51 protein-coding genes and 1 pseudogene (1 of these 52 running past the window's edge) are annotated in these 57,671 nt (G+C 41.9%); 33 read left to right on the forward strand and 19 right to left on the reverse strand.

The window, feature by feature from the left end; genetic code table 11:
• Positions 1–200 precede the first annotated feature (200 nt).
• Positions 201–272, reverse strand: a pseudogene (locus tag PR766_RS15880) (hypothetical protein); the annotation flags it as partial.
• 712 nt (positions 273–984) lie between these two features.
• Here PR766_RS15880 and PR766_RS15885 point away from each other — a divergent pair.
• From PR766_RS15885 to PR766_RS15905, 5 genes are all read left to right on the forward strand, one after another.
• Positions 985–1,776 (forward strand): endonuclease/exonuclease/phosphatase family protein, encoded by a 792-nt coding sequence (locus PR766_RS15885; RefSeq protein WP_230086786.1) that lies wholly within the window; start codon positions 985–987, stop codon positions 1,774–1,776.
• Positions 1,777–1,856: 80 nt separating this feature from the next.
• Positions 1,857–2,426: a DUF1287 domain-containing protein gene (locus PR766_RS15890; protein ID WP_036961492.1), complete on the forward strand. Its 570-nt coding sequence runs from the start codon at positions 1,857–1,859 to the stop codon at positions 2,424–2,426.
• A gap of 242 nt (positions 2,427–2,668) precedes the next feature.
• On the forward strand, positions 2,669–3,856 hold the full coding sequence (locus tag PR766_RS15895; protein WP_154636195.1) for an NAD(P)/FAD-dependent oxidoreductase: 1,188 nt from the start codon (positions 2,669–2,671) through the stop codon (positions 3,854–3,856).
• A gap of 13 nt (positions 3,857–3,869) precedes the next feature.
• Positions 3,870–4,262, forward strand: coding sequence for a hypothetical protein (locus tag PR766_RS15900; RefSeq protein WP_006661011.1), 393 nt, complete (start codon positions 3,870–3,872; stop codon positions 4,260–4,262).
• Positions 4,263–4,276: 14 nt separating this feature from the next.
• Positions 4,277–5,467 (forward strand): methionine gamma-lyase, encoded by a 1,191-nt coding sequence (locus PR766_RS15905; RefSeq protein ID WP_006659393.1) that lies wholly within the window; start codon positions 4,277–4,279, stop codon positions 5,465–5,467.
• A gap of 66 nt (positions 5,468–5,533) precedes the next feature.
• Here the strand turns inward: PR766_RS15905 and PR766_RS15910 are convergent, their stop codons facing one another.
• The gene (locus PR766_RS15910; protein ID WP_006661012.1) at positions 5,534–6,901 is read right to left on the reverse strand and encodes an amino acid permease; all 1,368 of its coding nucleotides are present in this window, start codon (positions 6,899–6,901) and stop codon (positions 5,534–5,536) included.
• 177 nt (positions 6,902–7,078) lie between these two features.
• Here PR766_RS15910 and queE point away from each other — a divergent pair, with 177 nt between their 5' ends.
• Positions 7,079–7,750, forward strand: coding sequence for a 7-carboxy-7-deazaguanine synthase QueE (queE, locus tag PR766_RS15915; RefSeq protein ID WP_006659391.1), 672 nt, complete (start codon positions 7,079–7,081; stop codon positions 7,748–7,750).
• 48 nt (positions 7,751–7,798) lie between these two features.
• Here queE and queD read toward each other — a convergent pair whose 3' ends face one another.
• Positions 7,799–8,164, reverse strand: a complete 366-nt coding sequence (queD, locus tag PR766_RS15920) for a 6-carboxytetrahydropterin synthase QueD (RefSeq protein ID WP_006661013.1) — start codon at positions 8,162–8,164, stop codon at positions 7,799–7,801.
• A gap of 264 nt (positions 8,165–8,428) precedes the next feature.
• Here queD and cysJ point away from each other — a divergent pair, with 264 nt between their 5' ends.
• From cysJ to rpoS, 15 genes are all read left to right on the forward strand, one after another.
• Positions 8,429–10,234 (forward strand): NADPH-dependent assimilatory sulfite reductase flavoprotein subunit, encoded by a 1,806-nt coding sequence (gene cysJ / locus PR766_RS15925; RefSeq protein ID WP_036967981.1) that lies wholly within the window; start codon positions 8,429–8,431, stop codon positions 10,232–10,234.
• Positions 10,234–11,979: an assimilatory sulfite reductase (NADPH) hemoprotein subunit gene (gene cysI, locus PR766_RS15930; protein ID WP_006659388.1), complete on the forward strand. Its 1,746-nt coding sequence runs from the start codon at positions 10,234–10,236 to the stop codon at positions 11,977–11,979. Before cysJ ends, cysI begins: the two co-directional genes overlap by 1 nt.
• Positions 11,976–12,710 (forward strand): phosphoadenylyl-sulfate reductase, encoded by a 735-nt coding sequence (locus PR766_RS15935; RefSeq protein WP_006659387.1) that lies wholly within the window; start codon positions 11,976–11,978, stop codon positions 12,708–12,710. Before cysI ends, PR766_RS15935 begins: the two co-directional genes overlap by 4 nt.
• 336 nt (positions 12,711–13,046) lie before the next feature.
• Positions 13,047–14,459, forward strand: coding sequence for a siroheme synthase CysG (gene cysG / locus PR766_RS15940; RefSeq protein WP_036978584.1), 1,413 nt, complete (start codon positions 13,047–13,049; stop codon positions 14,457–14,459).
• A 14-nt stretch (positions 14,460–14,473) separates the two neighbouring features.
• Entirely contained in the window at positions 14,474–15,382 is a 909-nt protein-coding gene (gene cysD / locus PR766_RS15945) for a sulfate adenylyltransferase subunit CysD (protein WP_006659385.1), read from the forward strand.
• Between the two features lie 22 nt (positions 15,383–15,404).
• Positions 15,405–16,847: a sulfate adenylyltransferase subunit CysN gene (cysN, locus tag PR766_RS15950; RefSeq protein ID WP_006661016.1), complete on the forward strand. Its 1,443-nt coding sequence runs from the start codon at positions 15,405–15,407 to the stop codon at positions 16,845–16,847.
• Between the two features lie 4 nt (positions 16,848–16,851).
• Entirely contained in the window at positions 16,852–17,460 is a 609-nt protein-coding gene (cysC, locus tag PR766_RS15955) for an adenylyl-sulfate kinase (RefSeq protein ID WP_006659383.1), read from the forward strand.
• A gap of 158 nt (positions 17,461–17,618) precedes the next feature.
• Positions 17,619–17,915, forward strand: coding sequence for a cell division protein FtsB (gene ftsB / locus PR766_RS15960; RefSeq protein ID WP_006659382.1), 297 nt, complete (start codon positions 17,619–17,621; stop codon positions 17,913–17,915).
• Positions 17,916–17,975: 60 nt separating this feature from the next.
• The gene (gene ispD, locus PR766_RS15965; protein WP_154636196.1) at positions 17,976–18,704 is read left to right on the forward strand and encodes a 2-C-methyl-D-erythritol 4-phosphate cytidylyltransferase; all 729 of its coding nucleotides are present in this window, start codon (positions 17,976–17,978) and stop codon (positions 18,702–18,704) included.
• A gap of 9 nt (positions 18,705–18,713) precedes the next feature.
• A complete protein-coding gene (gene ispF, locus PR766_RS15970; protein ID WP_154636197.1) occupies positions 18,714–19,226 on the forward strand; it encodes a 2-C-methyl-D-erythritol 2,4-cyclodiphosphate synthase in 513 nt (170 codons plus the stop codon).
• Positions 19,192–20,244, forward strand: coding sequence for a tRNA pseudouridine(13) synthase TruD (gene truD, locus PR766_RS15975; protein ID WP_006659379.1), 1,053 nt, complete (start codon positions 19,192–19,194; stop codon positions 20,242–20,244). The genes ispF and truD overlap by 35 nt, the downstream gene beginning before the upstream one ends.
• A complete protein-coding gene (gene surE / locus PR766_RS15980) occupies positions 20,222–20,983 on the forward strand; it encodes a 5'/3'-nucleotidase SurE (protein ID WP_006659378.1) in 762 nt (253 codons plus the stop codon). The genes truD and surE overlap by 23 nt, the downstream gene beginning before the upstream one ends.
• The gene (locus tag PR766_RS15985) at positions 20,980–21,606 is read left to right on the forward strand and encodes a protein-L-isoaspartate(D-aspartate) O-methyltransferase (protein ID WP_006659377.1); all 627 of its coding nucleotides are present in this window, start codon (positions 20,980–20,982) and stop codon (positions 21,604–21,606) included. The genes surE and PR766_RS15985 overlap by 4 nt, the downstream gene beginning before the upstream one ends.
• A 215-nt stretch (positions 21,607–21,821) precedes the next feature.
• The gene (gene nlpD, locus PR766_RS15990) at positions 21,822–22,883 is read left to right on the forward strand and encodes a murein hydrolase activator NlpD (protein WP_036961513.1); all 1,062 of its coding nucleotides are present in this window, start codon (positions 21,822–21,824) and stop codon (positions 22,881–22,883) included.
• Between the two features lie 54 nt (positions 22,884–22,937).
• Positions 22,938–23,924 (forward strand): RNA polymerase sigma factor RpoS, encoded by a 987-nt coding sequence (gene rpoS, locus PR766_RS15995; protein WP_154636199.1) that lies wholly within the window; start codon positions 22,938–22,940, stop codon positions 23,922–23,924.
• A 57-nt stretch (positions 23,925–23,981) separates the two neighbouring features.
• Here the strand turns inward: rpoS and miaE are convergent, their stop codons facing one another.
• From miaE to PR766_RS16010, 3 genes are all read right to left on the reverse strand, one after another.
• A complete protein-coding gene (gene miaE, locus PR766_RS16000) occupies positions 23,982–24,755 on the reverse strand; it encodes a tRNA isopentenyl-2-thiomethyl-A-37 hydroxylase MiaE (RefSeq protein WP_154636201.1) in 774 nt (257 codons plus the stop codon).
• A gap of 1 nt (position 24,756) precedes the next feature.
• Entirely contained in the window at positions 24,757–27,324 is a 2,568-nt protein-coding gene (gene mutS, locus PR766_RS16005) for a DNA mismatch repair protein MutS (RefSeq protein ID WP_036978586.1), read from the reverse strand.
• A 205-nt stretch (positions 27,325–27,529) separates the two neighbouring features.
• Positions 27,530–28,420, reverse strand: a complete 891-nt coding sequence (locus PR766_RS16010; RefSeq protein WP_036978587.1) for a LysR family transcriptional regulator — start codon at positions 28,418–28,420, stop codon at positions 27,530–27,532.
• Positions 28,421–28,544: 124 nt separating this feature from the next.
• Here PR766_RS16010 and PR766_RS16015 point away from each other — a divergent pair, with 124 nt between their 5' ends.
• The 3 genes from PR766_RS16015 (at position 28,545) to PR766_RS16025 (ending at position 31,465) form a co-directional block, all read left to right on the forward strand.
• Positions 28,545–30,191, forward strand: a complete 1,647-nt coding sequence (locus tag PR766_RS16015) for an alpha-keto acid decarboxylase family protein (protein WP_154636203.1) — start codon at positions 28,545–28,547, stop codon at positions 30,189–30,191.
• Between the two features lie 257 nt (positions 30,192–30,448).
• Positions 30,449–30,718 (forward strand): DUF1471 domain-containing protein, encoded by a 270-nt coding sequence (locus PR766_RS16020; protein WP_036961522.1) that lies wholly within the window; start codon positions 30,449–30,451, stop codon positions 30,716–30,718.
• A gap of 201 nt (positions 30,719–30,919) precedes the next feature.
• Entirely contained in the window at positions 30,920–31,465 is a 546-nt protein-coding gene (locus PR766_RS16025; RefSeq protein ID WP_006659369.1) for a DedA family protein, read from the forward strand.
• A gap of 47 nt (positions 31,466–31,512) precedes the next feature.
• Here PR766_RS16025 and PR766_RS16030 read toward each other — a convergent pair whose 3' ends face one another.
• From PR766_RS16030 to gltS, 5 genes are all read right to left on the reverse strand, one after another.
• Positions 31,513–33,171, reverse strand: coding sequence for an alpha-keto acid decarboxylase family protein (locus PR766_RS16030; protein WP_036961525.1), 1,659 nt, complete (start codon positions 33,169–33,171; stop codon positions 31,513–31,515).
• Between the two features lie 251 nt (positions 33,172–33,422).
• Positions 33,423–33,776 carry a RidA family protein gene (locus PR766_RS16035; RefSeq protein ID WP_006659367.1) on the reverse strand — a complete coding sequence of 118 codons (354 nt, stop codon included), beginning with the start codon at positions 33,774–33,776 and terminating at the stop codon, positions 33,423–33,425.
• Positions 33,777–33,779: 3 nt separating this feature from the next.
• Positions 33,780–35,021, reverse strand: a complete 1,242-nt coding sequence (locus PR766_RS16040; protein WP_006661026.1) for a D-amino acid dehydrogenase — start codon at positions 35,019–35,021, stop codon at positions 33,780–33,782.
• A 56-nt stretch (positions 35,022–35,077) separates the two neighbouring features.
• Entirely contained in the window at positions 35,078–35,986 is a 909-nt protein-coding gene (locus PR766_RS16045; protein ID WP_154636204.1) for a LysR family transcriptional regulator, read from the reverse strand.
• Positions 35,987–36,172: 186 nt separating this feature from the next.
• The gene (gene gltS / locus PR766_RS16050; RefSeq protein ID WP_006661027.1) at positions 36,173–37,378 is read right to left on the reverse strand and encodes a sodium/glutamate symporter; all 1,206 of its coding nucleotides are present in this window, start codon (positions 37,376–37,378) and stop codon (positions 36,173–36,175) included.
• A 663-nt stretch (positions 37,379–38,041) separates the two neighbouring features.
• On the opposite strand from gltS, the gene mdlC reads away from it, so the two are divergent.
• A complete protein-coding gene (mdlC, locus tag PR766_RS16055; protein WP_230083770.1) occupies positions 38,042–39,715 on the forward strand; it encodes a benzoylformate decarboxylase in 1,674 nt (557 codons plus the stop codon).
• A gap of 79 nt (positions 39,716–39,794) precedes the next feature.
• Here mdlC and PR766_RS16060 read toward each other — a convergent pair whose 3' ends face one another.
• Together PR766_RS16060 and PR766_RS16065 are read right to left on the reverse strand one after the other, a co-directional pair.
• Positions 39,795–41,138: an NCS2 family permease gene (locus tag PR766_RS16060; RefSeq protein WP_036961529.1), complete on the reverse strand. Its 1,344-nt coding sequence runs from the start codon at positions 41,136–41,138 to the stop codon at positions 39,795–39,797.
• Complete coding sequence (locus tag PR766_RS16065; protein WP_006661030.1) at positions 41,138–42,946, reverse strand: adenine deaminase; 1,809 nt, start codon at positions 42,944–42,946, stop codon at positions 41,138–41,140. Before PR766_RS16065 ends, PR766_RS16060 begins: the two co-directional genes overlap by 1 nt.
• A gap of 145 nt (positions 42,947–43,091) precedes the next feature.
• On the opposite strand from PR766_RS16065, the gene PR766_RS16070 reads away from it, so the two are divergent.
• From PR766_RS16070 to PR766_RS16080, 3 genes are all read left to right on the forward strand, one after another.
• Entirely contained in the window at positions 43,092–44,027 is a 936-nt protein-coding gene (locus tag PR766_RS16070; protein ID WP_006659359.1) for a LysR family transcriptional regulator, read from the forward strand.
• A gap of 183 nt (positions 44,028–44,210) precedes the next feature.
• Positions 44,211–45,098, forward strand: a complete 888-nt coding sequence (locus PR766_RS16075) for a hypothetical protein (protein ID WP_006659358.1) — start codon at positions 44,211–44,213, stop codon at positions 45,096–45,098.
• A gap of 143 nt (positions 45,099–45,241) precedes the next feature.
• Complete coding sequence (locus tag PR766_RS16080; RefSeq protein WP_036961538.1) at positions 45,242–45,976, forward strand: vWA domain-containing protein; 735 nt, start codon at positions 45,242–45,244, stop codon at positions 45,974–45,976.
• 75 nt (positions 45,977–46,051) lie between these two features.
• Here PR766_RS16080 and efeB read toward each other — a convergent pair whose 3' ends face one another.
• The 5 genes from efeB to PR766_RS16105 all read right to left on the reverse strand — a co-directional run bounded on the left by efeB (position 46,052) and on the right by PR766_RS16105 (position 50,095).
• Positions 46,052–47,341, reverse strand: coding sequence for an iron uptake transporter deferrochelatase/peroxidase subunit (gene efeB, locus PR766_RS16085; RefSeq protein WP_006661033.1), 1,290 nt, complete (start codon positions 47,339–47,341; stop codon positions 46,052–46,054).
• An 11-nt stretch (positions 47,342–47,352) separates the two neighbouring features.
• On the reverse strand, positions 47,353–48,240 hold the full coding sequence (locus tag PR766_RS16090) for an EfeM/EfeO family lipoprotein (protein WP_154630415.1): 888 nt from the start codon (positions 48,238–48,240) through the stop codon (positions 47,353–47,355).
• The gene (locus PR766_RS16095; protein ID WP_006659354.1) at positions 48,233–49,090 is read right to left on the reverse strand and encodes an FTR1 family iron permease; all 858 of its coding nucleotides are present in this window, start codon (positions 49,088–49,090) and stop codon (positions 48,233–48,235) included. Before PR766_RS16095 ends, PR766_RS16090 begins: the two co-directional genes overlap by 8 nt.
• A gap of 8 nt (positions 49,091–49,098) precedes the next feature.
• On the reverse strand, positions 49,099–49,437 hold the full coding sequence (locus tag PR766_RS16100; protein WP_154636205.1) for a cupredoxin domain-containing protein: 339 nt from the start codon (positions 49,435–49,437) through the stop codon (positions 49,099–49,101).
• Between the two features lie 100 nt (positions 49,438–49,537).
• Positions 49,538–50,095 (reverse strand): iron transporter, encoded by a 558-nt coding sequence (locus tag PR766_RS16105; RefSeq protein ID WP_154636206.1) that lies wholly within the window; start codon positions 50,093–50,095, stop codon positions 49,538–49,540.
• 266 nt (positions 50,096–50,361) lie between these two features.
• On the opposite strand from PR766_RS16105, the gene PR766_RS16110 reads away from it, so the two are divergent.
• From PR766_RS16110 to PR766_RS16120, 3 genes are all read left to right on the forward strand, one after another.
• Positions 50,362–51,291 carry a DUF7916 family protein gene (locus tag PR766_RS16110; protein ID WP_006659351.1) on the forward strand — a complete coding sequence of 310 codons (930 nt, stop codon included), beginning with the start codon at positions 50,362–50,364 and terminating at the stop codon, positions 51,289–51,291.
• Positions 51,292–51,457: 166 nt separating this feature from the next.
• Entirely contained in the window at positions 51,458–52,792 is a 1,335-nt protein-coding gene (gene rimO, locus PR766_RS16115) for a 30S ribosomal protein S12 methylthiotransferase RimO (RefSeq protein ID WP_006659350.1), read from the forward strand.
• 217 nt (positions 52,793–53,009) lie between these two features.
• Positions 53,010–53,642: a helix-turn-helix domain-containing protein gene (locus PR766_RS16120; RefSeq protein ID WP_154636207.1), complete on the forward strand. Its 633-nt coding sequence runs from the start codon at positions 53,010–53,012 to the stop codon at positions 53,640–53,642.
• A 660-nt stretch (positions 53,643–54,302) separates the two neighbouring features.
• On the opposite strand, the gene PR766_RS16125 is transcribed toward PR766_RS16120, so the two are convergent.
• The gene (locus PR766_RS16125; protein ID WP_154636208.1) at positions 54,303–54,932 is read right to left on the reverse strand and encodes a LuxR C-terminal-related transcriptional regulator; all 630 of its coding nucleotides are present in this window, start codon (positions 54,930–54,932) and stop codon (positions 54,303–54,305) included.
• 634 nt (positions 54,933–55,566) lie between these two features.
• On the opposite strand from PR766_RS16125, the gene rarD reads away from it, so the two are divergent.
• Positions 55,567–56,493 carry an EamA family transporter RarD gene (rarD, locus tag PR766_RS16130; RefSeq protein ID WP_036978602.1) on the forward strand — a complete coding sequence of 309 codons (927 nt, stop codon included), beginning with the start codon at positions 55,567–55,569 and terminating at the stop codon, positions 56,491–56,493.
• Positions 56,494–56,656: 163 nt separating this feature from the next.
• A protein-coding gene (gene purT, locus PR766_RS16135) for a formate-dependent phosphoribosylglycinamide formyltransferase (RefSeq protein ID WP_036961552.1) crosses the window boundary here: on the forward strand, positions 56,657–57,671 show its 5' portion. Its footprint extends 164 nt past the window's final position; the window shows 1,015 of its 1,179 coding nt (coding positions 1–1,015); it begins with the start codon at positions 56,657–56,659; its stop codon lies off the right edge, out of view.

Genomic DNA, 57,671 nt, shown 5'->3' on the forward strand with positions numbered 1-57,671 from the left:
GGAAGAAAATTTGCCTATTTCTCAGCAGCTTCTCATCACCCCTTGAAAGGTCGTATTCACCGATATCGCATCATAACCACGATTTCTTATTTCGTATGGCACACTAGCCGGATTTTGAATGTAGAATCTGCGCTGAGCGCAAAAAATGGTACTAACCTCCCTCCATCATCATCGCTACTCCCTTGTTTAACGGGGCATATCAACTTTTTCAGCATCAGATTCAGTACTTTCAAGGGAGGTATCTCCTGAAGGCTAGCTATTGTCGTCGTCATGACAAAAACATTTTCTTCATATAAGAGAATTGAGAGTCTACTGTTTGTACTGAATGCGATGATGGGCGAAGTGGAGCTTCACTGATACTGATTTATCCCAATGTCATAACCTAGATTGTTTTGATTGATTCGATCGAAATGGCTTTTGTGTGAGTTAGAATTTCAATAAAGTGCGGATAACTGGCGTATTTTTTTAACGTTACCCATCACCACCATGAACTGTGGGACTCACTGACATCTTATCATCATCGCTACCTCTTGTTTAATAAGACCTCAACATTGGAGGCAATTTTGTTCCTGTCTGCTCTGACCGTTAGAAGATTATCAATGTAAAATAATCTCTGTAGTCACTTCCTACCTCGTAAATAACATAAAATTCTCCTTTGAACTCCCTAACGCACTCAAACACTGCCTCTATTTAAGTGATTTAAGTGTAAAAAAATCTGAGTCATTTTAGGTATTACGCCGTAATCAAAATTCTGAATGTTTTTCTACACTAAACTATTATTTAGCAGTCATATCATGGTGAAATGGTAGTAAATTCGAAAAAATAGAGAGGGCAGAAGAAAAAAGTCACAAAAAGGAATAATAAGTTCCTTAAGATTACCCGTGAGATATTTGATATACTGAATTCGTGTTTATCAGACCAATGCTAAACTAGTAGAGTTTACATCAATCGCTGTGGTTATTAATTTTGTAGGGAATCCGGTAAGTGGCTAAAAGAACCTATTCTGTTCGGTACATTGCAGGTGAACCTGCAAAACGTATTCAGCCTATGCCAATTCATATGCTTGGAGATTCACTTCCTATTGGTCTCCCACTCTTTCCTGCAGGTGAAACATTAGATGTAGTGACGTGGAACATCTATAAACAGCAGCGGCCTAACTGGAAATCCACGTTGGTGGAACTTGTCAAAGAAAAAAAATTGTTATTGCTTCAAGAAGCGCAAATGTCTCCTGAGTTAGTCTCGTTCGCTGCTCATCATCAATTAATTGCTGACCAAGTTCCTGCATTACCTTTTTCTCCTCACCCCTCTGGCGTGATGACACTCGCGACAGCTCACCCGATTTATTGTTGTCCTTTACGAGAAAAAGAGCCGTTATTACGCTTAGCAAAATCAGCGTTAATCACGGTTTATCCATTGCCTAATGGCAAACATCTCATGGTCGTAAATGTGCATGCAATTAACTTTAGCTTTGGGGTGGATGTTTATACTAAGCAGCTGGGCAAATTGGGGTCTCATATTAGTAAACATGTGGGACCTGTTATTTTAGCGGGGGATTTTAATGCTTGGAGCCGTCAACGAGTGAATGCATTGAAGCGTTTTATTCGCTCTGTAGGACTCAAAGAAGTTCTCTTTGATGTCGATCTACGCACAAAAGCGTTTGGTCGCCCATTAGATTTTATGTTTTACCGTGGTTTAAAATTGAAGGAAAGCCGTGTATTACAGACGGATGCCTCTGACCATAATCCTATCATCACGCAATTTAAATTAACTAAATAGCCCCTTTTAAGACTATCCCACCTTATTTATCCCTGTAATTATTGTAGATTTTACGCTCAATTTTATGGGGGAATACTGCATTGAAACAATTACTACCCTTGCTCTTACTGTGTTGCATACCCTATGCATTAGGGAAAAATAATCTTGAACTAGCAAAGAAGGCAGAACAGTTGCCCCGTTTAGTTATGTATGATTCATCATATCGACAAATAGATTATCCCAATGGTGATATACCTAGTCATTATGGTGTTTGTTCTGATGTTGTGATCCGCAGTTACCGTCAATTAGGTATCGATCTTCAGAAACGCCTTCATGAAGATATAAAGAAAAACTTTAGCCAATATCCGAGCCAAAAAATATGGGGACTTAGTAAGCCTGACTCCAATATTGATCATCGGCGAGTCCCTAACTTGGAAACCTTTTTTACACGAAAAGGTACCGTTAAGCCGATCACATTAAAAGGGGAGGATTATCGACCTGGTGATATTGTTTCGTGGCGTTTAGATAATGGTCGCCCACATATTGGAATTGTGACATCCATCAAAGCATCGAATAGTCAATCTTACTTAGTGATGCATAACATTGGGTATGGTCAAGTGGCTGAGGATGTTTTATTTAAATGGAAGATAGTCGGACATTATTCATATTAATATTTTTATTTCAAAGAGTTACGGAAGCTATCTAGGGGAGGATTGTGGGCAATTTAATGTTTATTTACCGGATAAAATACTTTAATATCTGAAAGTGATTAGTTTTTCTTGTTGATTATTGAATTATATGCAATTTATTGTATTGGTTGTTATCGGCATTAAACTATATTTACTAAGTGTAAAGCACAGAGATGATCAGGATATATTTATCGGGTTGTTTTATTTCTTAAGGATTTTACATCATGAAAAATATAGTTATTGTGGGTGGTGGTACTGGCGGTACCATGTTAGCTAATATTTTGGCAAGAAAACTTAATAAAGACATTTTTTCTCAAAAAATAAAAATAACATTAATTACCGATAATCCCATTCATTATTATAAACCTGCATTTATGTATGTGGCTTTTAATATATTTTTTAAGGACGAATTGAGTCGTCCTGAGCGTGAATTATTAAGACCGGAAATTGAATTAGTTATTGATAAAATTGATTCGTTTGATTTTAAAAATAAAGAGTTATACTCGAGAAATAATAAAAAATACCATTATGATTATTTGGTTGTAGCAACGGGATGTATCCCTAGACCTGAACGTATTGAAGGTCTAAAAGAAATGGGAAATCATTTTTATGCTTATGATGCATCTCGTAAATTAGCTGATCAATTATCTAAGATTGAAAAAGGGCGTATTTTTATTACTGTTTCATTCCCTGAGACGCCTAATGTTCCCCATCAGTGTGGAATTGCACCGATGGAAACAACTTTAATGATTGATGAATATTTACGAAAACGTCGAGTTAGGGATAATATTGAAATTGTTTATACTTATCCAACGGTTTCACAATTACTGCGTAATTGTTTATTCATGCAACAACCTGTTTGTGAAGTTATTCCCGAAATATTTGTCACGAAAAATATTAAAGCGCAACGAGGGTTTACCTTAGCTAAAGTTGATCCAGATAAGAAATTAGCGTACTCCAAAGAAGGGGATGAACAGCCTTTTGATTTATTAATTAGTACGCCGCCAATTACTGCGGTAGAGGCTGTTGTGAATACAGGATTAAGTGAGCATAACAACGGTGAAGGTTGGTTACCAACAGACCATGAAACGATGCAAGTTTATGGTGTAGAAGGCGTTTATGTCATTGGCGATACGGTTGACTTACCAATTAGTAAAGCAGGGGGAAGTTGCCATAACCAAGCAGCAATTATCGCAGACAATATTTGCGGTGAATTAATCTACGGATACCCTGCTGCAATTTATGATGGACGAGTGCAAGCGGTTGCTCAAATGGGGTTAACGGCAGGCATGCCTTTGCAATATGATTATAAGCACGATGTTATTCCTACTCCACCAACGAAATTGGGTGGATTACTAAGAAATGGTTTCAATAGAGGTATTTATTGGGCGGCAATTCGTGGCTTAGTTTAATAAGGAATTAAAAATGTCGAATAATGAAAGTCAAAGTAAACTGGTTGAACTATTAAGTTCTGATGCGGGTAATCATTTTGCTGAGAAATTAGCGCCATTATTACAGTTAAATCGCCTAGACAATATTGTTGATTTACTTTCTCTAGTTTCCGATCTTGTGGACATATTAGATAACAGTACAGTAGAAAGATTATCAAACTCTTTTGAAGATACTTTAGTTCCTGTCTGGGAATTAGGTACTGCCTATAATATGGCTAAAATGGAAGGTATTCATGATAGTAAAAATCCCAATTTTCGCTCAGTGTATGGATTATTAAAAGATCCTAATACATTGCGTGGAATTACAACACTTTTGCGAACAATGCAAATTGTTGGTTCTCGATTATCTCAATCCCAAGGAGGGTAATTTTCGGAGGTGGTATGAGTTTAGATATAAAACGTTCTTTTGAAACACGGGCGATCCATAGTCATTATAATTCACAGGATCATTTAGGCTCTTTAGCTTCACCTATCTACCAAACATCGACTTATGTGTTTAAAAGTGTAGAAGAAGGCGCTGCCTATTTTAGCGGTGAAAAGGATGGCTATATTTATACCCGAATTAATAACCCAACATTAAGTCTATTAGAAAATAGAATTTCCTCTCTTGAGGAGGGAGAAGCGGCTATTGTGTTCTCCTCTGGTATGGGCGCAATTACCTCAACGTTTTGGTCATTATTAAATCCGGGTGATGAGCTGTTAGTTGATCTAACTGTTTATGGTTGTACTTATGCCTTTTTTCATCATGGATTGGCTCGATTTGGTGTGAAAGTTCGTCATATTGATATGAGTGAGCCGGAAAATTTGGCACAAGCAATTACTGAAAATACGCGGATGATATTCTTTGAGTCGCCTGCTAACCCGAACATGCGCTTAGTGGATATTGCTGCGGTGAGCCAAATTGCTCATCAGCATAATATTTTAGTAGCAGTCGATAACACTTATTGCACACCGTATATTCAAAAACCACTGGTTCTTGGTGCAGATATTGTTCTGCACTCATTAACTAAGTACATGAATGGTCATGGCGATGCGATGGGGGGAGCGGTGATCACCACCGCAGAGCGTGCGAAGCATATAAGATTAGTGGGCTTGAAAGATATGACAGGGGCGTGTTTATCTCCTCATGATGCGAATCTGATTATCCGAGGGCTTAAAACCTTGTCTGTTCGTATGGATAGGATTGTCCAAAGTACACAAAAAATTGCTGAATATTTAGAAGCGCACCCGCAGGTGGTGGCAATTATGTACCCTGGCTTACCGAGTTTTGAGCAGTATCAATTAGCTCAAAAACAGATGGAATTAGCGGGAGGAATGATTGCCTTTGAACTGAAAGGGGGATTGGAGGCAGGTAAACGGTTTTTAAATCATTTAACACTGTTTTCACGTGCAGTTAGCTTAGGAGATTGTGAGTCATTAGCACAGCATCCGGCAAGTATGACCCACTCCACCTATACACCGGAAGAAAGGCAACAATATGGTATTAGTGATGGATTGATCCGTCTTTCTATTGGCTTAGAAAATGTGGATGAGTTGATTGCCGACATTCATCAAGCACTCAGTGTTGAGTAACGTATCTTGATAAAAAAACAGCCCTATATGTGTACGATGTAGGGCTGCTTTATTCATCAATGTTTATTAGCGTTTTTGGTAATAACGCATGGCAAAGAAGGTAATGCTGAGTAACGCAACCCAAACAAAACCGACAATGAGTGCTACCTGTGTATCTTTAAAGAAGCCTAATAATGCGATAACAAACACCATGAATGCGATGGTGATTGCAGGACCTACTGGCCAGAAAGGCACTGGGAATTTCAGCTTCTTAATTTCTTCTTGGCTCATCTTACGGCGCATCGCAACTTGGGACAGTAAGATCATTAACCAAACCCACACAGTCGCGAAGGTTGCAATCGAGGCAATAATAACAAAGATTTTTTCAGGTAACAGATAGTTCAGGTATACGCCCAGTAACATCACGACGGACATCACGAGAACCGTTACCCACGGCACACCGCTTTTAGTCAGTTTGGTAAAGACTTTTGGTGCTTGCCCATCTTGAGCCATACCGTACATCATGCGACCCGCACCAAAAATATCACTGTTGATCGCAGAAATTGCTGCGGTGATCACCACGATATTCAAGATATTTGCTGCAGATTGGATCCCTAAACTATCGAAGATTTGTACAAATGGACTACCATTTTGACCGATTTGGTTCCATGGATAGATGCACATCAGAATAAACAGTGTTAACCCGTAGAATAATAGGATACGGATAGGGACTGCATTAATCGCTTTTGGGATGGTTTTTTCAGGGTTTTGCGCTTCACTGGCGGTGATACCAATGACTTCTATTCCCCCAAAGGCAAACATGACTATTGCTAAAGAGGCTATCACCCCTTCGATACCATTAGGCATAAACCCGCCATGTTCCCACAAGTTTTGGATACCCACTTCATGGCTAGTTTCTTGACCAAAGCCGTAGATCATCAAGAAGGCACCACCGACAATCATGGCGATAATGGCGCTGACTTTTATAATTGAAAGCCAGAATTCCATTTCACCAAAAATCTTAACGTGACACAGATTGAGCGCGCTGATAAATAATACGATACTTAAGACCCACACCCATTGATCAACATGTGGGAACCAGAATCCCATATACATCCCAAAGGCGGTAATATCGGCTAAGCAGACGACCAGCATTTCAAATACGTAGTTCCAGCCAGTTAGAAAGCCTGCGAGTGGACCCATATAATGGCTTGCGTAGTGAGAAAATGAACCGGGGACTGGATGATGAACCGCCATTTCGCCGAGGGCTCGCATCACCATAAACACCGCGGCACCACCTAACATATAAGCCAGTAACACCGCTGGACCCGCAGCTTGAATCGCAGACGCAGAGCCGTAGAATAGACCAGTACCAATCGCCGACCCTAAGGCCATAAAGCGAATGTGCCGGACACTCAGTCCCTTTCTGAGTTGATTTTGTTCACTACTTTGCATGTCTTTTCCTGTCATTAACTTTATTTCGAAATATTGTACCGAATATTGTTTCGGTTTCGTTGATTGAGTTGACGTACTTTCCTGAACGCAGGGTGACTACATTATCACAAAGTGCATTGCCCGCGAGATAGATATCTGCAATATAATATGCGCCAAATGGAATCTTCTAGGAGCAATATGAAATACCCAATAAATGAAATCTTCCAAACTCTACAGGGGGAAGGTGTTTTCACTGGTGTCCCCGCTGTTTTTATTCGTTTGCAAGGCTGTCCTGTTGGTTGTAGTTGGTGTGATACCAAACAGACATGGGATAAAGAACCTGCGAAAGAGTCCACATTGGGTGATATTGCATTAAAAACACAAGACAGTGATTTCTGGGCGATGTCCGATGCTGAGAGTTTGATTCAACTGATGCTGCAAAATGGTTATACCGCAAAACATATCGTGATAACCGGTGGAGAGCCTTGCATTTATGACTTAACGGCATTAACGCAAACGCTTGAAGCCAATGGCTTTCAATGCCAAATTGAAACGAGCGGTACATATCCGATTCTCTGCACTGAAAATACGTGGGTTACCGTCTCACCCAAAGTGGGAATGAAAGGAGGGCTACAGGTGCTTGAACAGGCGATTAATCGTGCCAATGAAATTAAGCATCCTGTCGCGAGAGAAAAAGACATTGAAGCGCTTGATCAGCTGCTTTCTCTACGCACCCAAGGTCAGCTTCCAATTGTCGCGTTGCAACCGATTAGCCAAAAAACGTCTGCCACTAAGCTGTGTATCGATACCTGCATTCAACGTAACTGGCGTTTATCTATTCAAACACACAAATATTTGAATATTCAGTAACCAACGTGTTTTGAGCTGTAGGTGATGACTTACAGCTCAATAAAGGTCTTATTCATCACCGCGATAAACACAACCTGCATTACAGGTCTCTTTGACCGTAATGGCACTCAACAAGGGCAGTAACGGTTTAGTTTGTTGCCAAATCCAACGAGCAAGTACTTCACTGGTCGGGTTTTCTAAGCCTTCTATCTCATTTAAATAGTGGTGGTCTAGGCGTTCATAGATAGGATTAAAGGCGCTTTTCACATCAGCAAAATCCATGATCCATCCAGTATGAGCATCAATTTCACCCGTAATTTCTAAGCGCACCATGAAAGAGTGCCCATGCAGGCGACCACATTTATGCCCTTCAGGTACATGAGGAAGGCGGTGTGCCGCTTCAAAGTGAAAATCTTTGTAGATGGTTGTGCTCATAAATTTCTCCTTACTAATGTTTAGCAGCGTATTCTACTGCTATTTTGACTCAAAATGTCGTTATTTATCGATTTCTGGCTAATCTTTTTATTCGATATTCATCATCGAATATTTTCTTTAGGATTTTTAGCTATTAGTTATGGCTATAGTTTCTTATCTTCCTAGTTATGGCTGTTATAACCTCTATCCTCATTTGGGATAGAGAATGGCATGAATGACTTTTATTGACTATTCAATGATGGATCACGTTGGAGTGACAAAATAATGCAAAACAAGCAACCTCCATTATCAGCATTACCGATTTCTACGGAGCAATTAGGGCGTTTACAGACCGCAGTGGGAGATTTTTCATCTCATCAGTTGGCATGGTTATCAGGCTATTTATGGGGCATGGTGAATCAAAATAGTGCTGTGGGTGAAACGGTTCCCGCAACGCTTGTCCCCCAAGAAACAGTGACCATTATTTCAGCCTCTCAAACAGGCAACGCCCGCCGCCTTGCCGAACAACTTAGAGAGAAACTCCTGAGTGAAAAGATCAGCGCGAATTTAGTGAATGCGGGTGACTATAAATTTAAGCAAATCAATCAAGAAAAAGTCGTTATTGTCGTGGCATCGACTCAGGGTGAAGGGGAACCTGCGGAAGAGGCGGTGGCTTTGCATAAATACCTGAACTCGAAAAAAGCCCCAGATCTTTCTGCAACTCATTATGCCGTTTTTGCACTTGGTGACTCTTCCTATGAACATTTTTGCCAAGCTGGAAAGGATTTCGATTCCCAGCTCGCGAAGTTAGGGGCAAGTGAATTGCTACCACGGGTTGATGCTGATGTGGAGTATCAAATATTGGCCGATGAGTGGGTGAGTACACTGACACAAATTTTAAAAGCGCGTGTGCCTGCTCAGTCAGATAGCCAGCTTATAAACACTCAATCTGGCAGCGTGAACCAGCTAGACTCTTCCCCATACACTAAAACGGCACCGCTCACCGCAACGTTGTTGAGTAACCAAAAGATAACTGGGCGCGGGTCTGACAAAGATGTTCGCCACATTGAGATTGATTTAGGGAACTCGGGGTTGCGTTATCAACCTGGCGATGCGCTTGGCGTGTGGTTTGATAATGACCCAGCCTTAGTGGATGAGCTGATTGGCTTATTGTGGTTACACGGGGATGAGGACGTGTTTATCGGTCAGCAGCGTCATTCACTGCGCGACGCGTTAACTTACCAACTGGAGCTGACTCAAAATACCCATTTGATCGTCGAAAAATATGCTCAGCTATCAAAAGATGATGGCTTGCTGGCGCTAATTAGTGATAAACCGGCCATTATGCAATATGCGCAAACCACGCCAATCGTCGATATGGTACGTCAAGCGGCGGCACAGCCGAGCGCGCAAGAATTTGTTGATTTACTGCGTCCACTGACGCCTCGTTTGTACTCTATTTCTTCTTCTCAGGCTGAAGCAGAGGATGAGGTTCATGCAACGGTTGGTGTCGTACGTTATGACATTGAGGGACGCCCAAGGACAGGGGGAGCTTCTGGATTTTTAGCGGATCGTCTTAAGGAAGGAGACGAATTACGGGTATTTATTGAACATAATGATAACTTCCGCTTACCCGCAGATTCAAATACGCCGGTGATTATGATTGGACCGGGAACGGGGATAGCCCCATTCCGCGCTTTTTTGCAGCAGCGTGATAATGACGGTAGCGCAGGTAAAAACTGGTTGTTCTTTGGTAATCCGCACTTTGTTGACGACTTCTTATATCAAGTGGAGTGGCAGCGTTACGTCAAAGATGGCTTGCTGACTCATGTGTCATTGGCATGGTCTCGGGATCAGGCTCAAAAAGTGTATGTCCAAGACAAATTACGTGAGCAAGGTCGTGAAGTGTGGAATTGGATTCAGCAAGGTGCGCACATCTACGTGTGCGGGGATGCAAACCGTATGGCGAAAGATGTGGAACAAGCATTATTGGATGTCATCAGCGAGCACGGGCACATGGATGAAGAGCAAGCGGATGACTTTTTAAGTGAGCTGCGTGTGATGCGCCGTTATCAGAGGGACGTTTATTAATGAGCAATGAACATCAACAAGCTGCACCTCAACCACCTTTAGTGGTCGAAGGGAAGCTCGCAGACAGCGAGCGTATGAAGCAGCAAAGTAACTATTTACGAGGCACCATCAAAGAGGATCTTAAAAACGGTCTTACTGGGGGTTTTGATGGCGATAACTTCTTACTGATCCGTTTTCACGGTATGTATCAGCAAGATGATAGAGACATTCGAGCCGAGCGTGCAGAACAGAAATTAGAACCACGCCACGCGATGATGCTACGTTGCCGTTTACCTGGGGGAATAATCACGCCAAAGCAGTGGCTAGATATCGATAAGTTTGCCTCTGAGCACACATTATACGGCAGCATTCGTATCACTAACCGGCAAACGTTCCAGTTCCACGGCATTCTTAAAGGGGATGTGAAGCCTGCCCATCAGATGCTCAGCCATGTGGGACTTGATGCGTTAGCTACGGCTAACGATGTAAACCGTAACGTACTGTGTACCTCTAACCCTGTACAGTCTGAATTGCATCAGCAAGCCTATGAATGGGCGAAAAAAATCTCTGAGCATTTATTACCTCGTACGAGTGCTTATGCCGAGATTTGGCTGGATAAAGAAAAAATAGTGACCACGGATGAGGAACCTATTTTAGGGCAAACTTATCTTCCTCGAAAATTTAAAACCACCGTCGTGATCCCACCACTTAACGATGTGGATCTCCATGCCAATGACATGAATTTCGTGGCAATTGCAGAGAAAGGGCAACTTATTGGTTTTAATGTGCTGGTGGGCGGTGGATTAGCAATGACCCACGGCGATACGAATACATTCCCACGCCTTGCGAGCGAATTTGGTTTTATTCCATTAGATAAAACCTTGGCGGTCGCGGAAGCGATAGTGACCACCCAGCGGGATTGGGGAAATCGAACGGAGCGTAAAAATGCCAAAACCAAATACACTCTCGAACGAGTTGGGGTTGAGGTTTTTAAAGCGGAAGTCGAAAAGCGCGCAGGTGTACAGTTTGAGATCATCCGCCCCTATCAATTCACTCAGCGCGGAGATCAAATTGGTTGGCTAAAAGGGATTGATAACCGCTGGCATTTGACGCTATTTGTAGAAAATGGGCGTTTAATTGATTTAGCGGATAAGCCATTAAAAACCGGTGTTGCAGAAATTGCCAAGATCCACAAAGGCGATTTCCGTTTAACGGCGAATCAAAATTTAATTGTGGCGGGTATTGAGGAAGAGGATAAAGCGGCGATAGAGCAAATTGCCCTTGATCACGGTTTAATGAGCCGTGAAGTAACCCGTCAGCGTGAAAATTCGATGGCGTGTGTGTCATTCCCTACATGCCCTCTAGCAATGGCGGAAGCAGAACGTTTTTTGCCTGAATTTGTCAGCGAAGTTGAAAAAATCATGACTTCCCATCACGTCGCGGATGAGCACATTGTACTACGCATTACAGGGTGCCCAAATGGCTGTGGTCGCGCGATGCTCGCGGAGGTGGGGCTCGTTGGTAAAGCCCTTGATCGTTATAATCTGCATCTAGGTGGTAATCGAATCGGTACGCGTATTCCTCGGATGTATAAGGAAAATATCAGTAGCGCGGAAATTTTATCTATCCTTGATGAATTGATTGGTCGGTGGGCAGCTGAGCGTCAGCCTAATGAAGGTTTTGGTGACTATCTGGTCCGTGTTGAGGTGGTGAAACCCGTTCTCAACTCTGCGGTTGATTTCTACGAGGTTAAGGAGGCGGTATGAGCCGACTTCAGTTAGCGCAACTTCAGCAGTTAGATAAGCGAGATCAAGAGGCTTATCTGCATGAATACAATCTGCAACTCGAAGCGATGAGCGCCTTGGAACGCGTTGAGTGGGCAGTGGAACACTTACCCGCTGAGTTTGTCTTGTCATCCAGTTTTGGAATTCAAGGTGCTTTAGCATTGCATTTGGTGACACAAATCGTACCGAATATTCCGGTTATTTTAACGGATACAGGGTATTTATTTCCTGAAACCTATCAGTTTATTGAACAATTAACTGAGCGACTTGCTTTAAATTTAAACGTGTACCGCTCGCCTATTAGCCCTGCATGGCAAGAAGCGGTTCATGGACAGCTGTGGACTCAAGGGATTGAGGGAATTGAGCGTTATAACCAATTAAATAAAGTCGAGCCAATGTCTCGGGCACTACGGGAATTGCAGGCTCAGAGCTGGTTTTCAGGGCTGAGACGGGAACAGTCTGCCAGTCGTGCAGAATTACCTGTACTGAGCATAGGTCGTGGTATTTTTAAAATTCTGCCAGTGATTGACTGGAATAATAAGGATGTTTATCAATACCTCACTAAACATAACCTGCCATACCACCCATTATGGGAAAAAGGGTATTTGTCGGTGGGGGATACTCATACGAGTCGACCGTGGGAGCCGGGTATGAATGAAGAGCAAACTCGTTTTTTTGGTTTAAAGCGCGAATGTGGGCTTCATGAAAACTAACACTTTTCATAAAAATTAAAGTGTTTCGTTAAAATAATTAATTACTTGCTTTAATAATAAGTAGAAAATAATTTTATTTGTTTAATAACAAAGGGATGCCATTATCTTTAATAAAGGCATCCCTTTATTGTTTTTTATTATGAATTCTTTGTTTTTTATTATTTAATCAGGCTATTATCCCTGAAAATAAGCTGATTTTACTTGGTTTTGTCGACTTTATTTACCTTATGCCTTTCTGTTCCTATTCATGCTTTTTTGTCATTTCAAAGTCACGAATTCACACCATATAGTCAATTTCATTGCTCTTATAATTAAAATGTTGGATGGAAGTGATATATGGATTACTTACCTTTATTTGTGAGTTTGCGCGGTCGTCAAGTGGTACTGATTGGTGGCGGTGTCGTGGCGGCACGAAAAGCCGAGTTATTACTTAAAGCTCATGCATCGCTGGTGGTCATTTCTCCAGAGCTATGTGAAAGCTTGTATGAGGCTTATCAACAAAATCAATTGTTATGGGTACAAGCGTCTTACCAGACTCAGCATCTTGATGGTGCTTATTTAGTGATAGCTGCAACGGACGATCACGCTCTCAATGAGAAAGTTTTTCATGATGCGCAGCAGCACCATATTTTTGTTAATGTGGTGGACGAACAGCCACTATGTTCATTTATTGTGCCATCCATTATTGACCGTTCTCCTGTCATTGTTGCTATTTCATCGGGAGGTACTGCACCGGTCTTAGCGAAATTGTTGCGTGAAAAACTGGAAGCCATGCTCCCGCTATCACTTGGCAAGATGGCAGAGATTGCAGGACGTTGGCGTGAGCGTGTTAAGCAGCGTTTAACCAAATTAAGTGAGCGTAAGCGTTTTTGGGAGCGCAGTTTTAGCGGGCGTTTTGCATCTTTGGTAGAAAGCGGGCAATTGGATGATGCAGAAAAACAACTTGAACAACAATTGACTGAGCCAGATAACCAAGGGGAACTCACCTTGGTGGGAGCTGGACCTGGTGATGCAGGACTGTTAACACTCAAAGGTTTGAGGGTACTGCAAAATGCTGATGTGGTGCTATATGACCATCTAGTGAGCGCGGAAATTCTTGACCTTGTACGTCGCGATGCAGACAAAATTTGTGTCGGAAAACGGGCGGGCAACCACAGCGTAACTCAAGAAGAAACCAATCAATTGATCGTCAAATATGCTCAGCAAGGTAAAAAAGTCGTGCGCTTAAAAGGCGGTGACCCGTTTATTTTTGGTCGCGGAGGCGAAGAGCTACAAGTCGCTGCTGAGGCTAAAATTCCTTTCCAAGTGGTTCCAGGGATCACTGCGGCGATTGGTGCAACCGCGTATGCCGGAATTCCACTGACTCACCGAGATCACGCTCAGAGTATCACGTTTATTACAGGTCATTGCCGACAAGGTGGTGCAGAGCTGGATTGGCAAGCACTAGCGCGTGGTCACCAAACGCTGGCTATCTATATGGGGACCGTGACGGCTGACAATATTCGCCAGCAGCTTATCCAGCATGGACGTCACCGAAATACGCCTGTAGCGGTGATCGGTTGCGGAACCCGTCAGGATCAAAAAGTGGTGACTGGCGCATTACATGAATTGGAGTCATTGGCTCAACAAGCCCCCGCACCTGCATTAATCGTCATTGGCGAAGTGGCGGCATTACATCAACAGCTGGCATGGTTTGGTCAGCAACCCGAAACCATTCAATGGCGTTCAGCGGTGCTGGAATTGGCTTAAGCGAGGAGTGAATCATGAACGAAAAAAAATTAACCCACTTACAGCAATTAGAAGCGGAAAGTATTCATATTATTCGTGAAGTTGCTGCTGAATTTGCAAATCCAGTAATGCTCTATTCGATAGGAAAAGACTCTTCCGTGATGCTGCATTTAGCGCGTAAAGCGTTTTATCCCGGTACGATCCCATTTCCGTTACTGCACGTTGATACGGGGTGGAAATTTCGTGAAATGTACCAGTTTCGTGATGAAACTGCGCAAAAGTACGGTTTTGAATTACTCATCCACCGTAACCCTGAAGGGGAAAGATTAGGCATTAACCCATTTGTGCATGGCAGTGCAAAACATACTGATATCATGAAAACGGAAGGCTTAAAACAAGCGCTAGATAAGTATGGCTTTGATGCCGCTTTCGGTGGTGCAAGGCGGGATGAAGAGAAATCACGTGCGAAAGAGCGCATTTATTCATTTCGTGATCGCTCTCACCGTTGGGACCCGAAGAATCAACGCCCTGAGCTATGGCATAACTATAATGGCCAAATTAATAAAGGCGAAAGTATCCGCGTTTTTCCATTATCTAATTGGACCGAGTTAGATATTTGGCAATATATCTACTTGGAAAATATCGATATTGTTCCTCTCTATTTTGCTGATGAGCGGCCTGTGATTGAGCGTGATGGAACATTGATCATGGTCGATGATGGGCGAATCCAGCTAAAAGCGGGTGAAGTTATCACCAAGAAAAAAGTCCGTTTTCGAACATTAGGATGCTGGCCACTGACTGGGGCTGTGCCATCGAATGCCAGTACGTTACCGGAAATAATCGAAGAGATGTTGCTATCCACCACCAGTGAGCGTCAAGGGCGCTTGATTGATAGTGACCAATCCGCCTCTATGGAGCAGAAAAAGCGCCAAGGCTATTTTTAATCAATCGGTAAGGAACAATATCATGGCTGAACTGGCTTACAACGACGCAATTGCGCATCAAATCCAACAACAAGGGGGCGTGGAGGCTTACTTACTCGCTCAGCAGCATAAGGGATTATTACGCTTTTTAACCTGTGGAAATGTGGATGATGGCAAAAGCACCTTGATTGGTCGCTTATTGCATGACACTCAACAAATTTATCAAGATCAGCTGTCTGTTTTACAAACGGACAGTAAGCGAATAGGGACGCAAGGCGAAAAGTTGGATCTGGCGTTGCTGGTGGATGGATTAGCCGCCGAGCGTGAACAGGGGATCACCATTGATGTGGCATATCGTTATTTTTCAACGGAAAAACGCAAGTTTATCATCGCAGATACCCCAGGACACGAGCAATACACTCGCAATATGGCGACAGGTGCGTCAACCTGCTCGTTATCTATTCTGCTGATCGATGCTCGAAAAGGGATACAAGAGCAAACTCGGCGTCACAGTTTTATTAGTACGCTACTGGGGATCCGCCATTTGATCGTTGCTGTGAATAAGATGGATTTGGTGGGTTATAGTCAGTCTGTATTTGAAAAAATTCAGCGTGATTACCAGCAATTTGCTGAACAATTGCCCGTTGATCTCAACGTTTGGTTTGTGCCTATTTCTGCACTGGATGGGGATAATATTGTATCGCCAAGTGATAATTTACCGTGGTATCACGGCGAAACATTATTGTCGCTATTGGAAAATGTGCAAGTCACTCAGACCGCAGCGGAACAGCCATTACGCTTTCCTGTGCAATATGTGAATCGTCCAAATTTGGATTTTCGTGGGTACAGCGGCACATTGTCATCGGGAATTATACAGGTGGGACAGCCGATTAAAGTGCTGCCATCTGGCACGACTTCCACCATCAAAGAGATTGTGACGTTTGCTGGTAATCAGTCTTCTGCAATTGCTGGAGAAGCGATTACCTTAGTTCTCAGTGATGAAATTGATATTAGCCGCGGTGATTTGATTGTCGCTGAAAATGAACACTTACTTGCCAGTCAGCATGCGTTAATCGATGTTGTGTGGATGTCAGAACAGCCCCTAGTACAAGGGCAGCAAGTGGATATCAAAATTGCAGGTAAGCGTAGCCGAGGCAAAGTAGAGAATATCCAGTATCAAGTGGATGTGAATAACTTGACTCAGAAAGTGGCGACGGAACTTCCATTAAACGGTATCGGTTTAGTTGAATTTTCATTCGATGAGCCATTGTTACTGGAAAATTATCAAAGTAATGGCGATACCGGCGGCATGATTTTGATTGATAGGTTAACTAACGTAACGGTTGGCGCTGGGTTGGTTCGAGAAGCTCAGTCTGAAGACGCCATCCATAGCAGTGAATTTAGCCAATTTGAAATCGAGCTTAATCAATTGATTCGCCGTCATTTCCCTCATTGGGGTGCTCGCGATGTGTTAGGTGGGAAGTAGTACCATGAGTTCACAAGAAAATATTGTTTGGCACCAACACACGGTGACTCGGCAGTGGCGCGAACAACGTAATGGACATAAAGGCGCGGTATTGTGGTTTACAGGGTTATCGGGTTCAGGGAAATCCACATTAGCGGGGGCGGTTGAAGCTCAGCTCGCGGCTTTGGGTATGCAAACCTATCTGTTGGATGGGGATAATATACGCCATGGGTTATGTGGCGATTTAGGGTTTAACGAACCAGATAGGCAGGAAAATATTCGGCGTATTGGCGAAGTGGCCAAGCTGATGGTCGATGCTGGATTGATAGTTGCAACGGCATTTATTTCACCGTACCAAGAAGATAGACAGCGAGTTCGGGCGTTATTTGAGCCTGACCAGTTTTATGAGTTGTATGTTGATACACCAATCGAGATTTGTGAAGAGCGTGACCCAAAAGGGTTATATCGGCAAGCTCGTGCGGGAAAAATTGCCCATTTTACTGGGATCGACGCACCTTATCAGCCTCCTGAAAATCCAGAGCTGCACCTTGATGGAACGCGTTCTATTGATGATTCTTTAATGCAGATTATTCAACTGCTTCAGCAAAAAAAGACCATTTCTATAGCAAATTGATTTTACTTAAATATCATCCTTTTCTACATTTATAGGGAATTGGATGATATTTAATCTCTTCTAGCGCGAAAAATTCTGACTTTTTAGACAATATTTGCATCACAGTAGCGTCACGCGCTCAGTTATGGGATGATTAGCAAATCATTTCAGGGGGCAAGATGGGTAAATTAACGCTACTATTAATTGCGATATTAGCTTGGTTACAATATTCCTTATGGTTAGGCAAAAATGGCATCCATGACTATGTAAAGGTCAAAGATGATGTTGCTGCGCAGGAAATTGTGAATTCGCGCTTAAAACAGCGCAATGAACAGCTATTTGCAGAAATTAATGACTTGAATGATGGTCAAGATGCAATTGAAGAACGGGCACGTAGCGAACTTGGCATGTTAAAGCCTGGTGAGTCATTCTATCGAATGGTCAAAGAGCGTAATAATTCGCCGTCATCTCAATAACCATCATTTAGGGTATATTACACCCAATAGCCTGATAATTTCTGATGTAAGACTCGAATCATGATAAATCTAATAACATCAAGCGCAGCACCGATTGTTGCGCTTATCCCCGCTGCGGGAATCGGAAGCCGCATGAACGCGGATTGCCCAAAGCAATATTTGTCGGTCGCGGGTAAAACGATTATTGAACACACCATTGATGCTTTGTTACGTAGCCCTGACGTACAGCTGATAGTGGTCGCATTAAGTGCTGAAGATGATTATTTTCAACACCTTGATATCGCCAAAGATCCTCGTGTCGTAACAGTTATTGGGGGAAAAGAACGCGCGGACTCTGTCTTGTCAGGACTCAACTATCTTATTAAACAACCTGAGTATGATAATGCTTGGGTTTTAGTGCATGATGCAGCACGCCCATGCTTGCATTTGGATGATTTAAATACAATTATTCAGTTAGTGACCAAAAATGATTGTTGCGGCGGCATATTGGCTGCTCCCGTTCGGGATACGATGAAACGCGGGACTGCGGGTACACAAAATATATCTCATACCGTTGAGCGAGAAGCTCTTTGGCATGCCCTGACTCCGCAGTTTTTCCCATTAGAATTATTACGTAACTGTTTAGATAAGGCATTGAAAGAGAACGCTGTTATCACCGATGAGGCTTCCGCACTGGAACATTGTGGTTATCAACCGATATTAGTATCAGGACGTGCTGATAACCTTAAGGTGACGAGACCAGAAGATCTGGCATTGGCAGAATTCTATCTTTCAAGAATGAAATCATAAGGAAAAAAAATGAGAATCGGACACGGTTTTGATGTGCATAAGTTTGGCGGTGAAGGTCCCATCGTGATCGGTGGTGTTCGCATTCCCTACGATCAAGGTCTTATCGCACATTCCGATGGTGATGTTGTTTTGCATGCACTGACAGATGCTATTTTAGGCGCAGCAGCACTTGGGGATATTGGTAAATTATTCCCTGATACCGATCCTGCCTATAAAGGGGCGGATAGCCGTGTTTTACTCAGAGAAGTATTCTGCCAAGTCCGTAAAAAAGGGTATTTGATTGGCAATATTGATGTCACTATCATGGCACAAGCGCCGAAAATGCTGCCACATATTCCACAAATGCGTGTGAATATTGCCGAAGATCTCGAATGCCATATGGATGATGTCAATGTGAAAGCGACCACCACAGAGCAATTGGGTTTTGTGGGTCGTAAAGAAGGGATTGCTTGCGCCGCTGTGGCTTTACTTATCAAAGATAATAGTAATGAAAGTTATGAATGTTCAGTACCTGCATGGTAAGCCCCTCTCTTCGGGGACGTTAAAAAGTATTCCTGAAGATTTCGTGGTGAAAGAAGATTTAGGTTTTGAGCTTGATGGGGAAGGCGAACACGTTATGGTTCGCGTCGAAAAAACAGGCTGCAATACATTATTTGTTGCGGAACAACTGGCAAAGTTTGCTAAAATTTCAGCACGGGCAGTGAGTTATGCTGGGCTAAAAGATAGACACGCGGTCACGGAACAATGGTTCTGTTTACAAATGCCAGGTAAAGATACCCCTGATTTTTCTGCTTGGCAGCTTGAAGGCTGTCGTGTTCTTGCCGTCACGCGCCAAAAGCGTAAATTACGGATTGGTTCTCTCAAAGGTAACCAATTTGAAATCACGTTGCGTGATATCACGAACGCAGATGATGTGGAGCAACGCCTACAAAAAGTGGCTAAACTGGGTGTTCCTAACTATTTTGGTGAACAACGTTTTGGTCGTGATGGACAAAATCTTGTCCAAGCACGTCGTTGGGCAAACCAAGAAATCACAGTTCGTGAACGAAATAAGCGTAGTTTTTATCTCTCTGCTGCACGAAGTGCTATGTTTAATGATATCGCGAGTGCGAGAATTGCGAATAATACGGCGCAGTACGCGATGTTGGGAGATGCTTTGCAACTCACTGGGAGAGGAAGCTGGTTTGTCGCGACCGCAGAAGAGTTGGATTCACTGCAAGCTCGCTTACAGTCTTCAGAATTAAGTGTGACAGCGCCGCTTCCTGGTGATGGCGATTTAGGTACCCAAGAGGACGCACTGGCTTTTGAAATACATTGCTTAGAACAAGATTATCAGCCATTTATGGCGCTAATGAAAAATGAGCGAGTTTCTCCAGCAAGACGCGCTGTGCTTGTTAAGCCGCAAAATTTGCAATGGCAATGGTTAGACTCGTCAACCGTGAAACTGGATTTTTTCCTGAATTCAGGCAGTTTTGCGACCAGTGTTGTACGAGAAATTATCAATCAGGATTGTGTTGATGCTGAATATATTATTGAGTAACGATGATGGGGTAACAGCGCCGGGGATACAAACTCTGGCAGCGGCGTTACGCCAACATTATCATGTACAAGTGATTGCACCCGATCGTAATCGAAGTGGGGCTTCAAACGCACTAACTTTAGATAAGCCATTAAAAATTCAAACATTAAGTAATGGTGACCTGGCTGTTCAAGAAGGAACACCAACCGATTGTGTGTATATTGGGGTGAATAAAGTGGTTCGCCCTCGTCCTGATATTGTGGTGTCGGGCATTAACTGTGGTCCAAACCTTGGGGATGATGTTATCTATTCAGGTACTGTCGCGGCAGCAACAGAAGGACGCCATTTGGGATTACCTTCTATTGCCGTTTCACTTGATGGCGAAGTGCATTATGACACGGCCGCTAAGGTAACTTGCGATATCCTCATTATGTTGCAGAAAAATCCATTACGTGCGGGAAATATCTTAAATATCAATGTGCCAGATATTCCTTACGAAGAGTTAAAAGGGATCAAAGTGACCCGTTGTGGTAGCCGCCATGCGGCATCTAAGGTCTATAATATTGAAGATCCTCGCGGGAATATGCTGTATTGGCTAGGTCCGGTAGGTGAGATTCGCGATGCAGGACCGGGCACAGATTTTGAAGCAGTACAAAATGGCTATGTTTCGATTACGCCTCTGCAAGTGGATTTAACTTCTTATAAAACGCAGGCAGTGTTAGAAGAGTGGCTAGATAAGTCAGGAGTGAAGGCAAAATGAAAATTGGGCTCATGAAAGAACTGCTGGCACAGTTGCGCCAACAGGGAATTCACGATGAGCGCCTATTAGACGCGCTCGCGCTTGTTCCTCGCGAACGGTTCGTTGACGAAGCGCTATCTCATAAAGCCTACGATAATATCCCATTACCGATTGGTCATGGGCAGACGATTTCACAGCCGTATATTGTCGCAAAAATGACCGCATTATTAGCGGTCAAACCCACAGATCATGTTTTGGAGATTGGGACAGGGTCTGGGTATCAAACTGCGGTACTGGCGCATCTTTGTGAGCATGTTTATTCAGTCGAAAGAGTCAAAAGCTTACAATGGACGGCGAAGCGTCGTTTTAAATTATTAGATTTACACAATATTTCAACTCGCCACGGTGATGGCTGGGAAGGTTGGCAATCTAAAGGTCCTTTTGATGGGATCATTGTGACAGCTGCACCTAGCGAAATACCGTCGTTGTTACTGAAACAGTTAAAAGATGGGGGACGATTAGTCCTGCCTGTTGGTGACAAAGATCAGGCTCTGAAATTGATTACCCGTCGTGGTAATGACTATCATACGAACGTGATTGAGAAAGTCCGTTTTGTTCCTCTGGTTGCCGGTGACTTGAGCTAATTACCTTTTGGGTTATCTTTTACTCATAGGGTATTTTGCTCAAACTGTTAAGTGATAATCTCAATTTGTTATACTTTTGATACATTTAACTTGTCCATTATTTTATATTTCTGCTTTAATAAGCGAAATATTTTAAGATACTAATATTCAATAAGCATAAATTGCATTCTAACCCTTTAGTATCAGGTCAGACTTTTCTTCACGGGAGAAGAAATATGAAAATTGTTAGCCCAATAAACAGAATTCGATGGGCGGTTATCTTTTCATTTAGCGGTGCTTTATTAGCAGGATGCTCAACGCCTTATCATCCAGCAGCACCGATTTCGAGTGTGAATGATGGAGGTTCTAGCCAACAAACGGCGTCAAGAACTGTGCCGAACCCACCGACTAACACGGGAATGAGTACGGCGATGCCTTCAGATAGACCTAATTTATCGTCGAATAGTTCGATGGGTAATAGTGCGTCTAGACCTGTATCAACAAGTAGTGATGGCCGGATTGTTTACAACCGAGACTACGGTCAAATTCCGAAGGGAAGCTATAACGGTAATAACTATACCGTTCAGCGTGGAGATACTCTGTTCTATATCGCCTATATAACTGGTAATGATTTCCGTGAGTTAGCATCGAAAAATAACATTCCGGAACCATACAGCCTAAATGTAGGTCAGGTGATAAACATTGGTAATGCAAATGTGAGCTCGAGCACACAATTAGCATCAAATAGTCAACAGCGTCCGGTTGATCTTCAACCAACTAATGGGTATCCTGAAAATAGTAGCGGGCAGAATTCAGGTAAGATGTTGCCGAATAACAAGAAACCAACCTCTACGGTTTCTACGACAACAGCAAGCCCAACCACTACGACTGCAACAGCCACAACCGGAAGTAGCACAAATAATTCGTCAATTAAATGGCGTTGGCCAGCAGATGGGAAGATGATTGAAGGCTTCTCTGATGCTCAAGGCGGGAACAAAGGTGTCGATATTGCCGGTTCTCGTGGTCAATCTGTTATTGCCGCTGCTCCGGGTAAAGTCGTATATGCTGGCAATGCACTGCGTGGATATGGAAATCTCATAATAATAAAACATAACGATGACTACTTAAGTGCCTATGCACATAACGATACGTTACTTGTGCGTGACCAACAGGATGTTGCTGAGGGTCAGAAAATAGCCACAATGGGTAGCACCGGAACAAGTTCTGTTCGTTTGCATTTTGAAATTCGTTACAAGGGAAAATCAGTAAACCCGCTGCGTTATTTACCGCAGCGATAAACTGGGCGGGGTGTATTCGCATTCCGTCCTCATTATCTAGGGTCGGAGTCACTGATGAGCCAAAGTTCGCTGAAAGTTAACGAGTTGTATAATGACCTCGATGAAAATGCGATGGATGAAGCATTTGATGAGAGTCAATTTAAAGAAGAGGATCTAGCTTCAGAACTGGATGAAGAAACGGATTTACTCCAAAGCGCGAGTCAACGCGTTTTGGACGCAACCCAAATTTATCTCAGTGAAATTGGATTCTCTCCACTCCTCACAGCAGAGGAAGAGGTTTTCTATGCTCGCAGAGCCCTTCGGGGGGATGTGGCGTCGCGTCAGCGTATGATAGAAAGCAACCTGCGTTTAGTGGTAAAAATATCTCGCCGTTATAATAACCGAGGATTAGCCTTACTCGATCTGATCGAAGAAGGAAATCTCGGGTTGATTCGTGCCGTTGAAAAGTTTGACCCTGAAAAGGGCTTTCGTTTTTCAACGTATGCGACATGGTGGATCCGTCAAACGATTGAACGTGCCATCATGAACCAAACTCGAACAATCCGCCTTCCTATTCATATTGTCAAAGAGCTCAATATTTATCTTCGTACTGCCCGTGAACTTGCCCAAAAGCTAGATCATGAGCCAAGCCCTGAAGAAATTGCTGAGCGATTAGACAAGCCTGTAGAAGATGTCAGCCGAATGCTACGTTTAAATGAACGTATCACGTCCGTTGATACACCGATTGCAGGGGATTCAGAGAAGTCATTGTTGGAAGTCCTATCTGACGATAATGAGTCGGGACCTGAAAACACAATCCAAGATAACAACTTAAAAGAAAATATCGTTAAGTGGTTATATGAATTAAATCCGAAGCAGCGCGAAGTATTAGCACGTCGTTTTGGTTTATTGGGTTATGAAGCGGAAACTCTGGAAGAGGCTGGGCGCGAAATTGGGCTCACTCGTGAAAGAGTTCGTCAAATTCAGGTTGAAGGTTTAAGACGTCTTAAAGATATTTTGCAAGGTGAAGATTTAACGCTGGAAGCGTTATTCAATATGTAATCTGCTGTGTTTGAACTCAAAGCCCCTGTTGTCATTGATAACAGGGGGCTTTTCTTTTTAGCCGGCGGAATTAATCGGTATACCGCTGTGGAATTTAAAATCGTCATCTGGTGTTGAAATCAACTGCGCCTCAACTTCCCCGTAAAAACGTACACGCTCGGTAATATCTGTTTTGCTAATTGATTGAGCGAGTTGCAGATAGTCTTGGTAATGACGTGCTTCTGAGCGTAAAAGTGACGTATAAAAATTGGCAAGTTGCTCATCCAAATGAGGGGCTAACTTAGCAAACCGTTCACAGGATCGCGCTTCAATATAAGCACCAATAATTAATTTATCGACCAGCGTTTTTGGGTCATGTGGATCTAAATGACTAAATAATCCTTTAGCATAGCGCCCTGCGTTGATCCCATCATACGTAATACCCCGTTGATGCAGTATTTCCAATACTTGATAGAAATGGTGCAGCTCTTCTTTGATTAACAACACCATTTTATCAATGAGATCTTGGCTATAAGGTGACTGCTTTTTGGCTAAAATTTGTTTAGAAATTTGATTCTTGTTTTTCAATGTATGCACATCACCAATCCGATCATAGGCGAAGGCTTCATAGGGTTTGAACCATTCTAAAAGGATAGCTGCGCTTTCTTTATCAACGGCATATTTGCGAATTAAAAACATGGCGCTTTGCGCGGCTTTTAATTCACACAATAAATGGTCCTTCAAAATAATGGGCAAATTTTCAGGCTGACTCGCTTTGTAGATCCATTCATCAGGCGTTTCACACTGTAAAAATTGCTTAATTGGCGCTAATAATTCAGCGTACTCATCCATGTTAGTTATCCATTTCCTTTAAACGATATAACCAGTCAAGGGCTTGGCGTGGGGTGAGTTTATCGGGGTCAATGTCTTCTAAAGCGGCTAATACGGGAGACGGTTCTTCTTCTACTGCACCTAAGAAGCTTAGCTGAGCGCTATCTACATGGCTGGCATTGGCATTATTGGAGATAACTTCTAACTCTTTGAGTTTTTGCTTAGCGCGTTTAATCACTTCTTTCGGTACACCCGCTAGAGAAGCAACGGCTAAGCCATAACTTTTGCTTGCTGCGCCATCTTGGACATTATGCATGAAGGCAATGGTATCACCGTGCTCCATGGCATCGAGGTGAATATTAACCGCACCTTCCAGTTTTTCCGGCAGGGTAGTTAATTCAAAATAGTGGGTGGCAAACAGGGTCATTGCCTTGATACGGTTGACTAAATTTTCTGCACAAGCCCACGCTAATGAAAGCCCATCATAGGTTGAGGTACCTCGACCAATTTCATCCATCAGAACTAAACTGTGTTCAGTCGCATTATGTAAAATATTCGCTGTTTCTGTCATTTCTACCATAAAGGTTGAACGTCCAGAAGCAAGGTCATCAGAGGCGCCCACACGCGTAAAAATACGGTCAACAGGACCAATCACCGCTTTACTCGCAGGAACAAAACTACCAATGTAAGCCAGCAAAGTGATCAACGCAGTTTGGCGCATGTAGGTGCTTTTACCGCCCATATTGGGGCCTGTAATGATCAGCAAACGGCGCTGTGGAGAAAGGGATAGCGGGTTAGAAATAAATGGCTCACTAAGTACTTGTTCAACAACAGGATGTCGACCTTCAGTAATCTGAATACCGGGTTTGTCCGTCAATTGAGGGCAGGCATAGCCCAGAGTGTCCGCTCGTTCAGCCAAAGTGGAGAGAACGTCCAGTTCAGCCAGAGCTTCTGCACTGGTTTGTAATGCGGCTAAATGAGGCAGTAGTCTATCAAACAGTTCATCATACAGGGCTTTTTCGATAGCCAGTGCTTTGCCTTTTGATGTTAGAACCTTATCTTCATACTCTTTCAATTCAGGGATAATATAGCGTTCTGCATTTTTCAATGTTTGGCGGCGTACATAATGAATTGGGGTGAGATGGCTTTGCCCACGACTCACTTGAATGTAGTAACCATGTACTGCGTTATAGCCCACTTTCAGGGTATCGATACCCAGTTTTTCACGTTCACGAATCTCTAAGCGGTCAAGATAATCTGTTGCGCCATCAGCTAATGCTCGCCATTCATCGAGTTCACTGTTATAGCCAGTCGCAATAACACCACCATCACGGACTAATACTGGAGGAGCGTCGACAATCGCCTTTTCTAGCAGGTCTTGTAACTCATCGAATCGACCAACCCGTTGGGTTAACGTATTCAGGTAACCACAGTCTGATTGTGCCAGAATTTGGTGAATATCCTGATATTGCTGGAACGCATGGCGCATACGTGTTAAGTCACGAGGGCGAGCGGAACGTAAAGCGAGTCGAGCAAGGACTCGTTCCAGATCACCAATTTGACGTAAGAATGGTTGCAGCTCAATGCCATATTGTTGCAAGGCACCAATGGCTTGCTGGCGGTTGGTTAACACGGTGAGATTACGCAGTGGGGTATGAAGCCAGCGTTTTAGCATACGGCTGCCCATTGGTGTCACACATTTATCCAAAATGGCGGCGAGTGTGTTTTCTGTTCCACCTGCAAGGTTTTGAGTTAACTCTAAGTTTCGGCGTGTTGCTGCATCTAAAATAACATTATCTTGTTGTTTTTCCATAATAATGCTACGAATGTGCGGGAGTGCTGTTCGTTGAGTATCTTTAACATATTGCAGTAAGCAACCCGCTGCACGTAAAGCTTTATGGGCATTTTCAACGCCGAATCCGACCAAATCTTTGGTGCCAAATTGCAGGTTTAATTGCTGTTTTGCCGTGTCTAATTCATATTCCCAAAGCGGTCGACGGCGTAATCCTTTATTCAATTCAATCAAGGACATGCTGGCAAAGTCTTCAGGATAGAGTAATTCCGCAGGACGAGTACGCTGAAGCTCAGCTTTTAATGACTCATCATCATCGATTTCGCTGATAATAAAACGACCTGATGCGATATCTAAGGTGGCGAAACCATAACCTTGGGATTCTTGCCAAACTGCCGCTAATAAGTTGTCTTGGCGTTCATTCAATAACGCTTCGTCAGTGATGGTGCCAGGGGTTACGATCCGCACGACTTGGCGCTCTACAGGACCTTTGCTGGTGGCAGGATCGCCAATTTGTTCACAAATTGCGACAGATTCCCCCATTTGCACCAATCGAGCTAAGTAGTTTTCTGCTGCATGGTGAGGGACACCCGCCATTGGAATTGGCTGCCCCGCAGATTGACCGCGTTTGGTAAGAGAAATATCCAATAATTGAGACGCTTTTTTAGCATCATCAAAGAAGAGTTCGTAGAAATCTCCCATACGATAAAACAGTAAAATATCGGGATGTTGCGCTTTGAGTTTTAAGTACTGTTGCATCATCGGCGTATGAGATTCGAAACTTTGGTTTTCTGTCATGTTTTTAACTTGTTGAATATTGAATGTATTTATGGGCTTCTGACTTTCGGTGCCAACGTCATTTTATCTTGTTGTTATAGTGGACGCGCGAAGAGTCGAAAGGTGCATTTGCGCCCATCATAGTAGCCCAGTTAAGGTAAAACTTGTACTAATGGGAACGAAAAAATGGTCAAAAGTTTGAAAAAGAAATGAAATGGTTAAATCTCTAAGATTTAACATTCAACATTTTTAATGCTAACGCTATCCATGCATTTGCTCTACGGCTAGGATGCGCACCTTTTAAGGTAGATAAGGCAAGCTCATAAGCCAACACTGGCTCCGTAACGGGAATAATGGACAGCCCATCAATGTGATTTTTTTGCCACATACTTTCAGGAAGTAATGTAACCCCGACCCCAGCCCGTACCATCGCCATAACAAGGTCTAAATGCCCGCTACGCCCAGCAATCATCGGTTTTTTACCATGAATACCACAAGCACTCGTCACCAATTCATTGATGCGATAGCTATCTTGGAAAAAGATAAATGGCTCATTCAGAATTTCTGCAAATTTAACGATATTTTTAGAGGCTAATGGATGCTTATTATTAACGAGTAGCATTAAACGGTCAGTTGCGAATCGGTATAAATTAAATTTTTGTTCATCAAATGGAGACATGATCGCTGCGGTTTCAACATCTCCTCTGAGCATAGCATCCATCATGTGGTTAGAGCTTAATTCAATGATTTGTAATTCAACTTGTGGGAATTTTTGGCTAAATTCCATGATGATGTCGGCAAAGTAGGTTGAAGCGATAACAGGGGGTAAGCCAACTTTTAACACCCCAGAGAGGGGATCTGACCTGTTTTTTAATGCATCGTTCATCCTGTCAAACTGCTCCAGTATTTGCCGTGCATGGTTGAATAAAATCTCGCCTTCATCTGTCATTTTTACCCCGTCAGTTTCTCGGATTAACAACGTGTATTCGAGCTCTTGTTCTAACTTTTGAATACTACGGCTGATAGCGGGTTGAGTGACGCACAATTTATCTGCTGCACGACTAAAGTTGTTTTGCTGAACAACTTCAACAAAATAGCGTAATCCTCGAATCTCCATCCTAACCTCTATAATATTTTGTTATAGCGATGATGATTATAAATAATTTCCGTTAATGCAATATTCGAGCTAGTAATAATACAAAGCTGAATAATCAGCCATCATTATTATTGGGAATGAAACAATGAAAACAGTTATCGAATATGTTCTTGATCGCCTGCATATGCTGGGTATTAACGAGGTCTTTGGTGTCGCGGGTGATTATGCTTTCCCTATCGAAGATGCGGTCTGTGAAAGTAAAACGTTGCGTTGGATAGGAAATTGTAATGAGTTAAATGCGGCTTATGCCGCAGATGGCTATGCAAGAATTAAAGGAATCGCTGCACTTTCAACAACTTTTGGGGTGGGTGAACTTAGTGCTTTGAATGGCTTAGCGGGTTCGTATGCGGAGCATCTACCCGTCTTCCATTTGGTTGGTATGCCAGCCAGTGGTGTACAAAAAAGCCATCGTCTTGTTCACCATACATTGGGGGATGGTGATTTTGATGTGTTCTATAAAATGAGTCAGCACTTAAGTTGTGCTCATGGGATCTTAACGCCAGAAAATTGCATTGATGAAACAGAACGATTAATTGCAGCGGCACTAAAAGAACGTCGACCAGTCTATATGGGGTTCCCATCCGATTATGCGGTAATGCCGGTTATGACTAAAAGTCAGCATGAAAAGCGTATTCCGCTAAAAAGTGATGACCAATCCTTAAAGGCGGCGGTGAATGCGATTTTGGATAAACTGAGTGTCAGCCAAAAAGCGTGTATTATTCCGGGGATCCTCTCTGCTCGTTTAGGGTGTTCGGATAATGTGCAGGCAATTATTGATAAGACGGGACTACCTTATGCCACCATGTTTATGGATAAGGGGATTGTTAGTGAATCTAACCCGACTTACATGGGGATATATAACGGCAAGTTAATGAATGCGCAAGTTGGGGAGTTCGTGGAGAGTTGCGACTGTATTTTAGGTATTGGTGCAGTATTGACTGATTTTAATTCGGGAAGTTTTACGGCATCGATCTCCCCTGAACAGCGTATTAATATTTTAGCGGATCATGTGAAAGTGGGTTCAGCTATTTATCCGAATGTCGTCATGAAAGAGGTGTTAGAAAAACTGCAAATATTAGCGCCTTCATTACAGCATAAAGGTATTAAGGCGCAAGGATTAGGCGAGCCAAGAAAAGAGGCTAATGGACAAATTACAGCACAATATTTGTATCCTCGTTTAGAGCAGATGTTTAAAGCGCAGGATATTATTGTTGCGGAGACCGGCACGGCTTCCATGGGGCTTGGTTTTGCGCTATTACCTAAAGATGCCCAATTTCATAATCAAACATTATGGGGCTCTATTGGTTGGGCAACACCAGCGGCTTTTGGTGCTGCGATTGCGACGCCAAACACACGTGTGATTTTAGTGACGGGGGAAGGCTCTCATCAGTTAACAGCACAAGAAATTAGCCAATTTGCGCGCTTTGGTTTAAAGCCGATTGTGCTTGTGTTGAATAATGATGGCTACCTTATTGAGCGGTTATTATGTAAAGAGCCGGAGGCCTATTATAACGATTTACCTCAGTGGAATTATGCGCAACTTCCTGCTGCATTAGGCTGTGATGATTGGTTTTGCCAAACAGTAACGACTTGCGACGAGCTAGATGCCGCCATTAAACAGGCTGAAATAACAGACTCAGCTGCGTATATTGAGATTGTGATGGACCGCTATGCGGCTTCCGATTTGGCTAAAAAACTCGGTAAATCTGTAGCATCGTTATATTCATTCTGATGCTAGGGATAAGCTTGTATTTGTTGCTATTTTTAGCTCTAGTTTTAAAAAATTAACATTGCACAAATAAAAGCAATATTTGTTCAATTCAGCATGATATTAAATTTGATCTTCTTCATGGCATTCTTTATTTTAATAGATAGATATCATTTTTTACTAATAGATAAATAACGCTTCTTTTGATGATTATCAATATTGGATTTTCTAAAAGTGGAAGTGTTAATTAATAGTCATTTATTTAAATAAAGGTGAATTTGATGAATAAATTAAAAGTAGCACTAGTTAGCTTGATGTTTTTAAGTCCATTTGCGATGAGTGCAACTGAAATTAATTATGTTCAATCTATGGAAATGAAATTAGTGGGTAACATTAATATTGTCATGAATGCAGCGACAACAACGGATTATGTGAATGCGGTGTCACAAAAAGCAGATGAAGCTGGAGCAAAGTATTTCATCATCACGTCAGTTAATACTGAAGGTGAAGGCAACGATATCTCAATCAATGCTAGCTTATATAATAAATAGTCTATATTTATATTTTATGCGTTGTGATCCCCTGCACTTAAGTCAGCGTTAAGTGCAGTTTTTTTATGTATCGCTATCCTAACCAGCAGTTTTCCATCATATTGAATCAACTCGCAGAGACCTCAAATTTCATATTTATTTGTGCTAAGATTTTAGCCAGAGATATCGCTTATTGATTGGTTTGGAAAGGCTCCTCATTTTATGTCTGAAGTTTTAACTCATTGGTTAATGGAATATGGTTATTGGGCTGTATTTCTTGGTGCAATGCTTGAAGGTGAAACGGCTGCCTTTTTATCAGGGGTTGCTGCCCATAATCAATTACTTTCTTATCCTTTGACGATGTTATTTGCTGCTCTGGGCGGTGTGTTTAGCGATAACGTACTTTTTTTCGTTGGGCGCTATGCGGGAGCGAAAGTTTTACCTAAATTTCAAAAGCATCAACATAAAATCGTGCGAGTGCAGCAATTGATACAGCGTCATGAAAATTGGATTATTATTGGAATTCGATTTGCTTATGGCATGAGAACCATCGGTCCCATTATTATTGGTGCTAGCAAAGTGAATCCGCTGAGATTTTTTGTGTTAAATATTTTTGGCGGTGCAATTTGGGGATGCCTGATTGTTTCTATTGGGTACTTTGTGAGCTCACTTGTATTGTCACTTCCATTCCATCCTCACTTTTCTTGGTTGGTTATTGCTGCGTTAGTCATCGTGGGTATTTGGTGGATTCGACGAAACAAACGGTAAGTATCAATAATGATAAGCCATCAAGTGATGGCGGCGAGTAGCGATATTTAAGCGGTGTGAGCCTTTGGTATCCCAGCGCGAATGATTTCCCCCATTTTTTTAAGTAATTCTGATGCTTCATACTTGTCAGTCATAATTTCTATATAGGCGGCAGTGTCTATTCTTTCGAGTGTATTAAGAACGCGATCGAGCTCTTCACAGGTTGTCACTGTTTGGCAATACCAATTTTTGCATCCAAGGGTCGCAGGGAGTTGCGCATAATTCCATGGATGTACGTCGTTATAATAAGCTTCAGGCTGATGGCAGAAAAGACGTTCAATAAGGTAGCCATCATTATTGAGAACAAAGATCAGCGGCTTAAGTCCCCAACGTGCAAATTGGCTAATTTCTTGAGCCGTTAATTGGTGTGAGCCTTCTCCGGTCGCGAGAATGACTCGACGATGGGGGGCTGCAAGGGCTGCGCCTAATGCGGCAGGTGTCGCCCAACCAATAGAGCCCCATAAGGATTGGGTTTGAAATGAAACCTCTTTAGGAAGAAGTGCAAAGCCTAATCCCATTGAGAATGTACCGGTATCTGCAAACACAATGTCATTTTGCTTTATAAATTTTTCAAATCGTGGATATAAATAACTACTCGTTATTTTGCCTTCATTGTTGGAGATGGGGTTTCCTAAACCATGTGCTTTTATTGATGTGCTAGGAATAAATGTCAAAATATCTTTGAGTTCATTCAAAAGCTCATAAATATAAACTTGAGTATAAACAATAGAATCAATCACCACGTGATCGTCCATAATCTGAATCAGATTGTCAGGGAGAATATTGGCGCTGAAGCATCCTGTATTTACATCACTCATTGCTGCACCAATATTTAAAATGCAGTCACAGTTTTCAATAAAATCAGCGACTGCTAAATTCATTAAATGTCCGGAATACATTCCCATATATTGAGGGTCTGTCTCATTTAAGACGCCTTTATCCATAAACATGGTGGCATAGGGTAGATGAGTTGATTTGATGATAGCTTCGGTTTCTTTGACTAAATCAAACCGCGAAATGAGGGAACCAATTAATGCACAAGCTGATTCGCTATTTTGAAGTTTATGGGCAATTAAGCTAATGACTTTTTTCAATGTATCAGGTCGGCTGGTCGGTAGCACCAATGGTTTTGCTTTCGATATGGCAATACGTTGAACGGCATAATCAGCGGGAATACCAATATAGACAGGGCGTCTTTGTGATAGGGCGTGGGTAATTAAGCGATTCATTTCGCTAACACAATTTTCAGGCGTGAGTATTGCGTGAGCACAAGCGAAAGATTGAGCCGCTTTGTAAAATACGTCAAAGTCACCATCACCTAAAGTGTGATGCATAATGCGTTGATTTTTTTGAATATGGCTAGATGGCATGCCCACTAAATGAAAAATTGGCAATCTCTCTGCATACGCACCAGCAATGCCATTTAAGGCGCTAAGTTCTCCGACTGCGAACGTGCTGGCGAGGGCGGCAACCCCCTTTAAACGCGCATAACCATCTGCGGCATAGGCCGCATTAAGCTCGTTGCAGTTTCCTACCCAACGTAAGTTTGGATTAGCGCAAACAGCGTCATTAATTGGGAAAGCATAATCACCTGCAACGCCAAAAATGTCATTGATGCCTAAATCCTGTAATCGGGATAAAACATGCTCAATCACGGTTTGGGTCATGTAATCTCTCCATCTTGATATGAAAACAACCAATAATTATTGGTTTTGTTTTAATTTTCAGATAATTATTTAAATAACGTATATAGATAATAGTAGTAGGAATGCTAGATAAAGGCGTATTTTTTTTATTAGAAGGGTAATAAAAAGAGTGATTGAGATGAAAATTGGACGAAAAAGATGAAAAGAGGAGTAAGACAAGCATTCAAAAGAATAAATCTAACCTTTTGAATGCGATAGCGAATGAGTAACAATTAACGTTGGGCAGCAGTGACCATCACTTCAACGAGAACTTGTTCTCGTGCCATATTAGCTTCAACGGCAGCGCGAGCAGGGCTAAATTCAGCGGGCATCCATGCTTCCCAAACAGTATTGAAGTCAGCAAAATCGCGTTTCATATCTTTAATCCACACCTGTGCAGATAAAATACGTGTTTTGTCACTGTTACTGGCTGCAAGCAATGCATCAATTTTATTTAATACGTCTTGAGTTTGCGTTGTAATATCTCCGGTTAAATCAGTAGGGACCTGTCCTGATAAGTAAACTAAGCCAGCATATTCAACGCTATCCGCTAAGCGGGGTTTTGGGTTATTCCGTTTAATTGGCATCAATTACCTCGTTAATCCTTCTAGTGAAATTGGAGAACTCTGCTGAGTAATGAGCTGAGTTAATATCTCTGCGCTACCCGCTGCTAATGTAAAACCTAAACTGCCATGACCCACATTGAGCCATAAATTGCTGTGTGTTGTCTTGCCTAACATAGGGGGTCCCTTGGGTGTTGACGGACGTAAACCGCACCATGTTTCTGCTTCATCGATTTTAGGTAAATTCGGGAATGTTTTTTTAATAATGTTTTTTAATGCAGAAATTCTGTTTTCCCGTAATCCATATTTGTCATAACCAATATCTACCATTGCCGCGATACGCAATTGATCATGCAGTTTGGCGTAAACAATTTTATTGCCGTAGTCGGTAACACTAATTTTAGGAACGATATGTGTCATGTGTGGATATTCCACACTGAGGCTGTAACCTTTTAAACCTAAAATGGGTACATCGATACCGAGTGGTTTTAATAGCTCTCGACTTCCGTTACCCGCACAAATCACAACATCATCGGCTTGAATGGTGCCTTGAGACGTCTCTACACCAGTAATGGCATTGCCAAGCTTAATAAAGGATTTTACTGAGTGCTCGAGGCATAATTTAAATTGTGGTTGTGTTGTTAAGTACGCCAGAATATTTTTGCAGAATAAATAACAATCTGCGGTTTCATCATTTGGCGCGTAGATAGCACCAACTAATTGTGATTGGATATTCTTCAATGCAGGCTCTAGTTGAACAATTTCTTGTGCACTGAGTACTTTTTGGAATTCTTTATCTACGGTTTCACTGGCTTTTTTAAAGCTAGATTGATCTCGATGGATAATTAATTTCCCCGATTTTTCCCAAGCAAAATCAGAAATATCGCCACTTGTTCGCCAAGTATTCATTACATTTTGGCTTAAGAGTGATAATCGTAATAAATGGGCGCCATTGATTTTATTGGTTGTGCGGTTGCAAGCTAATGTGAATTGAGTCATCCAAGCAAGCTGATGTAAGGTAAAATCGATTCTTAAATTTAATGGGGAATCACTTTTACCCATCCAGCGTAAACCTTGTAAGGGAACGCCAGCATCCGCTAATGGTGAAACATAGCGATAACTTAATTGACCACCGTTAGCAAAACTTGTTTCCATGCCCACATCAGAATCGGATTCAATGAGTGTGACGGTTTGACCTGCTTTAATTAAAGCATATGCGGTACTTAATCCAATCACCCCTGCACCGATCACTACCACATGTTTAGTCATAATATTCCGCAACCAATAATAACTTAGGAGTTATCATTTAACGGCGAATAGTCAGACTAAACAATTGAGTTTTCATCACCAGAGTATAACTTTTGGTTAACTACTGCGTTGCGTTTTTTTAGTATTAGCGACAAGGTGTTTACATAATTTTGGGCGGCTTTGGTCAGTGGTCTGTCAGCACGATGGAAGACTGATACAGCGAGGTGTAAATGCTCTTTGAGTGGATAAATCATGGATTCAGGTAAGGTATGTTCCGCGGAAAAAATATCGGTAATACTGCAACCTAATCCTGCACGCACAAACTCTGCAGCCATATGATAAGTATGCACACTGATATTCGATTCCTCGAACTCATGTACCTGTTGTAGCAGTTGAGACAATGAGTCTGATCCTGGGTGGATCCAACGGTTTTGATCGATATCCATTAATGATATGGGGGAAGATACGGGTGGCTGACTGTCAACATATACGAGTGGAATGTCGGCGACGGGAAGGACTGTGATCCCGCCTTCGATCGCTAAATTAAACGCGATACCAATATCCAGATCTTGCTGGGTTAATAATTGCAAAATATCGGTAGTGTGATGCGTGCCAATAGTGAGTTTGATATTCGGATGTTTTTTAATAAAAAGGGCGGTGACTTCGGGCACTAAGTTAAGACCCAGACTTGGTAAGCACCCAATCGCTAATTTACCTTGTGGATTTCGTGATAAATTTTGTGCCAAAATTCTGAGTCTATCTAAATTCTGATAAACCTCCTTGGCTTCCTCAAATAATAAATTAGCTTCATCTGTTGGAATTAATTTCCCTCGAATCCGTTGAAATAAAACCAATCCAAGCTGTTGTTCCGCATGTTTAAGGGCTTTACTCGCCGCAGGTTGGGAAATATGGAGAACTTCAGCGGCACGTGTCAGTGAGCCACAAGTCATAACAGCATAGAAAATATCAAGGTGCCTTAATTTCATTATTGGTAACCTAAGCAATATATTGCATTTTTTCTTATTTTACAGAAAAGCCAGGAGAGGATCCGATATCGGAGTCACTTACTCGAAAGGAAAAAAGGATTCAAAGCGAATAAAACGAGAAAATATCTAAAGTGACAATGCCAGCTCATATACATTTAGTTATGAACTGGCATACAGTATCGAGAATTAACCGATGGATGCACCTAATTCAATAAACAGTTTAATTACGATACTGTTGGTGATATCCACAAGAAATGCTCCGACCATTGGAACAACGAGGAAAGCTTTATGGGATGGGCTAAATGCGCGGGTAACAGTTTGCATGTTGGCAATCGCTGTTGGCGTTGCACCCATTCCAAATCCACAGTGACCTGCACTGATGACGACGGCATCATAGTCACTTCCCATCATTTTGAAGGTCACAAAGCAGGCAAATAGCACCATCACTACCGTTTGTACGGCAATGATGATTAATACCGGACCTGCCATACTCGCTAATTGACCAAATTTTAATGACATCAGGGCAATAGCAAGGAACAGTGAGAGTGCCACGCTACCTAATACATCAACAGTAGGTTCGAAAACTTCGTGCTTAAATACGTGAGTTAAGACGTTACGAATAATAATACCTACAAACAGACACCAGACGAATGTAGGGAGGTGCATTGGTGTATCTTTGGCTAATTCACTGATGTAACTACCGGCAACGATACAAATGATCAGCATTGAAATGGTTTCAATGATGTTGTTGGCGTTGATCTTTCTTTTCACTGACGGCTGCTCGAATGCTTCGAGAATTGTCTCTTTTTCTTGCTCTGTCGCTTTAGGAATAGTGACTTTTTTCAGTAAGTGACGAGCGACAGGTCCACCAATGAGTCCACCCAGTACAAGCCCCATTGTGGCACATGCCATAGCAAGCTCAACAGCACCTGTTACACCGTATTTATCGGCAAGGATCGGTCCCCAAGCACCTGCGTTACCATGACCACCGGTTAAGGTAACTGAGCCCGCTATCAAACCAATAAATGGACTTTCATTTAGCATGACAGCCATGCCCATACCGACCATGTTTTGAATCACAATTAAGATTGTTACAGCGAGAGTTAAAATAACGAGTGGTTTTCCACCTTTTATTAATCGGGAAAAGTCTGAGCTCAAACCAATTGATGAGAAAAAAGCAATCATTAATGTGCTTTGTAATGACGTATCGAATGAGAAGGTATAGCCAGCGGCTTTATCAACAATTAATAAAACAATCGCAACAATAAATCCGCCAACAACGGCATCCGGAATATGGTTTTTCTGTAGAAAAGGGCTGATTTTAACCACGATCATCCCAATAAGAAGCGCTAAGCACGCAAATAATAACGTATAACTGGCATCTAAGATCATTATTTTACCTCATATGAGTTTACCAGAGTGTTTACTTTTGCAATTTAACATTGGTGTTAAATTAAATTACTTTGCTTAACTTTTGTTTAACAATGAGTTTTGTTTGGGTTGCTATAACTTTTAGTTAATTAAATTGTTTAAAAAAAACGCATTTATTGATTGATTTAATTTATTACCAGAATGTTATTCAATTATATAAACCGTTATGAATAATCTAATTCATTGATTTTAATTTAAATTTTAAATTTCCCCATCAGATGGGAAACTCATCGAGTTTTTGACGTGTTTCTAGGGCGTAGAAATGAGGCGTTGAGTGGGTTAATTGTTAGAAGTGTGATGAGTGGCATAAAGCCGTTATTTTGTTAATGTTTGTTAAGTCATTGCCATATGACTCACGTTTTAGATGCTTCTAGGGAAGGTTTCATTTACTTTTTCTTTATTAAAGAGCAGATGAAATGAATATAAATGCCAATATTCTTAGGTCTCTTTCGTGATTTATATGGATTAAATCTTAATAGGTAGTTTTTATTCCTATTTTATTTCTATCATCGAAACAAGATGTTATTTTAACCTATTGTATTATATTGAAATTTAAAATTATTTGAGCGATTTAAAAGTGGAGAAGCATCTCTGGTGTAAATGTTTTTCATTGAGGGATTCGTTATGATAGGAACTGATCCAGATATCTTAATTAGGGTATTTAAAATGAAGAAAACCATTCGCCAAGTTACTTTTGATTTATTACGTCAGTTGGACATTACCACTATTTTTGGGAACCCAGGCTCGACAGAAGAGACATTTTTAAAAGATTTTCCGAGTGATTTTCGTTATATCCAGACATTACATGAAGCTTCGGCGGTTGCTGCTGCGGATGGCTATGCCCAAGGTATGCGTAAAGTGGCGATGGTCAACTTACATACCTCCGCTGGGCTCAGTAATGGTATGAGTAACATCCTGACTGCCTACATGAATCGCACTCCACTGATTATTACTGCCGGAAACCAAACCCGTGAAATGTTATTAATGGAGCCGTGGTTAACCAATATTGAGCCTGAAACGCTACCCAAGCCTTGGGTCAAATGGAGTTATCAACCGGCTCGTGCAGAGGATGTACCTGCGGCATTTATGCGGGCGTATGCGATGGCTCTCCAGCCGCCAGCAGGACCTGTTTTCCTTTCCATTCCGCTGGATGATTGGGACAAGCCTGCGATTGCTCAAGAAGCCGTTGTACGCGAAGTTTCACAGCGGATTGGTTATGATCCCGCTCGCTTACAAGCCTTTGCGGATGCGCTTAGCTCGGCGAAAAATCCGGTACTGATCTATGGTTCTGCAATTGCTCGAGGTGAGGGTTGGGAGGCTGGAATCGCATTAGCTGAAAAGCTCAATATTCCTGTGTGGGCGGCTCCGGCTTCTGAACGTCCACCATTCCCTGAAACGCATCCTCTGTATGCCGGAGGACTGCCTTTTGCGATGGGTCCATTATCCGATAAGCTGAAAGGACACGACTTGGCGTTAATTATTGGTGCGCCGGTATTTCGTTATTATCCTTATGTGGCAGGAAGTTATCTTCCTGATGGCATGCGTTTATTGCATATTACTGACGATCCTATTGAGGTAGGAAGAGCGCCTGTTGGGGATAGTTTACTCAGTGATGCAGTATTGGCAATTGAAGGGTTAACACAGCGTGTGAAAGCGCGACCTGCGCCAAAAAATAGCGTGGAAAAGCAATCACATGGTATGGCTCCACACCCAGCCGCGCCGGAAGTAAAAGGTGATTCTACTGTTTTGAGTGCAGCACAGCTGTTTAAAGCGCTGAGAGAAGTTTCTCCGAAAGAGACGATTCTAGTTGAAGAGTCGCCTTCCAATCTTGGCGAACTCCATCGTGAATGGCCGATTGAATCGCCGGATTCTTTCTATACCTTTGCCAGCGGTTCGCTAGGGTGGAATTTACCTGCGAGCGTGGGAATTGCATTAGCGGAAAAAGACAGTGGACGCCATCGTCCGGTGATGTCAATTATAGGTGATGGTTCGATGCAATATTCTATTCAAGGGTTATGGAGCGCCGCTCAACACAATTTACCGATTGTATTTGTAATCCCGCGAAATAGCGAATATGCGATTTTAAAATCATTTGCCGTGTTAGAAGAAACGCCGGGGGTTCCGGGTCTGGATATTCCAAACTTAGACATTGTGGCGTTAGGTAAAGGTTATGGTTGTACCGCGCTAAAAGCCACAACGATTGATGAGGTAAAAGCGGCTTGCCGTGACGCATTTAACCGCCAAGGACCTACCGTGATTGAAGTGCCTATCCTGCCTCAAATTCCACCGTTGATTTAAAATAAGGTGAAGATTGAATCATAACCTTTAACGTGAAATCCCCTAATATTGAGAGAATTAGGGGATTTTTTTATTAAACTTAGTGCTTCACGAGGGTGGAGAAGTAATACACTAAGGGGACTGCGAGAATCCATAGGCTGATTGGAATTTCACGCCACTTGCCTGCTACGGCTTTAATTAAGATATAGAACAGTAGCCCGCCAGCAATACCTGTACCGAAACTGTTTGCGATGAGCGTAATCATCACCATCATGAGTACTGGTAGGCCGTCAGTAAAGTTACCTAAATCAACTTTGCGTAATCCGCTAAACATATTTAAGCCGATTAAGATTAACGCGGGTGCGGTTGCTTGCGCTGGGATCATTAAAGCAATTGGCGTAAACAGCAACATCAGAAGGAACATAAATGCTGCCGCCAATGCGGTCATCCCTGTTTTTCCTCCCGCTTCAGCCGCGGCGGAAGATTCAATTAAAGCCGTTGCCGCAGGAATACCGACTAAAGGACCTAATGCCGCCGCAATGGAGTCCACAATAAAGGGTCGGTTGATATTCGGCATATTACCTTCTTTATCCAGTAATCCAGCCTCGCCACCCACCGCTAATGTCGTACCCATGGTGGAGAAAAATTCAGCTGCAAAAAAGACGAACAAGAACGGTAAGAACGCGATATTGAGTGCGCCGATTAAATCCACTTGTCCCAAAACAGGGGTAATTGAGTGGGGCACGCCGATAAAACTTTCTGGTAATTTAGTGACGCCGAAAGGAATCCCTAGCAAAGTGGCGAATAAAATTGCCCATAAAATCCCTCCCGGAATACGGCGAGATTGCAGTGCAATCGCGACAAAGAAACCAGCAAGTGCGACTAAGGCGCCCGGAGAGAGAAAGTCGCCAAGCATTAACGCATTCGTTTTTGGGTTAGCGAGGACTAAGCCTGCGTTACGAAAACCCAGTATCGCCACGAACAAGCCAATCGAGGCAGTTAAACCGAGCTTGATAGACTGTGGAACTGAACGGGTAACCACTTCACGTAAACCGAATTTGGTTAACAGGAAAAATAAAATCCCAGACCAACACGCGATACCTAAACCGATTTGCCAATCAATCCCTTCGCTGCCTGCGAGAGTGACCCCGACTAAAACGGAGCCGCCAATGCCGGGACCCACAATAAATGGTAGATTGCCATAAAATGCCATTAAGAGGCTGGCTAATACAAATACGATGATAGTGCCAGTGGTCGCCGCGCCTTTATCCATTCCGCCTGCGGCTAATAATCCCGGAATAACCACAAGTAAATAGGCTGCTGCAAGGAACCCAGTGATTCCAGCTAGGCATTCTGTTCTGATTGAACTACCCCGTTCACGCAGTGCAAAACGTCTTTCTAACCAACTCCCTGATGTTGGCTGATGACGAGAATTGTTAGCCATTAATTGGCGCTCCTATCATTATTTTTTATATGGTGAGTATGTTCATGACGTTCTAAGACGGCATTGACAATTTGGCGGGTGGTACCGCAAGTTAATCCTAAATCAGTTAAATGAGGACCTGCATTACATGCAAGGCAGGTGCCTTCAATCGCTTTGAACACGCGATACGGTGGTTCCCAATCGGCGATTTGGCTACTTAATTCTCTCAGTTGGCGAAATTGGGCAGCAAGCTCAGGCGCTGGTAATTCAGATAGCATGCCCGCAATTGGCATGGCGACATGGGCTAGGACTTTACCATCTTGGACTAATGCCATACCGCCACCACTTTCAATCAGTAAGTTGGCTGCCATTGCCATATCGTTTGCATCCCGCCCGAGTATCACAAGGTTATGGGAATCATGAGAGTAGCTGGTGGCAATGGCGCCGCGTAATTCACCCCATCCTTTTAACAAGGCAACTTGAGGTTTGGCATCATGGCGACCATGACGGTGTTGTACGCGGATTAAACTAAATTCGTCAGGGAGTTGTACTATGCCATCTTTCACCTGTACATCCACTTCCCCCCATTGGGTAAAGCGAGCACCACTAATATGGCGTAATCGCGCTGTGCCATTTCGTAAATCAGTGAGTTGAAGTTGGCAATCTTGTGCGGAGATTGGCGCTAAGTGCATGGTGTCGCGTGGTGGTAAAATCGTATTTTCGGGCGCGATTGAGCGGGTAAGTTGCCCATTTTCTGCCACTTTTTTACCATCAACGTACACTTTCTGAGCGTTTAAAGTTTCCAGTGAATTTAACACAACTAAATTTGCTCGACGACCAGCGGCAATCAGACCAAGGTCATTGCGTTGCAAGCGAATGGCGCCATTGAGCGTCGCAAAGCGCAAGACATCTGTGGCTTGCAGTCCGTGTTCAATCAGCAAATTCAGTAGGGCTATCACGCCCCCTTTTTCAATCAGCATATCCGGTGGAACATCATCGGTACACACGGTAATTTGTGATGATAGATGGGGAAGTGTTTGTAAGGCTGCGACAATTTCAGGTAATAAATAAGGGTGAGAACCTCGAATTTCGAGCGTCAGCCCTGCACGTAGTTTTTCGAGAGCATCTTCAGCAGAGGTGAGTTCGTGATCTGATGTCACGCCAGCGGCAAGGTAAGCTTGTAAATCAGCGCCTTTTAATCCACGCGCATGACCTTCAATGATTTTTCCTGAATTTAATCCGGCATCGAGGATTTCTTCCATGCGCTCACTGCCATGCAACACACCAAACATATCCATCACTTCTGCGACACCACGCACCTCTGGCCAACTGAGCATGGTAGACATTTCTTGTCCTGCAAAGTCTGCCCCTGACATTTCTAAGCCGGGTGTTGATGGTACCGAAGATGGTGCAGCAACCATGACATCCAGAGGTAGATTACGGCTAGCATCAATAGCATAACGTACCCCTTCCAGCCCAAGTACGTTCGCCAATTCATGGGGATCCCAAAATACTGCAGTGGTGCCTTGAGTGAGGACAATTTCAGCGTAGCGAGCTGGGGGAAGATGGGAGCTTTCTAAATGAACGTGAGTATCGATGAAGCCGGGAGAAATAAACTGCCCCGATAGGTCGTGAATTTCATGGCTATCCGTACGACTTCCCGTCGGATGGACACTCGCAATCAGCCCTTCAGTGATACCAATATCGGCAGGGCGAATTTCACCTGTGACCATATCGATGATATTGGCGTGGGTAAGCAAAAGGTCAAAGGGAATTTCCCCTTTTGCGGCCTGAACGGCACGACGTCGAGTTTGATTTGTTAGCTTCATAAAACACCATCTTCAAGATTTATGTCGCTACTTTATGAGTAAGGCAAACGTTTGCCAAGATGATAAAATTTATCAGATCATAAAGAGAGGTTATAATGCAGAGCATAATGATAAGAATAACTATCCATTTAAGTGAGGAAATCCAATGACTGAGCCATGGCAGCGTCTTCCTGCATTAACCTTAAAGCAGTTGCAATATTTTGTGACCCTCGCTCAGTTGCGCCATTTTACCGAAACAGCGAACCGTCTCGCCGTGAGCCAGCCTGCGCTGAGTAGCGCGTTACGGCAAATTGAAACCGTGATTGGCGGTAAATTAATTAACCGTACTGCAGCCTCTGTCACATTGACCGAATTGGGCGCGGCGATTTTACCTCATGCGGAGCGTATTTTAAGTGTGTCGCATCGTGGGTTTAGCGATATTCAGAAAATTATTGAAGAGGGGGGCGATGGCACATTACGTATTGGGCTGGTGCCTTCCGTGAGTTCGTTATTATTCCCGATGATTCCTGAGCAATTACAGCTATATTTTCCTAAGTTGAATGTGGAATTTTATGACCAAACGAATGACTCACTAGTGAATAAATTGGTCAATAACGAAATTGATTTTGGCATCGGGGTTTTGGATAGTTCAGTTCCTGAAGAATTAACGCTGTACCCACTTCAAGATGATCCGTTTGTGGCGGTGATCCATCGTGATGAATTTATTTCTGATAATGCATTTCACTTACCTTGGAAACTATTAAATAACCGTGATATTGCGATGTTTTCAAAAGGAAATATTCACCGATTGGTGACGGCAACGATTGAAAGTAATCGGCTCAATATCAACCCTCGTTATCAAGTCGACTATATAGAAACCTTATATGGTTTGGTCAGGTCGAAATTGGCAATTGGCATTCTGCCTCAGTTATATACCGTTCATTTACGGGATCCTGAGCTTAAAGTTTTACAATTACAACAACCAGCTCTGACGCGTTCAATTTCGCTAATGCGTAACAACCAAACATTGACGCCGATGATGGAATCGGTATTTCAGCTATTATTTAAAGTATTAAGACGCTCGCATACTCATAAGTATTAATTCGACAGCATAAATCTAAATATAATTTACCGTAATACATGGTGATTGTTTGATTTATAACAAGTGAAGAGTGTTAAGCACTAATCGTAAAACTATTTTTATTCAAATGAATAAGATTATTGCCCTTGATTGTTTATTTTTTGGTCGCATATCTAGGTGGTCAATAAGATGTTGGGGGAATAAATGAACGCTATATTGAAAGTCAGCCTACTCACGACAGCCATGCTATTGGTGACAGCCTGTGGCGATCTGGACATTATGGGGAATAAAGGAAAGTTTTATTATAGCAATCCAACAGAAAAAACAATTTCATTTAAAGTTGATGGCAAAGAGTATCGCGTTGAACCTAACCAATTTGGTTCGGTTGCATTAGCGAGTGGTGAGCATACTCTGGAAGATGCACTCGGTCATACAACTACTTTTATGGTATTTGAGCACAACTCTGGCGGGATATTAAACCCGAATCACGGGGTATATTATACTTTTTCTGAAGTGTATACCGACCAACATGACTATAAGGGATATCAGCCCACCCAGTATGATGTCACTATTTATGGACATGAATTAACGCTACCGATTAAAAGTAGCAATGCGACTGTCATTGATGGCAATTTATTTCGTTGTACTTATCCGATTGGAAAAGCTTTGCCGGGCGCGGTAAATAAGCAATACAAGCAAGAAGATATTAAATCGAAATGTTTTGATCAGTCTGAATTGATTGAATATTTCGCGAATGTGCACGACCAAAATTTAGTGCCTAACACCCCTCAAAATGAAGAAAATAATTCAATTAGCCAGCACTTAAGTTATCAAGTGCCGGAAGTCACGTTTAGTGACCCACAGGTGCAAACTGTCGCGAACGAGATTGTGGCATTAACGGAAACACTAAAACATGCTGATAAAGTCGATATTCATCAAGATTTGAATAAACAATATCACCAATTAACGGTTCAGCTTGTTGAAACGTTCACACAAAGCCCATCCAGTCAGATTGCGGCGGAATATATAAAGTTAAATAAGTTTATTAAACAGATTAATCAAATCCGAAATTACGGAGTGTGGGTGAGATAAGTATATTCCATTAAGTTTATGTGAGTGTTTTGATAATTAAGAATTTGCTTATAAATTAAACAGAGTAATCTTATGTGATATCCCGATGAAACAAGGAAACTAATCGATAGTTTCATTAGGATAATATGATAAGAGGCTCGGTGATGAATTTATTTAAAACGTCATTTTTTACTACGATATCCGCTATTTTTGTATTATTTTTTTCCAATGTTTCGAGCGCGACATCAGTTATTGAACCAATTAAAGATCCTGAAGTATTAGACTTGGTTTTTATTTTAGATAAAAGTGGTTCTATGTCGGGTTTTGAGTCTGACACAGTGGGTGGATATAACAGCGTACTGACTGAGAACAGAAATAAAGCGAATAAAACCTTTATCACGACAATTTTATTTAATAATAAAACGAGTTTACTACATAATAGAGAACCTATTGATAAAGTTAAAAATCTTACCTTGAATGATTATTCTGTCGGGGGAAATACCGCATTATTAGATGCGATTGGTGATAGCATTATTAAGATGCGTGAGAATAGAAAAATCACCAAGAATAATAATGTATTGTTTGTGATTATTACCGATGGTGAAGAAAACAGCAGCACTAAATATAGTCAAGCTAAGATTAAATCGATGATTAAATCCGCTGAAGTTGAAGATAAATGGGACTTTATTTTCTTAGGCGCCAATATTGATGCAATTGCTGAGGCTGACAATATTGGTATCAAGCGTTCAAATGCGACTGGCTATGTTCAGGATGGCACGGGTTACGATAAAGCGTATAAAGCAGTGAATAAAGCCGTAGAAGCTAAACAGAGTGCTGCACCAATATCAGAGGAATGGAAACAGGAAGTTGAGCAAGACGCGAAGGATCGTAAAAAATAATAAGACAATAACTATTTTAGTTTATAGAAAAAAGCTAAAAGCCCCGAGCTGACTATCGGGGCTTTTTTTATGGCATTATTTTGTGGATTTCAATGCCGAAAATAATCCTTTGGCGAGCTGATCTTCAGCGGATTTAATTCCCGGTAAAACGAAATAGTATCCCCCGCCAAATGGCTTGATGTAACGCTCGAGAGGTTCACCATTTAAGCGTTTTTGGGTATCAATAAAGCCGGTTTTTAAATCTTTTTGATACGAAACAAAAATGAGCCCCATATCCAATGCGCCGTTATCGGTTAATCCTAAAGAATAACTGTAACTGCGGCGGCGTAATTTTGCAGTATGGCGACTTGGGTTTCTTGGCTCCGCACGACGCATATGAGAGTCAAATAGCACGCGATCGCCGTGAGGATCTTTCTCGAAAGCGGGATCATCCATCTCATGCTTCATACCCATTGGTGCGCCAGTTTCTTTATGGCGTCCAAAGTCATTTTCTTGATCTTCCAGTGGTGTTCTATCCCAGAATTCAAGATTGAAGCGAATAAGGCGAACGGCTTGGTAGGTACCGCCAATACACCATTGTGGCTCTTTGCTGTCTTCGGTGACCCAAATCAGTTCATTCATCAACGCATTATCATCTGAAGGCGCATTTCCGGTGCCATCTTTAAAACCGAATAAATTGATTGGGGTAGTGTGTCTGTCGATATCCCGTGACGGTAGGAAACCATCGATTTTCCATAGGGGGAACCAATAAGGCGAGGTATGGCGCAATACATCGCGTAGGGCATAAATCACGCTTTCTTGACTATTCGCACAAATTTGTAGGACCACATCTCCACCACACCATTTGTCTTCTAGGCGGTCATTCGGGAAGCTGGTCATTTCCACCAATTGGCGTGGCTTTAGCTTCTCTAACCCAAAACGTGAGTCAAACAGGCTATCTCCCAAAGAAACGGTGATACTCAGAGAATCTGGCTGGATGAGCGTTCCTAAAATACCGGACTCCGCAGGAGGCATTTTATCATTCTGATTTGGCGAGGATTTTTGTACTTGCGTTAGAAAGGCAATGCGTTGAGTTAATAGATCAAACAGCGATTGCAGCTCATCAATGGATGTCGATGTAATATGAAACGCAATAAACGAGGCATGCTTTTGTTCAGGGGTAAGTACCCCAGCTTGATGAGAGCCTAAGTAATTGATGCTTTTATCATAAGTCAGTTGGCAATCGGCAATCGCCGCTTTAGCGCTGAGGGCGGGTGCGGCGAGAATTGCGCCACCCATGACTAATGTTTTCAGTGCATGGCGTCGAGAAATATTGGTCTGAGAAAAACGGGAAGAATCTAACTCGTTTTTTGGTTTAGCTTGCATAAACTTATGCCTTAATATTTATAGTAAACATCAACATCTAACTGAGCGCGCAATGTGGCGAGTAGCTCAGCTTGTTGCGTTAACAGAGAATAGAGTGTCATTTTGTCTTGTTGTTTTAGTTGGCTATAAGGTGCGTATTGCCCTTTAGCTAATTGATATGACTGCACTATTTTATTAATTTTCTGATCATTTTCTTTTATTTGATCAAGAGTTTTGGCTTCAACAAATGGGCTGATAACATCGATGATCACTTGAGAGCCTTTGGCATTCGCCGCCATATCGAAGAGATCTGTTTGGCTATAGATATTCTCTTTACCTGACAATTTGGTCTCAAGGATCATTTCGATAAAATCAGCAGAAGCTTGAACCAACTTAGGAATTTCAATGGTTTCGTTCAGTACACGTTTTTGCAGATCACGGCCTTTGAGTAATAGCTCATCAGAGGCGGGGAGCGCTGCTTTTAAATCTTGCTGAGAGAATAATAGATATTCAACAAGGTGGAACCCGACAAAGCGGTAATCTTTTTCTTTATCCAGAAAATAATCTGCACGAGAATTGATGGTACGGTCAGTATTGCCAAATAACACAATGATTGGGCGTACCGTTTCATAGTGCTGGTGAGCTTGGATATAGGCTGCTTTAGCCTGTGCCAGTTGACCTTTCTGTATACTTTGATTGAGTTTCTCTAACTGCTCGACCATTTCACTTAACTCCTTATTGACAAAGGTTAAGTATTCTTGAATGGCTGGTTGATATTTTTCGGGGGTGGGAATATCGCCTTTGGCAATAATGATATTATCCCCCGTTTGCACTGGGGAGCGCAGGGCTTTGCCGTGCGCAGTGGATACCATTAATGAGGCAAATATCATACTGATTGCTAATCTAGAGGTTTTACGCATTTTGTAAGTTCCGTTTAGCGGTATGGCGTTTGTTCCACATAAATAGTGCGATGATCACAATCCAGTAGATAACAAATGTGATGACACTTAACCAAATGGGCTGTGAGCGATACGCAAAGAATGATGAGATAAAGTTTCCTGCAACGCCAGAATCATCCAGTAATGCACTCGTATCCCATGCTGGATAGATTAAAAATTCAGGGATTGGATAATCAAATTCAATCATTAAGTTTGAAATTTCTTCGACACCCCTTAGCAGTAAAGATAGGGCGAGAAACAACAAAATCACGCCTGTGACTTTGAAGAAAATCTTCCATGAAATGATGCGGTTAGTTAATAAGAATGCGTATAACGTCATACCTGCAATGACAATACCAGCCGCCACTTCAAAGATAAATTCATTCGCGTTTGCTGACGTTAACGACATGATAAAGCTAGAGAGGAACACGACGATTTCGCTGCCTTCACGCGCAATGGCGATGGCAATAATCAGTGTTGCACCCCACCAACTGTGATGTTCGGCATTACGATTAATACCGGATTCCAGCTCTTTTTTCATCGAGCCGCCACTTTTATTCATCCAATAAACCATTTGGACAATCAATATGCAGGCGAGGATCTCCATGACTATCATGAAAATCGATTGACCGGTGTCATCAAGGACATTGAAGACACCGTAAATGAGTAATGCCAGTAAAATGGACATGGCAATACCTAACCCAACCCCGCCCCATAGGTACTTCATACCATTTCGAGCGTCTGGGTGGCGTTTGATCCACGCGTAGATGATACCGATGACTAATAGCGCTTCAAAACTTTCACGCCAAACTACAAAGAGAACTTGCCCCATGTTGGATCCTACTCTTTAGCAATGATCTCGCCTTTTGGGTGAGAAAGATGGAAATCGTCGAAAAATGTGTAACTACCTGGTTTTAACTGTGCAATAACAACAACAGAGCTTGCGCCTGGCGCCAATACTTTCTCTTTACGTAGTTGTAAGCTTTCAAATTCTGCGGGTTCAGTGCCAGTATTGGTAATTTTGATGCGAATAATGGTTTTGGCTGGTACTTCGAGAACGCGAGGGATTAAATCCCCATTCTTCATTTCTAATTCAACCGTATATTTTTCGGCACTTAATGCGGATTGCGAAAATAATGCGCAAATAAAAACCAGTAAAAAGCTGAGTAATGTTTTCATTGTTGGCTCAAACTTATTGAAATTGAGAGTTTCTTACTAGCGAAAAAGGGCTCGCGCGGAATATTACCCCCGCGAAAGCCCCCAGCGCATCATTGAAAAACTAGTAGCTGCCTTTACGACCTATGCCTGCATAGTCAAAGTCCCAAGAGACTTCAAACGGTTCAAACCAAGGTGCAACGCCTGTTTCTTTATCAATGTGACGACCGAAAGCGGCTTGTTGGTTATGTGAAGGCGGGTAAATTTTGTAGGTTACGCGATATTTACCGTTACCGTTCAGTTTAATGTTTTCACCATAGTGAGGACCATCGCTAGCCACCATCGGCATAAAGGTGCCTGACTGGGTCTGTGGTTTATCACCCAGTTTTGTGACGGTATATTCAACGGTTAAGTAAGGCATCCAATCGCCTTCTGCAAAGCCATTCGGGTTCTCTTCTACGGCATGAATGTCAGCTTCTAAGTGAACGTCGGCTTTATCCGCAGGTAGGTGCGCCATTTTGTGGTGACCTTCTTCGGTATCCATGGTGATAGGTTGTAAATAAACACCTTGGATTTCCATGCCGTTTTTAATGACTGGATGACCGAGAGGATATTCTTGTGCAAAGGCGGATAGAGAGAATAAGGCTAAGCCCGAAACGGCTGACTGATAAGCGAATTTCATTATGACATCCTTACCTGAATGAAGTTAGAAACATAATGATAATCATTACTATTAATGAAAAACAAGCAGAATGTTTTAATGGATAGTTAAATTTACCCTATGAATATATTTAAATTTAATATTAATCAAAGTGTTAATGTTTCCTTTTTTAGACATAAAAAATAAGTATTAGAAAGGTGATGTTGTTCAGACTCTCTAGTGGGTTCCACATGTTATAGTCAAAACACTTTCTCTCTTTTCTTGGGCACAAAGCCGAGGTTTTGGAAATGCAAAAACGTTATTTGGATTGTTCCGCTTCTGAAATTGCAAAACTCAATAAGAAGAATTTATTGGAGGCGATTAAAGCGAGTGAAGGTCGGCTATTGGTTAGCGAAACGATTGGAACCATTCAACCTGTTCTGATGAATGTCACGAATGCAGAGCTAGCGGCAAGTCAAGGTGCAGATATTCTGTTACTGAATGTCTTTGATGTGAATCACCCGGAGATGCAAGGGTTACCTGAAGGTACCGCGCCAGATGAAATTATTCGTACCCTAAAACATTTAACTGGGCGTGCTATTGGCGTCAATTTAGAACCCGTTCCCGCAGGCTTTAATAATCCGCATCAAGATAAACAGTGGCAAATATCGGAAGGGCGTTTAGCAACGGTAAAAAATGCGCTGAAACTAAAACAGATGGGCGCAGATATTATCGTATTAACAGGCAATCCGGGTAATGGTGTTACTAACCAAGAAATTAACCAAAGCTTAAAAGAGTTAAAAGCGGTGGTGGGGGAAGATGTTGTGCTTATTACGGGGAAAATGCATGCAGCTGGGGTATTGAATGCGTCCGCCGAACAGCTTATTACGGAAGATGATATTCAGTCTTTTATTAAGAGTGGGGCTGATATTATTTTACTGCCTGCACCGGGCACGGTACCGGGTATTTCATTGGAATTTGTGCAAAGAATGGTGAGTTATTGCCATTCACAACGCGTGATGACCATGACAGCGATCGGGACTTCTCAAGAAGGGGCTGATCTGCAAACTATTCGTCAAATCGCGTTAATGTGCAAAATGGCAGGCACGGATTTACATCACATCGGTGACTCCGGCTATAACGGAATTGCTTTACCGGAGAATATTTTGAATTACGGCATTGTGATTCGAGGTGTCAGACATACTTATGCTCGTATAGCTCGTTCAATTAACCGTTAATATTTTGCTGTTTATCCCAGAGGAATTCCCGCGTGATTTAGGGCGTGGGATTCCATTCAAAATGACATTCATATCGCTAAAAAAATATACAATTCCCGCTATACTTCAGGTAAAATCCAGCCCATTTTTTAAAACAATATCTATAACACAATAAAAGAAGTGAGTTATGTCGCAAAATACGAATTCAGTGCCAAAGATTGGCTTTGTTTCACTTGGCTGTCCAAAAAACCTCGTTGACTCAGAGCGCATCTTAACGGAGCTGCGCACTGATGGTTACCAAGTCGTTCCAAGCTACGACGATGCCGATTTGGTTATCGTGAACACCTGTGGCTTTATTGATAGTGCAGTTCAAGAATCGTTAGAAGCTATTGGTGAAGCATTGAATGAAAATGGTAAAGTGATTGTGACTGGATGTTTGGGCGCGAAAGAGAACCAAATCCGTGAAGTTCACCCAAAGGTGTTAGAAATCACAGGTCCACATAGTTATGAGCAGGTGCTCAATCATGTCCATCATTATGTTCCCAAACCAGAGCATGATCCGTTCTTTAGTTTAGTGCCAGAGCAAGGTGTGAAATTAACACCAAAGCATTATGCCTATTTGAAAATTTCGGAAGGTTGTAACCACCGTTGTACTTTTTGCATCATCCCTTCTATGCGAGGCGACTTAGATAGTCGTGCCATTGGTGATGTATTAAATGAAGCAAAACGTTTAGTGGAATCAGGCGTTAAAGAATTACTGGTCATTTCCCAAGATACTTCCGCTTATGGTGTGGATGTGAAACACCGAATGGGATTCTGGGATGGTAAGCCAGTGAAAACTAGCATGGTCGGGCTATGTGAACAGCTAGCATCGATGGGCGTTTGGGTTCGTCTCCATTATGTTTACCCATATCCACATGTTGATGATGTGATCCCATTAATGGTGGAAGGCAAGGTGCTGCCTTATTTGGACATTCCTCTTCAACACGCAAGCCCAAAAATTCTAAAATTAATGAAGCGCCCTGGCGCGGTCGAAAGAACCTTAGAACGCATCAAGCGCTGGCGTGAAATGTGCCCAGAATTGACATTACGCTCGACATTTATTGTTGGTTTCCCGGGGGAAACGGAAGAAGATTTCCAAATGCTGCTGGATTTCTTGCAAGAAGCGAGATTGGATCGTGTGGGTTGCTTTAAATACAGTCCTGTTGAAGGGGCAAAAGCCAATGAACTGGCTGATCAAGTACCGGAAGATGTGAAGGAAGAGCGTTATCACCGCTTTATGCAGCTACAACAAGAGATATCCACTCAGCGTTTACAAGAGAAAGTTGGGCGTGAGCTATGGGTGATTGTTGATGAAGTTGATGATGAAGGTGCCGTTGGTCGTAGTATGGCGGATGCGCCAGAAATTGACGGAATGGTGTACCTCAATGGTGAGTTTGATGTGAAGGCAGGGGATATTGTTAAGGTGCTGATTGAGCATGCTGATGAATATGACCTGTGGGGCACTGTTGTCACTGAATAAAAAACGTTCTATCATCTAGTTCGAAATTTAGCCTGCGAGTCATATTCGCAGGCTTTTTTCGATATGCCCGATCAGTTTGGGTTTTTTCTATTTTTCAAATACTTGATCTATATCATCCCGCCAAAATCTATCAAATCATAACTTGATCTAGGATATAAAACTTAACTGATAAGTTGACATAATCAAAGAGAATACTTATCGAAGAATAAGGTTGATTATGACTATAGATTTTACAATTCCCAAACTCGCACAGCTTACAGAAAAATCATCATGCTCTATTAATCCAGAGTTATTGATACAACTGGCAAGTGATACCATCACCGATGGCTTATCGTCTATCCATGATTTCGACATTGAAGGGATGTTGCTGGATAAATATGGTGAAACCTTATGGGCTAGCCGTAAATCAGAGATCTCAACTAAGTTTCCATCGGGGATATTTTCTCAAATGCAGGTCTGCACTCTCGATGACCAGCCAATTCACTCACAAGGAAATACCTATTACTTCGCGCCTATTTATGACGAAAAACATCTGTTAGCCACACTTATCTTACGTGGGGATTCGATGAGTAGTAAGTTACTTTTAGCACTCACACTGGCTTTAGGGCGGGAAATCAGTGAGAAGCTGAAGTGTCACTTTTACTGGCAAAAGCTTTCAAATAAGACCCAAGGGCATAATCTGTTCCATGATTTGAATATTCATGAAGTGGAAAAAGCGCTTATCATTGAGGCTGCATTGGCTTATGGTGGAAAAATTCAGGAGATGCACCAAGCATTAAATATGGGGCGTACAACGCTCTGGCGAAAGTTAAAGCAATATCAGATTGATATTCGAGAATACAAGCTATAGCCCTGCTAGATAAAAAAAGCTTCTACTGATTCTCTGCAAACAATGCCGAAAATGTTCGAAGCATTCAAATCACACAGCCTTACGGTAATCACTAAGCCTAACATATCAATTTATTGATTGTGGGCTCAGTCACGCCTGATGGCGAAACTATAGAGAAGAAATGAAAAAGAGCTAAGATTATCAACTTAACTTGATGGTAAGTATGTTGATCTTAGTCTTCATTTTTTAGAAATTGGTCTTAACGTAAGATTATAGATTTTTATTTCAATAAGATTGCATACTTATAGTGTGAGTGTGTGGATATGGATGGATATATAGGTTTATATACCATTTTAAACTAAATATATTAATTTAATAATTAGCTATAAATAAGTCTTCCATTATTGATAACTAACGTAATAATTTCCATGTATAAAAATGATAGTTCAACTTATTTTATTTACCACTATTGGCTAAAAAATAGTTATCCTATGCTCATTAAATAAATAAGCGTAAATAGCATGGATTAATAGTTATTCTGAATTTTTTCTTTAAGTTAAATAATAAATATAAATAAAAATCTAATTTTAGTTATATTTTTATGGGTATTTGATAAGGAATAAAATGCCTGATGATTCTAGGCATGATCATCAGGCAGGAGAGATCTGGTGAATAAAGTCATTAAGTGTTTGCTGAATAAGTATTAATATATTCATACTCTTGGATTAATTGAGGTAATGACTTTATTCCTAGTTTTGTATAAATATTAGAGCGATGCACTTCTACGGTTCTTGGTGATAATGATAACTTTTCAGCAGTTTCCCTACTGGTATTCCCGTCTAAGATCATATCCATGATTTCACGTTCTCTGGCAGAGAGTCGATCAAATTTGTCCGATAAATAAATATATTTTTTATGATTTTCATTTTGTTTTTCGAAGTGCTCATTAGCTCCTTGAATAGCGCTTAGAAACGTTCGATCATCTAATGGAAATGCATAAAAGTCAAAGGCACCAGCTTTAAAGCAGTCTCGGCACAGTGTCGCAGATGCTTCTGGGGCAATGACGATAACGGGTACAATGGCTAAAGATTGAGTAATGTTTTTTAATTTATTAATATAACTTGAGTTATTGTCTACAAATAATAAGATACAATCCTTTGCATTCTCCTCTTTAGGGTAAGTATAAGTACTAATAAATACCTGTTCGTCATTATAGAATTTAAAAATAAAATCAAAAGATTCCATCTTTGATTTCAGTTTATTCTTAAAGACATTATCATTTTCAACGATTACATGAATGGCGCTATTCATCACCAAACTCCTGTTAAACGGATTTGACATTCAAATTAACATAGTTAAATAGGATGAGAATAATTTACCGATGAAAATGGTAATGTATTTTCAACTATTCTTTTTTATAGATTATTGCTGAACGTAAATGATATTAAAAAAAGAACTTGCCTAATTTTAATATAAAAAAGAAACAAAAGTTAAAGTATGTGTCAAAACGTAACATCTGTTTAATGTTTTGTAACAATATAGAATTTTAAACTTGGCTTACGATTATTATGTTTTCTAGATAACACGAAAATAATGTTATTTAGCTAAGTAATAATATCGCAAATTGGTAGTCATAAAAAGCACTATTAGCAATTTTATGAAATTTTATTAATCATCCTATGAAATATTTTTATCTTTTTTTAAATTTATCACCAGAAAATTAAAATTTGTCTCAGTCAAATAGTACTGTCACTCAAAAATGAGTGAATACACGTAATTGAACGTTTAAAAGTATTGCATAATTTACGTATATTTTATTAAGGGAAGTGTTTAAAGGAGTTAAGTGGCGAGGTTATTCTCATTATAGTTTGCACATCAACCTACACTCTTTCATTTATTGGCGTATTATAGAGGCAAATTGGTCATACTTTCAGACGGATAAATTATGTTGCTGCGTTCAGGGGTAGCATTGGCTATCTTTTCCTACATCCTTTGGGGGATAACCCCGCTGTTTTATCGACTGTTACCTGATGCTCAAGCCATGGAGTTGCTGGCTCAACGATTGATCTGGTCTATTCCCTTTTTATTTGTTATTCGATTACTTATCAAAAACAAATCATTATGGAAGCAAGTATGGGCGGACAAACGCTCGATAGTGTTATGTCTTTTTAGTTCTTCCATTATGGCGGTGTCGTGGACGACATTCACTTATGCCTTAACGCACGGGCAAGTACTTGCCGCGAGCTTGGGCTACTTTATTAACCCGCTATTTTCCATCTTGCTTGGCGTGATTTTTTTACGGGAACGTTTGGTCTTTGCTGAAAAGTTGGCTGTCGTGTTTATTTTTTCGGGAGTGGTTTACCAAATTATTCAATATGGCGAGCTACCTGTTTTAGCTTTAGTGATGGGGAGCGCATTTGCGGTTTATGGATTGATCCGCAAATTTATCCGCTTTGATGTCATTACGTCTCTATTCTTGGAGGCCTTATGGCTATTACCACTGGCAGTCGGTATCACTTGGTGGTTATCGGCCCATGGTATCAGTGCAGTAGCAAACGGGGATTGGCAAACGAAAATACTCTATATGCTAGCGGCACCTGTTACTATCATTCCACTCTTGTTCTTTACCGCAGCTATTAAGCGCACAACGTTGACGGTTATTGGCTTAGCACAGTATATAGAGCCAACCATTCAATTCTTATTAGCGGTGTTCCTGTTTAATGAAGTGTTCGACTGGGTTAAAGGTGTGAGTTTCACCCTTATTTGGATTGGTTTACTATTCTGTGTCTTAGCGTTGTTGCATAAGCGCTATGGCAAGGGATCTCGCCGCCAACCGTATGTGACGGGGCGTGATGAGCCACCACAAATTTAGCCTGTAATTTTAATCGATTAGCGTTATTTCCTAGCCGGTGTATTGCCTATTGGCTTTTCGATGATAGTCAAGGCAAACGATTGCGTATATAATCCCAACCATCTTTTTATACATTATCTTTTTAAGCAGCAAAATTAATCTCTTGGGATATAAGGTCATTATCATGAGCCAATTAGGTACTGCACTTTGTTCTAGCGCGACAAAAGTTATGCTTCTCGGATCTGGGGAGTTAGGTAAAGAAGTGGCGATTGAGTGCCAGCGTTTAGGTATAGAAGTGATTGCGGTCGATCGTTATGACAACGCACCTGCTATGCATGTTGCTCATCGCAGCTATACTCTCAATATGCTAGATGGCGACGCATTGCGGCAGTTAGTGGCGAGCGAAAAACCGGATTTTATTGTGCCAGAGATTGAAGCCATTGCGACAAAAACCTTGGTTGACTTAGAGCGACAAGGGCAGAAGGTTGTACCCTCTGCGAATGCTGTTTACCTCACGATGAATCGTGAAGGAATTCGCCGTTTAGCGGCTGAAGAGTTGCAACTACCCACCTCTGAATACCGTTTTGTAGAAACCAAAGCGGACTTTGAAGCTGCTGCCCATGAAATTGGTTTCCCATGTATTGTCAAACCGGTGATGAGTTCTTCAGGCAAAGGGCAGAGCGTGATCCGTTCCGCGGAGCAGTTAGACAGTGCGTGGAACTACTCTCAAGAAGGCGGTCGAACGGGTCAAGGACGCGTTATCGTCGAAAAGATGGTGAATTTCGATTTTGAAATTACGTTATTAACTATCAACGCGGTAGATGGCGTTCATTTTTGTGCGCCAGTGGGCCATCGTCAAGAAAAAGGTGACTATCGAGAGTCTTGGCAGCCACAGACCATGAGTGACGTTGCTTTGAAAAAAGCGCAAGACGTGGCGAAAAAAATCGTGACAGCGTTAGGGGGATACGGTTTATTTGGTGTGGAATTGTTTGTTTGTGGGGACGAGATTATTTTTAATGAAGTCTCTCCGCGCCCTCATGATACTGGCATGGTAACACTGATTTCCCAAAATCTTTCTGAATTTGCTTTACATGTTCGCGCTTTTTTGGGCTTGCCAATTGGTTCTATTCGCCAATACGGTGCCAGCGCATCGGCGGTTATTTTACCGGAACTTCATAGTCGTAATGTGGTTTTCACGG

Source organism: Providencia sp. PROV208, from assembly GCF_028479465.1.
In the GTDB taxonomy this organism is placed as follows: Bacteria; Pseudomonadota; Gammaproteobacteria; order Enterobacterales; family Enterobacteriaceae; genus Providencia; species Providencia alcalifaciens.

What these genes read in the sequence shown, in the direction of transcription:
- gltS (WP_006661027.1), bottom strand. Translation starts at nt 37,378, where the DNA reads ATGATCTTAGATGCCAGTTATACGTTATTATTTGCGTGCTTAGCGCTT.
- PR766_RS16120 (WP_154636207.1), top strand. Translation starts at nt 53,010, where the DNA reads ATGACTATAGATTTTACAATTCCCAAACTCGCACAGCTTACAGAAAAA.
- PR766_RS15900 (WP_006661011.1), top strand. Translation starts at nt 3,870, where the DNA reads ATGTCGAATAATGAAAGTCAAAGTAAACTGGTTGAACTATTAAGTTCT.
- PR766_RS16030 (WP_036961525.1), bottom strand. Translation starts at nt 33,171, where the DNA reads ATGACCCAAACCGTGATTGAGCATGTTTTATCCCGATTACAGGATTTA.
- mutS (WP_036978586.1), bottom strand. Translation starts at nt 27,324, where the DNA reads ATGACAGAAAACCAAAGTTTCGAATCTCATACGCCGATGATGCAACAG.
- PR766_RS16035 (WP_006659367.1), bottom strand. Translation starts at nt 33,776, where the DNA reads ATGCCAATTAAACGGAATAACCCAAAACCCCGCTTAGCGGATAGCGTT.
- cysD (WP_006659385.1), top strand. Translation starts at nt 14,474, where the DNA reads ATGAACGAAAAAAAATTAACCCACTTACAGCAATTAGAAGCGGAAAGT.
- cysI (WP_006659388.1), top strand. Translation starts at nt 10,234, where the DNA reads ATGAGCAATGAACATCAACAAGCTGCACCTCAACCACCTTTAGTGGTC.
- PR766_RS15895 (WP_154636195.1), top strand. Translation starts at nt 2,669, where the DNA reads ATGAAAAATATAGTTATTGTGGGTGGTGGTACTGGCGGTACCATGTTA.
- PR766_RS16040 (WP_006661026.1), bottom strand. Translation starts at nt 35,021, where the DNA reads ATGACTAAACATGTGGTAGTGATCGGTGCAGGGGTGATTGGATTAAGT.
- PR766_RS16105 (WP_154636206.1), bottom strand. Translation starts at nt 50,095, where the DNA reads ATGAAATTCGCTTATCAGTCAGCCGTTTCGGGCTTAGCCTTATTCTCT.
- PR766_RS15910 (WP_006661012.1), bottom strand. Translation starts at nt 6,901, where the DNA reads ATGCAAAGTAGTGAACAAAATCAACTCAGAAAGGGACTGAGTGTCCGG.
- PR766_RS16095 (WP_006659354.1), bottom strand. Translation starts at nt 49,090, where the DNA reads ATGGGGCAAGTTCTCTTTGTAGTTTGGCGTGAAAGTTTTGAAGCGCTA.
- rarD (WP_036978602.1), top strand. Translation starts at nt 55,567, where the DNA reads ATGTTGCTGCGTTCAGGGGTAGCATTGGCTATCTTTTCCTACATCCTT.
- cysC (WP_006659383.1), top strand. Translation starts at nt 16,852, where the DNA reads ATGAGTTCACAAGAAAATATTGTTTGGCACCAACACACGGTGACTCGG.
- mdlC (WP_230083770.1), top strand. Translation starts at nt 38,042, where the DNA reads ATGATAGGAACTGATCCAGATATCTTAATTAGGGTATTTAAAATGAAG.
- PR766_RS16045 (WP_154636204.1), bottom strand. Translation starts at nt 35,986, where the DNA reads ATGAAATTAAGGCACCTTGATATTTTCTATGCTGTTATGACTTGTGGC.
- surE (WP_006659378.1), top strand. Translation starts at nt 20,222, where the DNA reads ATGCTGAATATATTATTGAGTAACGATGATGGGGTAACAGCGCCGGGG.
- PR766_RS16110 (WP_006659351.1), top strand. Translation starts at nt 50,362, where the DNA reads ATGCAAAAACGTTATTTGGATTGTTCCGCTTCTGAAATTGCAAAACTC.
- PR766_RS15935 (WP_006659387.1), top strand. Translation starts at nt 11,976, where the DNA reads ATGAGCCGACTTCAGTTAGCGCAACTTCAGCAGTTAGATAAGCGAGAT.
- PR766_RS16020 (WP_036961522.1), top strand. Translation starts at nt 30,449, where the DNA reads ATGAATAAATTAAAAGTAGCACTAGTTAGCTTGATGTTTTTAAGTCCA.
- nlpD (WP_036961513.1), top strand. Translation starts at nt 21,822, where the DNA reads ATGAAAATTGTTAGCCCAATAAACAGAATTCGATGGGCGGTTATCTTT.
- PR766_RS16100 (WP_154636205.1), bottom strand. Translation starts at nt 49,437, where the DNA reads ATGAAAACATTACTCAGCTTTTTACTGGTTTTTATTTGCGCATTATTT.
- PR766_RS16075 (WP_006659358.1), top strand. Translation starts at nt 44,211, where the DNA reads ATGAACGCTATATTGAAAGTCAGCCTACTCACGACAGCCATGCTATTG.
- PR766_RS16015 (WP_154636203.1), top strand. Translation starts at nt 28,545, where the DNA reads ATGAAAACAGTTATCGAATATGTTCTTGATCGCCTGCATATGCTGGGT.
- cysJ (WP_036967981.1), top strand. Translation starts at nt 8,429, where the DNA reads ATGCAAAACAAGCAACCTCCATTATCAGCATTACCGATTTCTACGGAG.
- PR766_RS16060 (WP_036961529.1), bottom strand. Translation starts at nt 41,138, where the DNA reads ATGGCTAACAATTCTCGTCATCAGCCAACATCAGGGAGTTGGTTAGAA.
- cysN (WP_006661016.1), top strand. Translation starts at nt 15,405, where the DNA reads ATGGCTGAACTGGCTTACAACGACGCAATTGCGCATCAAATCCAACAA.
- PR766_RS16080 (WP_036961538.1), top strand. Translation starts at nt 45,242, where the DNA reads ATGAATTTATTTAAAACGTCATTTTTTACTACGATATCCGCTATTTTT.
- cysG (WP_036978584.1), top strand. Translation starts at nt 13,047, where the DNA reads ATGGATTACTTACCTTTATTTGTGAGTTTGCGCGGTCGTCAAGTGGTA.
- ispD (WP_154636196.1), top strand. Translation starts at nt 17,976, where the DNA reads ATGATAAATCTAATAACATCAAGCGCAGCACCGATTGTTGCGCTTATC.
- PR766_RS16090 (WP_154630415.1), bottom strand. Translation starts at nt 48,240, where the DNA reads ATGCGTAAAACCTCTAGATTAGCAATCAGTATGATATTTGCCTCATTA.
- PR766_RS16125 (WP_154636208.1), bottom strand. Translation starts at nt 54,932, where the DNA reads ATGAATAGCGCCATTCATGTAATCGTTGAAAATGATAATGTCTTTAAG.
- ftsB (WP_006659382.1), top strand. Translation starts at nt 17,619, where the DNA reads ATGGGTAAATTAACGCTACTATTAATTGCGATATTAGCTTGGTTACAA.
- PR766_RS15985 (WP_006659377.1), top strand. Translation starts at nt 20,980, where the DNA reads ATGAAAATTGGGCTCATGAAAGAACTGCTGGCACAGTTGCGCCAACAG.
- efeB (WP_006661033.1), bottom strand. Translation starts at nt 47,341, where the DNA reads ATGCAAGCTAAACCAAAAAACGAGTTAGATTCTTCCCGTTTTTCTCAG.
- queD (WP_006661013.1), bottom strand. Translation starts at nt 8,164, where the DNA reads ATGAGCACAACCATCTACAAAGATTTTCACTTTGAAGCGGCACACCGC.
- PR766_RS15905 (WP_006659393.1), top strand. Translation starts at nt 4,277, where the DNA reads ATGAGTTTAGATATAAAACGTTCTTTTGAAACACGGGCGATCCATAGT.
- ispF (WP_154636197.1), top strand. Translation starts at nt 18,714, where the DNA reads ATGAGAATCGGACACGGTTTTGATGTGCATAAGTTTGGCGGTGAAGGT.
- truD (WP_006659379.1), top strand. Translation starts at nt 19,192, where the DNA reads ATGAAAGTTATGAATGTTCAGTACCTGCATGGTAAGCCCCTCTCTTCG.
- miaE (WP_154636201.1), bottom strand. Translation starts at nt 24,755, where the DNA reads ATGGATGAGTACGCTGAATTATTAGCGCCAATTAAGCAATTTTTACAG.
- PR766_RS16025 (WP_006659369.1), top strand. Translation starts at nt 30,920, where the DNA reads ATGTCTGAAGTTTTAACTCATTGGTTAATGGAATATGGTTATTGGGCT.
- rimO (WP_006659350.1), top strand. Translation starts at nt 51,458, where the DNA reads ATGTCGCAAAATACGAATTCAGTGCCAAAGATTGGCTTTGTTTCACTT.
- PR766_RS16010 (WP_036978587.1), bottom strand. Translation starts at nt 28,420, where the DNA reads ATGGAGATTCGAGGATTACGCTATTTTGTTGAAGTTGTTCAGCAAAAC.
- PR766_RS16065 (WP_006661030.1), bottom strand. Translation starts at nt 42,946, where the DNA reads ATGAAGCTAACAAATCAAACTCGACGTCGTGCCGTTCAGGCCGCAAAA.
- queE (WP_006659391.1), top strand. Translation starts at nt 7,079, where the DNA reads ATGAAATACCCAATAAATGAAATCTTCCAAACTCTACAGGGGGAAGGT.
- rpoS (WP_154636199.1), top strand. Translation starts at nt 22,938, where the DNA reads ATGAGCCAAAGTTCGCTGAAAGTTAACGAGTTGTATAATGACCTCGAT.
- PR766_RS16070 (WP_006659359.1), top strand. Translation starts at nt 43,092, where the DNA reads ATGACTGAGCCATGGCAGCGTCTTCCTGCATTAACCTTAAAGCAGTTG.